Consider the following 57,671-nt stretch of genomic DNA (forward strand, 5'->3'; position numbering starts at 1 on the left):
CGTAACCGGCGCCTGACAACATTGTGGCGAGGGAGCTTGCTCCCGTTGGGCTGCGCAGCAGCCCCAATAAGAACGCCGCATTTTTTCAGGTAGAACTCTGTGGCAGGTTTTGGGGCCGCTTCGCGCCCCAGCGGGAGCAAGCTCCCTCGCCACAGGGTTAATGTCCATGCCGGGGCCGCCTGTTCAGGCACCTTCCATAAATTCAGCGTTGGCCTGCAGGAATCCGGGGCGCCCGAGGGGGCGCTATCGCAGGCAAGCCAGCTCCCACATTTGATCGCCACCAGACATGGCAACTCGGTCAAATGTGGGGCCCGGGTTTGGCCGCGAAGCCGTAACCGGCGCCTGACAACATTGTGGCGAGGGAGCTTGCTCCCGTTGGGCTGCGCAGCAGCCCCAATAAGAACGCCGCATTTTTTCAGGTAGAAGTCTGTGGCAGGTTTTGGGGCCGCTTCGCGCCCCAGCGGGAGCAAGCTCCCTCGCCACAGGGTTACGGCCTTTAGCAAAGAAATATGTCCATGCCGGGGCCGCCTGTTCAGGCACCTTACATAAATTCAGCGTTGGCCTGCAGGAACCCGAGTCGCCCGAGGGGCGTTATCGCAGACATGGCAACGCAGTCAAATGTGGGAGCCGGGCTTGCCCGCGATGAGGCCCTCACAGCCAACAAAAAACCCGCTGACCAAACTGGCCCAGCGGGTTTCTCGTTTTACAGCCGGCGAATCAAAAATCCGCCAACTGCCACACCTCATAAGCCGGTGTCTCATATGGATGGCTAAGCTTCAACGCAGCCACCACAGCCACAATCAACTCATCCGCCACCACCAACTCAACCTTCCATTCCTCAACCACTTCAACCTGCCCCACCTGCCCGATAAACGGCTGGCTGCCGTCCATCGCGCGGAATTGGCCCTGGCCCAGTACCTGCCAGGCGCAGCTGTCGTAGTGGCCGATGCGCCCGCCGCCCGCTGCAAAGACGGCGGTTTTCACCGTCTCCACATGGCTGTCGGGCACAAAGAAGGCGAGCTTGTACACCGTCTTAGTTCACCCACACACGAGCGTTACGGAACATGCGCATCCACGCGCCGTCTTCGTTCCACTCTTCCGGGCGCCACGAGTTCTGCACGGCGCGGAATACGCGCTCCGGGTGCGGCATCATGATGGTGACGCGACCGTCGCGGCTGGTGAGGCCGGTGATCCCGCGCGGCGAGCCGTTCGGGTTGGCCGGGTAGCCTTCGGTGACCTTGCCGTGGTTGTCGACAAAACGCAGGGCCACGGTACCGGACAGGTCGGCTTCCAGCAGTGCTTCTTCGCTGGAGAACTCGGCATGGCCTTCACCGTGGGCGATGGCGATCGGCATGCGCGAACCGGCCATGCCCTGCAGGAAGATCGAGTTGGATTCCTGCACCTGCACCATCGCAACACGGGCTTCGAACTGCTCGGAACGGTTACGCACGAAATGCGGCCAGAACTCGCTGCCCGGGATCAGTTCGCTGAGGTTGGACATCATCTGGCAACCGTTGCACACACCCAGGGTGAAGCTGTCGTTGCGCTCGAAGAAGCCCTGGAACGCGTCGCGGGCACGGCTGTTGAACAGGGCCGATTTGGCCCAGCCTTCACCGGCGCCCAACACGTCGCCGTAGGAGAAACCGCCGCAGGCTACGAGGCCCTTGAACTCGTTGAGGTCAACACGACCGGCGAGGATGTCGCTCATGTGTACGTCGATCGCATTGAAGCCGGCACGATCGAACGCTGCCGCCATTTCCACCTGACCGTTGACGCCCTGCTCACGCAGTACCGCCACTTGTGGGCGGACGCCTTTCTTGATGTAAGGCGCGGCGATGTCCTGGTTGACGTCGAAGCTGAGCTTGGTGCTCAGGCCCGGGTTGTCTTCTTCCAGGATCACGTCGAATTCCTGCTCGGCGCATTCGGCGTTGTCCCGCAGGCGCTGGATCTGGTAGCTGGTCTCGGCCCACTGGCGTTGCAGCAGGCGGCGCTGGCCTTCAAACACGGTTTCGCCGTTGAAGACGATGTTGATTTCACCGTTGTTGATCGGCTGGCCAACCACGGCCACGCAGTCGCCCAGGCCAGCAGCGCTGAATTGTGCGAGTACGTCTGGCGTTGCGTCCTGGCGAACCTGGATCACGGCGCCCAGTTCTTCGTTGAACAGGATCGCGGCGATGTCGGCAGAGGTTTCCGCCAGGCCGTCGAGATTCAGGCTCAGGCCGCAGTGACCGGCGAAGGCCATTTCCACGGCGCTGGTCAGCAAACCACCGTCGGAACGGTCGTGGTAAGCCAGCAGGTGACCGTCGGCGTTCAGGCCCTGGATCACCGCGAAGAAGGCTTTCAGATCTTCGGCGTCGTCGACGTCCGGAGCCTGCTTGCCGAGCTTGCCATGCACCTGGGCGAGGATCGAGGCACCCATGCGGTTCTGGCCGCGACCGAGGTCGATCAGGATCAGGTCGGTGGTGCCCTTGTCCATGCGCAGTTGCGGGGTCAGGGTCTGGCGAATGTCGGTCACTGGCGCGAAACCGGTGACGATCAGCGACAGCGGCGAAGTAACGCTCTTGTCCACGCCTTCATCGTTCCAGCGGGTGGCCATGGACATGGAGTCCTTGCCCACCGGAATGGTGATGCCCAGCTCAGGGCACAGCTCCATGCCGACCGCTTTCACGGTGTCGTACAGGCGCGCATCTTCACCCGGGTGACCGGCAGCAGACATCCAGTTGGCCGACAGCTTGATGTCGGAGATCTTGGCGATGCGCGATGCGGCGATGTTGGTCAGGGTTTCGCCGATGGCCATGCGGCCCGACGCCGGAGCGTCCAGCAGCGCCAGCGGAGTACGCTCGCCCATGGCCATGGCTTCACCGGTGTACACGTCGAAGCTGGTGGCGGTGACGGCAACGTCGGCCACCGGGACCTGCCACGGGCCGACCATTTGATCACGGGCAACCAGGCCGGTGATGGTACGGTCGCCGATGGTGATCAGGAAGCTTTTGCTGGCAACGGCCGGGTGGTGCAGAACGCGCTCCACGCAGTCGGCAATGGCCAGGGTGGACGGATCGAAATCGTCGCCCAGTTCGTTTTCGCGCACGGCCGAACGGTGCATGCGCGGGGCTTTGCCCAGCAGCACTTCCAGCGGCATGTCCACCGGGCTGTTGCCGAAGTGGCTGTCGGTGACCGTCAGTTGCGGCTCGGCAGTGGCTTCGCCGACTACGGCAAACGGGCAACGCTCGCGCTCGCAGATCGCCTGGAAGCGTTCGAAGTCCGCAGGACCTACCGCCAGAACGTAACGCTCCTGGGATTCGTTGCTCCAGATTTCGTGCGGGGCCATGCCCGGCTCGTCGTTTGGAATGTTGCGCAGTTCGAAGCGGCCGCCACGGTCGCCATCGTTGACCAGCTCAGGGAAGGCGTTGGACAAACCGCCCGCGCCCACGTCGTGGATGAAGCTGATCGGGTTCTTGTCACCCAGCTGCCAGCAACGGTCGATGACTTCCTGGCAACGGCGTTCCATCTCAGGGTTTTCACGCTGTACGGACGCGAAGTCCAGGTCTGCCGAGCTGGTGCCGGTGGCCATGGAGGAAGCGGCGCCGCCGCCCAGGCCGATCAACATGGCCGGGCCGCCGAGGACGATCAGCTTGGAGCCGACCAGAATCTCGCCTTTCTGTACGTGTTCGGCGCGGATGTTGCCCATGCCGCCGGCCAACATGATCGGCTTGTGGTAACCGCGCACTTCATCGCCACGGGGGGTGGTGATGGACTGTTCGAAGGTACGGAAGTAGCCGGTCAGGGCCGGACGCCCGAATTCGTTGTTGAATGCAGCGCCGCCCAGCGGGCCTTCGATCATGATGTCCAGCGCGGTGACGATGCGCTCAGGCTTGCCGTACGGCACTTCCCACGGCTGTTCGAAGCCCGGGATCTGCAGGTTGGATACGGTGAAGCCAGTGAGGCCGGCCTTTGGCTTGGCGCCACGACCGGTTGCACCTTCGTCGCGAATCTCGCCGCCGGAACCGGTGGCTGCACCCGGGAACGGGGCAATCGCGGTCGGGTGGTTGTGGGTCTCGACTTTCATCAGGATGTGCACCGGCTCCTGCACCGCGCCGTACTGGCGGGTTTCAGGGTCCGGGAAGAAGCGGCCGGCGACGCTGCCGACGATCACCGAGGCGTTGTCTTTATAAGCCGACAGAACGCCTTCGCTGTGCATCACGTAGGTGTTCTTGATCATGCCGAACAGGCTTTTTTCCTGGCTCTGGCCGTCGATGTCCCAACTGGCGTTGAAGATCTTGTGACGGCAGTGCTCGGAGTTCGCCTGGGCGAACATCATCAGTTCGATGTCGTGGGGGTTGCGCTTCAGACCGATGAAGGCGTTGACCAGGTAGTCAATTTCGTCTTCGGCGAGGGCCAGGCCCAGCTCGGTGTTGGCTTTTTCCAGGGCGGCGCGACCGCCACCGAGCACGTCAATCGCGGTCAGCGGCTTGGGCTCGGCGTGGCTGAACAGACCGGCGGCCTGTTCCAGCTGGCTGACGATGATCTGGGTCATGCGGTCGTGCAGGCTGCTGGCGATCAGCTCGGCCTCGGCGTCGCTGAACTGGCCTGCTACATAGAAGGCAATCCCGCGTTCCAGGCGCTGGATTTTTTCCAGGCCGCAGTTGCGGGCGATGTCGCTGGCCTTGCTCGACCAGGGCGAGATGGTGCCGAACCGTGGCAAAACCAGGAACAAGCGGCCGTGAGGCTCTTGAACTGGAACGCTGGGACCGTACTTCAGAAGGCGCGCCAGCACTTGCTGTTCGTCGGCGGTCAAAACGCCGTTAACGTCGGCGAAGTGAGCAAATTCAGCATACAAGCCACTGACAGAAGGTACCTTCTGGCTCAGTTGCTCAAGGAGTTTGCTGTGGCGAAAGGCAGAAAGGGCAGGAGCGCCGCGCAGGATCAACATCTTCGGGACAGCCTCGGGAAGGGGGTGTGCTTTGAGGCCGTGCATTCTAGCGTAAACCGTCGCCAACGGCACCCGAAACGGCACCAGTGGCCGCAGCCGGACGTCAGTTGGCATAAATCGCACGATATCAGATGGCCATACCCGCTGTTTTGGGCAGTTATTTTAACCGTCACAATCGGCTGCCAAGCCCCGTTTCTGCGGGCTGCAGCCAAGGTTTACGGGCGCTAGCAGACAAGTGCCCCGCTGTCGAGATATGGCGCCGAGGGTCCTTTGCGTATACTGCGCAGATGTTCTCCCCTACTGCTTTACGCCCGCGAGGCGCCAAATGGCTCTTCGTCACCGGACTCTTCCTGCTGCTCAGCGCCTGTGTGGATAAACCCAACACGCTCGAGCGAATCAAGGAGGATGGCGTATTGCGGGTGGTTACCCGAAACAGCCCGGCCACTTATTTCCAGGACCGAAACGGTCAAACCGGTTTCGAATACGAACTGGTCAAGCGCTTCGCCGACGACCTGGGTGTAAAGCTGGAGATCCAGACCGCCGACAATCTGGATGACCTGTTCTCCCAGATCGGCAAGCCCAACGGCCCGGTGCTGGCCGCCGCCGGTCTGGTGAGCAGCGAGCAGCGCCGCCAAGAGGTGCGCTTCTCCCATCCGTACCTGGAAGTCACCCCGCAGATCATCTACCGCAACGGCCAGTCCCGCCCGACCACCGCGGCAGATTTGGTGGGCAAGAAGATCATGGTGCTCAAGGGCAGCACCCACGCCGAGCAACTCGCAGCGCTGAAAAAGCAGTTTCCCGGGATTGAATACGAAGAGTCCGACGCCGTTGAGGTGGTCGACCTGCTGCGCATGGTGGACGAAGGCCAGATCGACCTGACCCTCGTCGACTCCAACGAAGTGGCGATGAACCAGGTGTACTTCCCCAACGTGCGGGTGGCCTTCGACCTGGGCGACGCCAGCAATCAGGCCTGGGCCGTGGCGGCGGGCGATGACAACAGCCTGCTCAACGAGGTCAACAACTACCTCGACAAGGTTGAAAAGAACGGCACCCTGCAACGTTTGAAAGACCGTTATTACGGGCACGTCGATGTACTCGGTTATGTCGGCGCCTACACCTTCGCCCAGCATTTGCAGCAGCGCCTGCCCAAATATGAGAAACACTTCCGGGCCTACGCCAAGGAAGAAAAGGTCGACTGGCGCCTGTTGGCCGCTATCGGTTATCAGGAATCACTCTGGCAGCCGGCAGTCACCTCCAAGACCGGCGTGCGCGGCCTGATGATGCTGACCCAGAACACCGCGCAAGCCATGGGCGTGTCCAACCGCCTGGACGCCAAGCAAAGCATCATGGGCGGCGCCAAGTACCTGGCCAAGATCAAGGATGAGCTGGACGACAAGATTGCCGAGCCGGACCGCACCTGGTTTGCCCTGGCGGCGTACAACGTCGGCACCGGCCATTTGGATGACGCGCGCATTCTGGCGAAGAAAGAAGGCCTGAACCCGAACAAGTGGCTGGATGTGAAGAAGATGCTACCGCGCCTGGCGCAGAAGCAGTGGTACAGCAAGACGCGTTATGGGTATGCGCGAGGCGGTGAGCCGGTGCATTTTGTGGCGAACATCCGACGCTACTACGACATCCTGACGTGGGTGACGCAGCCGCAGCTGGAAGGCAACCAGGTGGTGGAAGGCAACCTGCATGTGCCGGGTGTGGACAAGACCAAGCCGACTGAAGAAACCCCGCAGCTGTAATCCACGATTATCCAAACACCACAAAATACTGTGGGAGCCGGGCTTGCCCGCGATGGCGGAGTGTCAGCCAGCCTATGTATCGCTGACACTCCGCCATCGCGGGCAAGCCCGGCTCCCACATTTGATCTTCATTGATTTATAGAGCTGTGTTCAGAGCGGTGATCAGGTGCACCACCCCGCCCGCCAACACCATCACCCCCGGCACACCCGCCGCCTTCAACGCCTGCGCATCCAGCCGCCCCGCATCCTTCAACTGCACCCGCACCCGAGTCAGTGCCACCCGCTGCTGCGACTTGAGGTTTTGCGCGCCGCCCAGCGCATCCAACACCGCCGGTGCCAATAGTGATTCGCTCACCGGAGCCGCCTGCGGCGTCTCAAGAATCAAATCCGGCGTCAGGGCCTTCCAGAACGCCCGCTGAAATTTTTCGAACATGTCAGTTCTCCACAACCAATGAGGTTTCAACGGTAGCCGCGTGATACAGGCGCAAGGCCTCGCGCACCTGCGACGCTTCTTCCAGGCCCAGCACCTGGCGGGCGATGGATTGGCAGTCCGCCAGGTCCAGCTCGCGCACGGTGGCCTTGATAGTCGGGATCAACGGCACGCTGACCGACAACTCATCCACCCCCAACCCGATCAGCACCGGCACCGCCAGCGCTTCAGACGCCAACGCCCCGCACACACCCACCCACTTGCCATGGGCATGGGCCGCCTTGACGGTGGTGGCGATCAGGCGCAGTACCGCCGGGTGGAAGCTGTCGGCCTGGCTGGCGAGGCGCGGGTGATCACGGTCCATGGCCAGGGTGTATTGGGTCAGGTCGTTGGTGCCGATGGAGAAAAAATCCACCTCCGGCGCAAACACATCCGCCATCAGCGCCGCCGACGGCACTTCGATCATGATTCCCAGTTTCGGCAATTCCGTCAGCCCCAGGGCCAGCGCTTCCTCTTCAAGAATCTGCCGCGCGAGGCGCAGCTCGGAGAGCAGGCTGACCATCGGCAACATGATATGCAGACGGGCGAAACCGGCACTGGCGAGAATCGCGCGGAATTGTTCACGCAGCAGTTCCGGGCGTTCCAGGCACAGGCGAATCCCGCGCAGGCCGAGGAACGGATTGCTCTCCGGGTCCATCGGCACATAGGCCAACGGCTTGTCGCCACCGACGTCCAGGGTGCGCACCACCAGATTGCGCTCGGGGCCCAACGCACGGGCAATCGCGCTGTAGGTGCCCGCCTGTTCTTCAGGGCTCGGCGCACGGTTGCGATCCAGGTAGAGGAATTCGGAGCGCAGCAAACCGACGCCTTCGCCGCCCAGTGACAACGCTTGTTCCACCTCTTGCAGGGACGCGACGTTAGCCGTCACCTCGACGTGATGACCGTCGCGGGTAGTGGCGGGCAATGACGCCTGTTCCACTTCACGCTGGCGGCGCAGCACTTGCTGTTGGCGGGTGGCTTGCAGTTGCTCGATCTCGTCCAGGTTCGGCTCCAGGTGCAGCTCGCCCTTGTCGGCATCCAGCAGCACTTGTTTGCCGTTCACCAATTCCAGCACCTGCACCGGCACGCCGCAGATCGCCGGCAGGCCCAGGGCACGGGCGAGGATCGCGACGTGGCTGGTAGCCCCGCCGCCCACGGTGACGAAGCCCAATACCTTGCGCGTATCGAGGCTGGCGGTTTGCGAGGGCGTGAGTTGTTCGGCAATCAGGATCGCCTGCTCCGGCAAGTCCCAGGCGCTGTCCTTGATGCCAAGGATCAGCTTCAGCACCCGTTGGCCGACGTCGGCCAGGTCCGCGGCGCGCTCGGCGAGCAAGGTGTTGCCCAAGCCCTGGAATAGCGTGGCGGTGGCGACTGTCGCACTGTTCCAGGCAAACGCTGCGCTCTTGCCTTGGGCCAGTGATTCATGGGCCTGTTCCAGCAGCGTCGGGTCTTCCAGCAGCTCTTGATGAGCGCGGAAAATTTCCGCCTGGGCACTGCCAACCGCCTTGGCCTGCAAAGCTTGCAGTGCCTCGGTCGCTTCACGCAGGCCACGTTCCAACGTAGCGCGCTCGACCGCTTCATCGGCACCGGCTTCAGTGATATTCAAATCAGGCTCGGCCACCTGAACCACCTGGCCAAACGCCGAACCCGGCGAAGCACACACACCCCGCAGCAAGGTCGCCGATGACTCAGGCAACACTGGTTCTACGACTTCGACCTGCGCCGCCACCGTCTCCCCGCAACCGTCTGCCAGCAAGGCAACCAGGGCCGTGATCGCCGCATCGGCATCGTCGCCGGCCGCACTCACCTGCAAGGTATCGCCCTGCACCGTCTGCAACGCCATGATCGCCACCAGGGACTTGGCATTGGCGCTCTGGGTTTGCTTGTGCAGGTAAATGCTCGCCTTGAAACCCTTGGCTGCCTGGGCAAACACCGCCGCCGGGCGGGCATGCAGGCCGTTGGCATTGGGCAACGTCAGCGGCTTGGAGAACAGGGCGTCGCCCAGCTCTTCATCGACCTCTGCCGCGCTCGCCTGCGGCGTTACTCGCAGCAGCGGTTGCCCCACGTCCACCAGTCCTTGTTCCGGCGTCAACAGCTTGAACGGCTCGCCACTGACCACCAGCATCAGGGTCAGCAAACTGCGGGCGTTGAGCGCCACGTAGTCGGCATCGAATTCAATCAGCGGTTGCCCGGCGTCCACCCGCTGGCCTTCCTCGACCAACCGGGTGAAGCCCTTGCCCGCCAGATTCACGGTGTCCAGGCCGATGTGCATCAGCACCTGGACGCCGTTGTCGTCGGTGACGCTCACCGCATGACCACTGTCCTGGATATTGCTGATCACCCCGGCCAGCGGCGCACAGAGGGTCTGCGAGGTCGGATCGATGCACAGGCCATCGCCGATCAGGCGACTGGAGAACACCGGGTCAGGCACCTGGTCCAGAGCGAGCAGCACCCCGGACAATGGCGCCAGCAATTCCAGGGAATGGGTTGTGGTCATGACTTCACCTGCTGTTTTGTTCTGTAAAAAACACCTGTAGGAACCGGCTTGCCGGCGATGAGGTCGGTCGATAGTGCGATGATTTCAAGGACGCCATCGCCGGCAAGCCGGGCTCCTACAGGGATTGTGTTATTTCCACCAATATTCGACTTGCACACCAAAGTTGGAACCATGCAACGCACTGCCGTAGCTGCCGGTGTCGGACAACGCCGAACCTGCCGCCAGTTCATTGGCCGCACGCTTGGCCGCTTCGTTCCAGGTCGCGTAGGTGTAATACAAGCGCACCTCCGGCCGCGCCCAGAAATCCGGGCCTTTGGGCGACCAGGTCGGGGCGAAGGTAAATTTGCTCAGCTTGCGCGTTCCACCGGTCGCCTCGACCTGATCGTGACCGAGTTCAGTGACCAGTTTGAACTGTTCGGAGATCGCATAGGCCGGGCGTACACCCACCGACATCCAGGTTTGATCCTGGCTGCCCGGGCGAATGTCTTTCTGGTACACGGCCTCGATCTGCCCGCCAAACCGTGGGGTCACTTGCCAGTCGAAGAACTCCACCGCGCGGTAGCTCTTGCTGCTTTTGTCGAGGAACGTATCGCCGGTGTAGCCGAGGCCGGTGCCGGGGCCTTCACCGTACTGCAAGGCGAACTTGTTGCGCCCGCCGAGGAAGGGTTTCTGCACGTGCTGGGCGGTAATGGCCCAGCCGCTGTTGGTGTCGCGGCCACCGGCTTTTTCGATGTAGCTCAAGCCCAGCTCCAGCTCGCCGCCGGGATTGGTCTTGAAGCCCGCCACGTTGAAGTCGTGACGGGTGGCGTATTCCTTCTGGTACAGGTTGTCCTTGCGGGAAAGCGCGTAGCTGTATTTCAGATCGCCGATTTTCACGTCCTCGATACCGCCGCCCGTGGCGCTCTGGTTCCAGTAGTAGAAGTCGGAGATATGGATGTCGTTTCGTTTGTAGTAACGCCGGCCGGCCCACAGCGAACCGCCGTTGAGGCTGGGCAGGTTCGACCACTGCGCATACATCTGCGGCATGCGCGCCGAGCCGTTGTCTTCGCCCTGGAACTTCAGCGCTCGGTCGTACTTGTTGTACAGCGAGGCCATGGCATCGACGCTGAATACCGAACCGTCGTCGAGGGTCAGCAGGTCCTGGCGCAATTCGAGTTCGGCGTACTGCTCGCATTCGTTGCCCAGGCGGTACTTCGATTGTGCCCCCGGCAACTGGAAGCACTGCTGCTTGCCGCTGCCGGTTGAAGTGCCCGCGCCGCTGCGCAAATAGCCGGCGAATTCCAAGGCCTGGGCGGCCATCGGCAAGGTCAGGCAGGATGCAACGAGGCCCAGCTTTATTGTTGTTTTCATGAAGCACTCCGATATTTTTATTATGTTTTTCAAAGCGCCCTGCGCTCCCACGCAGGGTTTAACTCGTCGTATCCCGTAGCAGCTGTCGAGCACCAGCGAGGCTGCGTTGGCTGCAGCGCCTCAATCACGTCAGGCGCAGGCATCGAGTCGCGCCTGACGCAGCCTCGCTGGTGCTCGACAGCTGCTACGGCAGTTCCGGGTCTCAGTCCTTGAGGTGCAGCACAAACGATTCATACGGGCGCAGCGAGACCTGGCTCGAACGCTGTGGGCAGTCGTGGTAGTTGCTGATCAGCAGGCGTTGCTCGCTGGCCGCCGTCAGCAGGCCATCGGGCAATTCGATGTCGCATGGCGTGCCGTAAAAGTTGTTCAGCACCAGCAGCCGCTCGCCCTGCCCTTCCCGCAGGTACGCCCACACCTGGGTGTGCTGTGGCAGCAGTTGGCGATAAACACCTTCCTGGATCAGCGGCTCGTGCCGACGCAATTCGATCAGGGCGCGGTAGTGATGCAGCACCGATTGCGGGTCATCCAACTGGCTTTGCACGTTGATCTGCGCCGCGTTGGCCGGGATGCCGATCCACGGTTCACCGCTGCTGAAGCCGGCGTTTTGCTCGGCATTCCATTGCATCGGCGTGCGGCCGTTGTCGCGGGACTTCTGCATGATCGCGGCCATGCTCGACGCCTCGGATTCACCGGCCTCGCGCTTGAGCCGATAGATGTTCAGGGTCTCGACATCCCGGTACTGGTCGATCGTGTCGAAGCCCGGATTGGTCATGCCCAGCTCTTCGCCCTGGTACACAAACGGCGTGCCCTGGAGGAAGTGCAACGCGGTGGCGAGCATCTTCGCCGAGACCACGCGGTGCTCGCCGTCATCCCCAAAACGCGAGACCACCCGCGGCTGGTCGTGGTTACACCAGAACAACGCATTCCAGCCGCCACCGGCCTGCATGCCGAGTTGCCAATCCGACAGAATCTGCTTGAGCTGCAGGAAATCGAAGTCGGCCGCGACCCACTTTTGCAGGTTCGGGTAATCGACTTTCAGGTGGTGAAAGTTGAAGGTCATCGACAGCTCTTTCGACGCCGGATTCGAATAGCGAATGCAGTGCTCAAGGCTGGTGGACGACATCTCGCCGACGTTGATCAGGTCATGCCCCTCGAACACTTCGCGGTGCATTTCCTGCAGGTACTCATGCACGTTCGGGCCGTCGGTGTAGAAGCGCCGACCGTCGGTGTTGTCTTCGGGGAAATCCGCCGGCTTGGAGATCAGGTTGATCACGTCCAGGCGGAAACCGCCCACGCCCTTGTCGCGCCAGAAGCGCATCAGCTTGAACACTTCGGCGCGCACCTTGGGATTGTCCCAATTCAAGTCAGCCTGGGTGTGGTCGAACAGGTGCAGGAAGTACTGGCCGGTTTGCGCCTCGTATTCCCAGGCCGAACCGCCGAACTTGGATTCCCAGTTGTTCGGCTGGTCGCGCCAGATGTAGAAGTCGCGGTACGGGTTGTCGAGGCTGCTGCGGGCCTGCTGGAACCACTCGTGCTCGATGGAGGTGTGGTTGACTACGATGTCGAGCATCAGCGTGATGCCGCGCTTGGCCGCTTCGCTGATCAGCAGGTCGCAATCGGCCATGGTCCCGTAGCTGGGGTCGATGGCGTAGTAGTCGCTGATGTCGTAGCCGTTGTCGCGCTGGGGCGAACGCAGGAACGGAGTGATCCACAGGCAGTCGACGCCCAGCCACTTCAGGTAGTCGAGCTTGTCCACGATGCCCAGCAGGTCACCGGTGGCGTTACCCGCGTGGCTGTGGAAGCTTTTGGGGTAGATCTGGTAGATCACCGAGTGTTGCCAGTCTTGCATGGTGGGTTCCTTCAAATAAGGTGTGTGTTGGCCTTGAGGGCCCCATCGCGGGCAAGCCCGGCTCCTACAGGGGAACGCATTTCAACTGTGGGAGCTGGCTTGCCTGCGATGGCGATAGATCAGGCGACCCGGTATCCAGGCCGCACGATCTTCATGCTCAGTGCACAGGTCAAAACAAACGGCACGACAATCGCGATCACCATGCCGATGACAAAGCTTGGGATGTACTGCGGGATGATCGAGATGAACCCGGGCAAGCCACCGACACCGATGGCCGAGGCCTGGACCTTGTTCAGCGACAGGAAAATGCTGCCCAGGGCCGAGCCGGTCAGGGCCGCATAGAACGGAAACTTGAAGCGCAGGTTGACGCCGAACATCGCCGGTTCAGTGATGCCGAAGTAAGCGGAAATCGCCGAAGTCGAGGCCATGCTTTTATCCCGCGCGTTGCGGCTCATGTAGAACACCCCGAGCGCTGCGCTGCCCTGGGCCAGGTTGGACATGACGATCATCGGCCAGATAAAGGTGCCGCCCTGGGTGGAGATCAGTTGCAGGTCCACCGCGAGGAACATGTGGTGCATGCCGGTGATCACCAGCGGTGCGTACAGCAGGCCGAAAATCGCGCCGCCGACCATGGGCGCCAGGTCGAACAGGGTGACCACGCCTTCGGTGATCAGGATGCCGAGGTGCCGAGTCACCGGGCCGATGATCGCCAGCGCCAGCACACCGGTGACGACGATGGTGGTGATCGGCACCACCAGCAATTGAATGGCATTCGGCACCCGTGCCCGCAGCCATTTTTCAATCACGCTCATCACGTAGGCCGCCAGCAGGATCGGCAGGATCTGGCCCTGGTAGCCGACCTTCTCGATCTTGAACCAGCCGAAAATATCGAAGTACGGCAGGCTCTGGCCATCGAGGCCGGCGACGGCCTTGCCGTAGTTCCAGGCGTTGAGCAAATCGGGGTGCACCAGCATCAGGCCGAGGACGATGCCGAGGATCTCACTGCCGCCAAAACGTTTGGCGGCCGACCAACCCACCAATGCCGGCAGGAACACGAACGAGGTGTTGGCCATCAGGTTGATCAGGCTCCACAACCCATCCAGGTTCGGATAGGCGTCGAGCAGGGTCTTGCCCTCGATGAACATGCCCTTGGCGCCCATCAGGTTGTTCACCCCCATGAGCAAGCCGGCAATGATCAGCGCCGGCAGGATCGGCATGAACACGTCGGAGAACACCCGCACCAGGCGCTGCATGGGATTTATTTTGTCGGCGCTTTTTTGCTTCACGTCCGCGATGGTAGACGCGGCGAGGCCCGTTTGCTCACGCAGGGCGGCGTAGACCTTTTCCACTTCGCCGGGGCCGATCACGATCTGGAACAGGCCGCCGGTGAAGAACGAGCCCTTGACCAGATCGACCTGATTCAACGCGCCGCTGTTGGCCAGGCTCGGGTCCTTGAGGGCCAGGCGCAGGCGGGTCACGCAGTGGGCAGCTTGCTCAAGGTTGTCGCTGCCACCGAGGTTCTCGAGAATCTCGCGGGCAATATTCGGATAGTCGTGGCTCATGCTTGGTATCCACTTGGTTTTTTTTATTGGGGGCGGTCGTTGGCAGCACGCCGAGGGCAAAAGTACTCGTCTGTACGAGTTAAAGCAACAACTCGTCTGTACGAGTTTAAAATTGTTTGCTCCCTGTAGGAGCAAGCTTGCTCGCGAAGACCGTAAGGGCACTGCCGGGCATCAGGTTTTCCGCATCATCGTTAACGACCTTCGCGAGCAAGCTCGCTCCTACAGAAGGCACGAATATCCAAGGGTCGAATGGACAAACCTTACCTCTGCCACTAAGGTTCGTGCCTTGAATGCAATCGCGGCACAGAGCCCTCCTCCATGAGCAAATACAACCAGATCTATACCGATCTGCTTGCCAGCATCACCACCGAACGCCTGCAACGCGGCACGCGCCTGCCCTCCGAAACCGAACTGATGGACGCCTACCAGGCCAGCCGTGGCACGGTGCGCCGGGCGATCGAGCAATTGCAGGAGCGCGGCTTCGCGCAAAAGATTCATGGCAAGGGCACCTTCGTGCTATCGCCCAACCCCATCGAATTCCAGCTGGGCGGGATTGTCAGCTTTCGCGAAACCCATGCCGACCTCGGCGATGACGTCAGTACCGAAGTGGTGGAGTTCAGCCAATTCCCGCTGGAAGGCCCACTGCTGCAACATATCGAGGCCGAAGCCGGCAGCCTGATCACCCGGGTGAAACGGGTGCGGCGCATCGATGGCAAGCGGGTGATCCTCGACATCAACCACTTCGTCGCCGACCTGATTCCGGGGCTGGATCGCTCGATTGCCGAGCAGTCGATCTATGCGTTTATCGAGCAGACGCTGCAGCTGCAGATCAGCTATGCCCAGCGCACCATCGAGGCGTTGCCGCGAGGCAAGGATGATCAACTGCACCTCGACCTGGATGGGCAAAGCCATGTGATCGTGGTGAGCAACCAGACGTTTTTGCAGGATGGACGGCAGTTCGAGTACACCGAGTCGCGGCATACGCTGGATAAGTTTTACTTTTCGGACATTGCGCGGCGGTAAACAAACGCCGGAAACACAAAACCCCGGCACCAGGCCGGGGTTTTGTTATTCAGCGTTCACCTGCTACCGCAGGATCACTCCCACTCTATTATATTTAGATACCTAAACCACTGATTTATATAGTTTTATTTATCACCTAGCTCATAATGCCATGCTAAATACCACAGTTTTCATATTTTCAACTGCGATTCAGGGCTACGTCTGAGTTGGAATGGGCTGGCGAAGCCTGAGGGCCGGTAACCCCGGGTCATGATGAACGAATCTACGGTATCAACCTAGAAAAGAGCGCTCCCAATGCCCCCTAACCCGCCTTCAGGCAAAGGAACAATGGCGGTTTCGTGAATCGGAAGGGAGCTCCCGGCTTACGGAGAATCGCCCTCCTGAGTGCGAGAGCGGGATTTTGACACTTGGCCACTATCTGGCGCTGAGCAAGCATGAGCATTATGCGAAGTGCTGCATGTTGGCGTATCCTTACACGTAGGTATGTGCTGGCCATTTTGCACAGGCCAAATGCCCTGTATTTTCCTTACGGGGGTGCTGTATGCAGCGCATTTTGGCTGCGTGGCAATGACAATAGCACCGTCTGTCGGCAAGATGCTGACCTAAATTTTTTGACGATCGCTGACGTGATGGTGCAAGAGGTCCAAAAGTGTTTACTACTAGAGATGCAGCGAGACTGTTCTCCAGCAAACGGCTCACGGAAGTAGCCTGCGGAAATTTCGACTTCCTTTTGAAGGTGGCGACCCATTATAGAGGCGAGCTTCAAGAAAAATTTACTGCAGCAGAAGTTTTTGATCGCTCATATTCAGCTCTGTCTAAAGATTACAGGAGCGAATATTTTTTTAAAAACATAGTCGCTGAACGCTTGCTTTTAGGGAAACATTCTCTTAACACAGCAACCGTACTGCCGGAATTCAGGGTAGGTCGAAACAAAGCTGACTGCGTTATTCTAAACGGCAGCTCTACATGCTACGAAATAAAATCAGATTACGACAATCTAGATCGTCTTCCGGAGCAGCTCGCCTCCTACAAAAAACTATTCGACAAAGTTTATGTAGTCGTAGGGCAATCACACTTATCCAAAGTTTTGAGCTCTTGCGAAAGCGATGTGGGAATTCTCGAATTAACCCCCAGAAGAAACCTCCGGACAATACGAGAAGCAACTGTATCAGAAGATCCAGTTGACATTTCAGTTCTAATGCGATCACTTCGCGTGCATGAATATCGAGACATTGTATCGGGACTTTCGGGTCAAAGCATCGACTATCCAAATACAGAAATATTTTCTGTTTGCGAAAGAATTTTACAAGAACTTCCCTCTCCTGATGTTAGAAGAGCATTTTGCGCAACTCTAAAAAAAAGCAGAAAGATCGAAAAAGATTTTATTCTATCGCTCCCGCGGTCATTATTGATGGCTGGAATTGGATTTAAACTTCGTACTGATCACAGGCGAAGCCTAACCGAAAATCTAAACAAAATTTTTAGTAAGGATACTACATGTATTACCCGATATTACGGGGCAAACAATTTGAACTGATTGCACTGAGAGAACTTGCAGAAACAATCTCTCCCGAGCTAATCCGTCCTGTCATCGAGCCTGTACGGGGAAACTTAGCACCCCTACATAAAACAATTGAAGCACTACATAGATCCGGTATCAAGCCACTAGTAATCATCAACCCCAGCATTGGCGATTTTTCGAAGAGTGAAAAAATATTACTCGAAATCGCCGGAGATAGAGACTCGTTTATTCCATGTATAAAAGCGAAAAGTATCGCAGATCTCTCTCTACTTTCAGATTTGGGCTTCTCCTTATGTGACAGCGCTATCTTTATAGATAGCGGTATCGACAAAGAATTTGTGGAAAGCCTTAGTTCTGCCTCTTGCGTGCTTGTTAACAAGGAAAAAATCCATCCTGGCGCGTTATCGTTGTTAAAAAACGTCGTACTGTTTGGTGATTTTTTTGATAAAAAAATTCGAAATGCTGACTACGAGGAAAAGTCCTTCTATTCATCATTACACACCGAATGGAAATCCTATTCAAACGCTATAGGATTTGGTGATTTCACAATTCTAAGCGAGGAATATAGTGAAGCAGGTGGACCTGCGTACGTTGTAACTATCCACCTAAGCTATATCAATCCAGCTGAATTTGACGCCATGTACGTTCGTCATTTTTCGTCTTTCAATGATGACTCTCCAGCCAACCCAGGCGGTAAGTTTAAATCAGCGCTAGAAAAATTGTGGGATTTTTCCGTCTCGAATCCTGAGATATTCAATCAAACTCAAGGCTTTCAAGAGCTAGTATCTTTAAGAGGTAATCCATTTCCGGGACTAGGCCAAGTCAAGAAATACTCAATAAAGCATCATATTGAAACCACTTGCAATTTCGTCAGGGGCGCATGATGCCTAGGTGCTGCGTTCAGTGTTTTCATGACTCCGTGATAGTTGCCAAAATAAACGCAGAGGGGCAAATAAGCCGGTGTAGTTACTGTGGTACCAGTCAGGTATCCTGCATCGATCCCGCCGGTCTAGCTGATAAACTTGAACTATTCACTTACGGTTTGCGCGAGGACGAAAATGGATATCCCTTTGCTGAAATCTTGAGGTCGTATGGCGTTTTGAGCAACAGCGTTCGGGAGACAGAAATACTCGTTAATGATATCTTCGGAAACGACACAGCAAATAAGCGATTCTTGTTCGATTTTGATGTAGCTAGCTATACTGATCAATGGGAAGACTTCAAAATTGAGTTGAAGCACAAGAATCGCTTTTTCCCTAAGGCCACCATACATTCTTCTCTCTTTAGCAGGTTAAAACCTGGCAGCAACGAGGGAGTATTGTTCCAACTTTTAGAACAACTAAAAATACCGGTTGATGTGAGAGAAAGTTTTTTTAGAGCTCGGATATCAGAAAAGCCCTTGAACGCAATCCAGATGGGTTGCCCGCCACGCGAAATAGTGACCGGGGGGCGGGCGAACCCCTTGGGAATTCCATATCTATATGTTGCGGACAGTTTAATTACTTGTATAAGTGAGGTCAGACCGAGCAATTCAAGCGGCGTATACGTCGCACAAATGACTCCTGTGCGCGAACTATCAGTGCTGGACTTAACAACGCCTAGAAAACACTGCTCTGCCTCAGCCTTCGGGGAGGAACAGCTATCAGCTGTATTGGGATTTCTTGGGTTGCTTGAGCTTTTCTCTGAAGAGCTTTCTAAGCCCATCAGGCCTGAAAATAGTAACCTCGACTACATTCCCACCCAGTTTTTATGTGAGTTCATCAAAGCGAGGCGAAATTTGATGGGATTGTTTTTAACAGTTCCTTTGGCCAAGGAAAAAACTATGTTTTCTTCGATGGAGACTTGTTGACTCCAGCCGCTCCAATAAAATATATAGTGAACAAGACAGTTCACGAGTACGAGCGGGTTCAGCCGTGAATTGCCTGACGTATCAAAAACAAAGCCCGCTATAACGCGGGCTTAGAATCATGTACTTTTCTTGGCTAAGCTATTTGACCGCCTATTTTTCTTAACTACCTTCGGGGCCTCCCCAACCTCACTGCCTTGAACCTCATGAATGGGAACTTTTTCAAAGCCAACTCCTAATCGCTCTTTCGCACGATCAGACAGGCTAATAAATTCGGCCAAAGCACTTTCAAGCTCTTTTAGTTTCGCCGCCTGCACACTTGTACGTACGGTTTCCTGCGAAGGAGGTGTAAACGAGCTTCCCTTCAATCGAAATTGGCATACGGCACCAGGGATAATCTCTAAGGATAAAACTTTGGGCAAAAGCTTAGGTATATCTGCAAAAGGATCGCTACTCTTCGACACTTTATTTAACCAAGAATACTCAACCCAAGAAAGATCAGCTTGCGATGGATCAACCCAATCAAACCTCGAATGAAATCCTTTTTCTATTCCCTTAACAGCTCTAGACCAATTAACATCCCAGAACGTGGGGCCCATCAGTGCTGCGACCAATCCAAACCATACAAAAACCGTTGGGAAGTCTTTGCTGATTTCTTTTAATAAAAACACATGAGATGTGCTTCGTCCCACGAAGAATGCAGATATTGCAAGGCTAGCCGGCACCAACGGATTAAATCTGTCTACTGCTGAATCAGCAGAAACTTCTCTTATAAATTTACGAAACGCCAAAACCCTTTTTTCGGCTGAGTCGCTCAATAAATCCGGATACTGTCTCAAGTCCATCCCAGAAGAAAACAGGTCGGTCTTGGAGTCCGGAAGTGGCAGTAAATCCATCAGTTTTTTTATCGGATAGGTCTCATCCCAGACAATCCCTATTTTCTTCCAAATAGGGAGTAGCTCGTCAATAGAAACAGAACGCTCTACGAAGTCCCTATCTTTTTCCAAAAGCCGTAATCTATCGATACATAGTTCAACAACATCGTCGTTACCATGGAGAATGGCTGATTTCGCGATAGGGGTAGTGAACACGGCTTGCGCTCTAGATAAAGGTAAACCACCTATTGAAATATCAGAATCCCCCTGCGCGAGAATCTCTCCTAAAACTACAGAAGCCCACCTATCTTTTCTAGGCCAAAAGGTTTTAGCCTCGACGTTCTTATTTTTTAGCAATTGATAGTCGGAGTATTTTACAAGCCTCGAGAATTGACTGAGAGGAAATGACTCTGGAGAATAGGTGCTTACCCATGCCAAAACTTCAGCGCCTTTGCTGTCGCTTATAACTAGCAGGGCGGGATTATTACACTCAAATTTAGAAGGAGCATCAACGTAGCCAATGGTTAATTCCTCCTCCGGTTTTAACTCATCCTGCCGCCCTCCAAATAGCGACGTCAATTCTCCAACAGCAAACAGCGCCTCAGGCAGATTTGTTCTATCAAAGCAGTACCAGATAAAATTACTCATATTTTTAATCATCCGGAAAAATATCTTCTAAGCCAAATGGGCGCTTCTTAGCAAAAGCGTTTTGCAGCTTCCTGCTAGTCGCCCCGGTCCTATAAATATTAAGGGCAGTTTTGGCTCGAGTAACGCCGGTATAGCTGAGAGTGGTTCGCCGCAAGCCGTCTTCTGCCAGTTCCTCAGCGCCGAATATATGTACACACCGAAATTCCGTTCCCTTAGAACTATGCAGCGTCACAACATGCATTAAACAGCTCGAGTGAAAATTTGCTCCGGGATCAACTTTATGCACAAAAACCTTACCCGCTAGATCCGTCTCGTCAAACCTTTCGCGCAGCTCAGCCAGAGTTTCTTTGTGCCCGCAGAAGATGCCAATCGTATCTTCGGCGAACGCATCCAATTGCACTTCAATTAATTCCAACATTTTCTCAAACTGAGAGTCACGATCAGCGCAAACCCACTCCTTAGCTGAAGACTCACCCTGCTCTATTGGGTTGTAATTACATGTTGACTCAAGGGTGGGGTGTCCCTTCATAGGAGGCATCAGTTTATCTGCCACGATCGCAATTTCTTGCCCCATCCGGAAGTGCTTCTCTAAAGCATGAACATCAAGATCGACATGATTTACTATAGTCATTCCATCCTGCTGATAAATCCCTTGCCTATTATCTCCGCAAATACATATATTATCAGATAACTCAATCAGCGCTTGTAGCTCACCAACGGTAAGATCTTGCGCCTCATCAATAAATATTGCGCTGTACAACTTTTCAGATGGACGTTGCTGGTTTGCCTGATGAAGCAAGTCCAGTACTTGCGTTCTGTCAAACCTAGCATCTCTAGGATAAGCTCCATTCCCAAGATGCGTACGAATGTGCTCCATTGCCCATGAGTGAAAGGTTTTTATTTGCTCAGCGTCCAGCATCTTCCTTTCAACCGATCCACCTCGAATAAAATCGGCAAGAGCTTTAGTGTATGTAATAAAGAGAACATCCTCTTCACCAGCACCGATCATCACCTCTGCGCGAAGAAGCAATAAATTCGTCTTTCCACAACCTGGAGGGCCTGATAATAGATAACGCCCCTTTGTGGGCAAAGCGATGAATGCCTTCTGAAGGTCATCCATCTGATTTCTTTTCCGCCACCAGCTGGTATTCATATTCAATCCTAGGAATTTTTCAAATCCAGCATTTTAAAGGTAGATAACTGCTCTGGATCACCAAGAGTATCCATGACGTCTAAGGCTTGACTAAGAGCGCTAGCTAACATCTCACTTACGGTCTGAACAGCTACATTTTCTTCATTTTCAATGGAGGCTTCACAAATAGCAGTTTCCGTTAATTGTGCTAAATCGATCTGAGACTCAGAGGCACAAAGCCCCGCACGCATGCTCAAACTTGCGGTTCGTTCATACATCCCAGACAGCCAGTTAAAAACGACGCAGATTGAAGTGACGAAATTACCGCCCATCGAAAAAATGAAGCTAGCACCTAAGCGTTCACCTATGCAACACGAAACCATCTTCAAAGGAACTGCTGTTCGAGTAACCGGAGTAAGCTGCTCTCTTACCTTCCGAAGTATACGTTCCCTGAACTGCTCCCGATCAAACTCCAAAATGCGTTGCGCCTGCTGCGCACTACTTTGACTTTTTCTAGCTATTCTAACTTGAAGCGATAGCATAGAATCGCTTTCTGGCGAAAAACTGAAATCAGCCCAGGAAACTATTCGAAGCCTTAATTCCATATCTTTGGACAAACAACGGCTAGCCAAGGACTTCAATGAAGAGAGCCTGCCCAAATCGGCATCAAAAAATGATGGCGGTTTAACTAGAACGGCTTTGGCTAACAGCCAGCGATTTCCAGCCTCCATTTCTGCATTAAATATTGGCTCTTTCATAATCAGATCATGCAATACAGCACCTGCCTGATAGAAATTCAAAGCCTGCCAAAGCTTTTCTGATGGTGCATCTAGTCTAAATAAATATTCAGGAGAGCTATACTGAGCGGTAGCTAAGAACGGTCTTAGAGTACCTTGATCTGTCTCACCTGCATCTGGACCTGGATCAAGCTCACGAACAACTCCAAGGTCTAGCAATTTTAGCCGAGACCAGTCAGGTGAGACATGGATATTCTCTGGCTTGATATCGCGATGAACTACACCTAGAGAATTCAGATATAGGATCGCGGATACCAACTGCTGAATCAGGGAAGCCACCGTGTTGTCTGGCACATCTTTAAGAACTTCTTTCAACTGAGGCCAATGCACGAACTCCATTTCGACAAAGGCCGTATCTTCAGCTGTTTCAATGAAAAAGGTTTGGACCAAGTACTCACAATTATGATTTATGAGCCGCCTCTGAAGTTCTAAACGCTGCTGCTCCTTCGACCCTTCTTCAGAGCTGATAAATTTTGGATCAAAAACCTTTATCGCTCTGAGACCATCAGGGCAGCGAACTTTAAAAATAGCGGCGGATCCGCCGGAAGTTACATATCCTAAAAGCTCATAACCTCTTTTGCTTGTAAGATATTTTTTAATCCGCTCCGTTAAGCCAGCGACAACCTCGTCTGATAAATTTGGCACTCCCAACTCCTTTTGTATATTAATTACGCCAATAGCATTAATCGAGAGCTGCGCGACGGCATTCCACCTTCTCTAACCCAGCAAAGAATTTAGGTAGCCCCGTGACATCATCATACCGAGTTTTTTTGAACTTCACCCCATACCACCACACGAAAGGTTCTTACTTATGGGTTCTGACAATCAATCCCATTTTCTGTCGAACACTCACCTGCAATTCCCGGAACTCTACCATCACCGCCTCCACGTCGACGACACTCGCCCCCTCTCCACGCCCCTCCGAGAGCCAGAGTTTCAACAGACCAGCCACCCGTCCTAGATCGCCATTGACCTTAGCCAAGTCGGCCACGGCGGCCAGGTCTACGACCGACCGAATCGGATAGTTCAAGCCGACAGCCCGCAGGTATCCAGACCGGGACAACCCGGCTTCAGACGCACGCGCCGTTATCAGTTCTTTTTCCTCATCGTTCACCCAAACCTCTATCGGCTTGCCGCGTCTCCGGGCTTTGGGCTCGGTTGGCTGTTCGCTGGTCACGCTTCCTCCTTTGGTGATGCTTTTATGTCGTCGCGGTAGCGACTGTATGCCTCGCAGAGCAAGAGAACCCATTGAGCCGCAGGCGAATACGGGGGGTGTTGGGAGGGGGTGGACGAAGTCCGCACCCGTACAACACACATCTTGCCGTCCAATCCTGTGCGACTCTATGCGATCTGATCGATATCGTCAGCTCAAAAAAACAAAATCGCATACCTTCGCATTGAATCGCATACCTTCGCATTGAATCGCATACTTTCGCGTTGAATCGCGTTAACTCGCACATTGTCGCGCACCATCGCATAGAATCGAATTAACTAATGAACTTACCCCCACAACTAATAATCAACGCCAACGATCGGCACTCTTGCGCCTCCTCCATACGAGCTAGTAAGCACACCAAGTTCAATTAGCGGACAATTTACGGACAACTCTGACCGGCTGGAGTCGGATAGAAAGTTATCCGTCTATTTGAGATTCCAGCGAGACGCGAGATAATCGATTACACGACAACTGACATAATCAGGTATTCGATATGAAGCAGGGATCGAAAGAACGCTCCTACCCAACTGCCTACAAAACTGCTCGAAGTACCATGCTGGCCATCACAATAGCTGCGACCAGCCTCGCTGGCATGGCTTTTTACTCTTCCACTGCTTACGCTATATATTGCTCCAACTGTTCAACCTTCTATCAGCAAATGTTCCAATATGCTGAGGAACTCAATACGTCACTCAATACAGCCGAACAGTTAAAGAAGCAAATCCAGCAATATCAAAACATGATCACACAGGGCAAAAGCTTGCCCAACTCTATGTTTGGGAGTATCGCGACAGACCTGAAAAGCGTGGTTAGCATCTATAATCGCTCGCAGAGCTTGGGCAGAGAACTTCAGAACATTGATACGCAGTTCAACGATAAATTCCCCGGCTTTCAGTCTTATCTGAACGGCGCGGCGAACTATACTGCTCTCACTACAGAGGAGCATTATCAGAACTGGTCACAGCAAGGTCGTGACAACGTGAGATCAGCGCTTGAGGCAGCGAATCTAAATACGAGCAGCTTTGAATCTGAAGATACCAAGTTGGCTAGCATGGTCGCCCGCTCACAGTCGGCAGTCGGTCGTATGCAAGCGATCCAGGCAGGCAATGAAATAGCCTCACAAAATGTTCAGCAACTCCAAAAACTGCGCGACCTCTTAGCGACGCAGATAAATCTGCAAGGCAACTATATGGCGCAACAGGGCGACCGTAGCGACATCCATGAAGCAACCGAACAAAAATTCAAAGACGAACCTACTATTCGCGGCGGCTCAAAGGGGTACTAATAATGGGCATATCGAAATGGCTTTTAGTTCTGATGTGTGCTGGGTCAGCTGTTGCCGCATCAGCTACTACAATCATGATTTTGAGCAGAGCTGAATGCACAGCAAGCAGTGATCAAAAAAATGCAGACTCAGCCTTCAAAAACCAGCCTACCCTCCGTGGTGGATCAAAGGGATATTAGTTATGGATCGTCGTCTCTTGTGGTTTCTCGCGTTCATAGGCATCTTCATTGCTGGTAATGCGCTAGCTGATACAAATCTTGCACAACCGGATACGTCAGTCGATGGCCTCCTAGACTTAATACTCAACCAGTCAGGTCAGTGGTCACAACGACTTTACGGCTATGCGATTAACCTATTCTGGCTCCTGGCAACTATTCAGCTTGTCTGGACATTTATACCATTAGTTTTGAAACAAGCTGATATAGGTGAGATTGCAGGCGAACTGGTACGCTTCATTTTGGTGACTGGCTTCTTTTTAGCACTGATTAAATATGCTGTGGAATGGGCTACCACCATTGTCGATAGCTTTCGTGACGCGGGAGCTGCCGCTAGCGGCCTTGAGCGGGCATTGCAGCCCGGAGACGTGTTCGCAATGGCAGTGGAATTTTCACGCGCAATCCTGGCAAGCATTTCGTTTTTTTCTCCAGGGCAAGCGCTCGCCATCAGCCTCGCGGCATTTTTAGTGCTGATCTGTTTTGCATTCATTGCAGCCTTCATGTTCGTGACTCTCGTTGAGTCCTACGTAATCATCAACGCATCTGTATTGTTCTTCGGCTTTGGTGGTTCCCAGTGGACACGGGAATACGCGATTGCCCCCATCCGTTTCGCCCTTGCAGTCGGCGCTAAGTTGTTCGTATTGACCCTGATTATCGGCCTGATTTTACAAGCAAGCCGTGAGTGGTCAGCTGCGTACCAGAACAATGAAGCCTCCGTGATTACTATGGCGGGTCTGGCTTTAATTTGCGCCTACCTGACCAAGACAATTCCAGACCTTATCGGCGGCATGATTAGTGGTTCGTCGATGGGTGGAGGTTCGGCCATCGGAGGAATGGCAACGGCCGGAGCGGCGGGCGCTGCCGCCGCAATCGCCACCGTCGCCACGGCGGGTGCCGCAGCACCAGTTGCAGCCGGCGCACTGAGTGCAGCCAGTAGTGGTGCAGGTGCTACCGCTGGCAGTGGGCTGGCGGGCGCGATCAACTCTAGTTTTGCCAACGCCGCAAGCTCAGCGGGCGGCGGAGCGTCAACGTCAATAAGTGGCGGAGCGTCCTCTGGAGTCGGTGCCAGCACAGGCGGAGGCGCTACCAAGGGCCCGATACCAGCGGCGTCAAAGACTGGAGGCAGCCCGTCTGACGCAACTTCGTCTAGACCAGCGGCGGAAAGTGGCAAATTCTCCCAGCATGCAGCTAAACAAAGCGGTAAGGCCACACAAGCAGCCGAAAACAAAGACCCACAGCAACTGGCACCAAAAGGGGAAGCAGTCCGGACTGGCGATGAAATTTCCCAAGCTGCTGGTGGAACTGCGAAGGTGCTCGGCGTTATGGCGTCACTGGCCGTACCAGGTATGGAGAATGCCCACGCCTCATCTCTTTTTCCTGTTGCCAATGACAGCCCGGTCGCTCAGAACAATGAAACTGAAACGCCCCCCGGCCCCGACGGCACGGAATCTAATGTGATCCGTCCCGCCTCTGACACCAGCACGAATCACGGACGCCTCGCTTCGCTCAACGTGGCCGGTACGGCATCGAACTACGACCCTCTGGAGAAATAACCATGACAGACATTCTGATATTCGCTGGATTCGCAGCATTGGTCTTTACGCTCGGCATTGGCCTGTGGGCGCTTGGCAGATGGCTACGCAACAAGGGGTACGGACCGCAACTCGATAAGCTGGATCGCCAGTACACAGCGCTCCAGCTCAGGGTAAGCCCGCTGGCCCTATCAGCTTCATACCGCATGATTGCAGGAGCACACAGCATGAATCGCCTACCTCTGCTGGGAAGCAAAAGTAACGCAGCTCTGACAAAGCAGATTCTGGTGGCGATGCGCGCCGAACAGCCTACACAAAAACGAGCAGGCTAAAATTCGCTGATCGCTAGCCCGGCGTATTACTAGCCCCGCCACAGGGCGGGGTTTGTATTGCTGTGGCAGCACCGCTTAGCACGCCCTTGATTTTTCCCATCCGTCGCTTGCCTTGCCGGGCCTTATCATCAGATTCCGCATAGACCTGCGCTATCATCGGCCATCCCCTTAACGTGCTGTAATATGCACGGACTTTGAACACCTACCAGCCAGATGCCAGATGGACGGGAAGCAACTACAGCTGATCAAATGTAGCCCGCCACCCAATACCGCTTTACCTTATTGGGACGATATCGGCCGTGATCTGCTGAACCCCTGAAGTGCTGCCGCCTAAAGACAATTTCTCGGCTACTTCTTTGGCAGCCCCCATGGTTTTATAACCTTTGGCATCGCCTGGGTCGTTCGAAGCAGCTATGCGCTTGCCGGTCTTGACGACGTAAAGGCGTCTCGCTCCTGGCTTAAGCTCAAACCATACGAGCCAATCGCCGCCTGAGGCCTTTGAAGGATCAGGGATCGGCTCCCACGACAATGACCCATCGTCGTGCTCGATGACTGCCATAGCAGAAGCGAGCGAGCTACCACGCCGTTTCGCCGAAGCCCATGCCAGGGCAGCGGTCTCGTAACGCACGGCACTTTCTAAGCATGTGACCCAAACGCTCGGCGACGCATGCACGAGAAAACCTTCCTCTAAATCACTTTCCACTGCGTAACCGATTATTCTGCCCATCTGCTCGACTCTAATAGTCCTTACTACCGCAAGTCTAACCATCAACAGGCACCACGCTGAGTGTAGGTGCAATAAAGCTCAGCTAGCTTAGCGGACATTTCTTCCAGACTTCAGGGTACTCGTGGATCTGCAGAAACGGACCACGCCAAAGCGCGGAGGCTTCGCCATTAGTAATACGCACGGACCCGGGACACCTTTAACCTCGCCACGAGTACACCTCAAACGCCGTCGGATCGACGCGACTGGGCCTTCGCCAAAGGCACTCCGCAATTAGTAATATGCACGGCATTGGAACGCTCGACGGCATCATTTACATAACGCCCTACGGCTGTCTTGCTGACGCCAATGCGGGCCGCGATAGCACGGATGCTCAATCCCTGACCTCGAAGTGTTTGGGCCTCAGCTCGACGGTCGGCGGTCACTTCTAGGTATATTTCCCTATCTACAGCCCCGGCGGCACGCCTACGGCCTTCCTCGCGCTTCCTGTGGCGTTCTGCGGCCTCGCGCGGGCTAATTACAGTCCTAAGCTGCCGCTGCTCGTCTGGCGTGATCCTGAACAGATTGATCAGCGTGTCGTTCCTGGGCGTGTACAGCGGGGCATAGTCCCTGCCCTCAAAGCTAACTTTCTCGCCTGCCTCGAACGCCTTGGCTTTGCTGAACAACGTCATCAGCTCTCTGGAGCGGCTATTCCATTGCGGGTCTAGCTCACGGGCCAGCGCGGATGCTTCGTGGTACATCTGTTTGCTGTTGGTTGCGCCCGAAAGCAACAGGAAATTTAGCCGCCAAAACAGGTGCTGCATTCGGCAGCCTTCGCTGACACCACCGCGCAGGTCGGCCAGCTTGCGCAAGTCCTCCAGTCGATCCCACGCGAGCTGGCGGCCGGAGAATCCCCGTAGGTTGTTCGTCTTGCCGCCGAGTACCGATACAAGCTTGAAGGGCTTGCGCTGGATAGGTTCGGCCTGCGCTTGCCGCTGCTGTTCGATTGTCCAACGCGCAGTAGGCAGCAGCGACTCGGCCAGATACTCGAAGTTGTAACGCACCGGCTGGCCGTCGATGCCGCTCTGAACATGCACAACGCGGCACACTTCGCCGCTCTTGCTGTTGACGGTTTCCACGGTACGCAGCACGCGGCTTGCATCCTTCGCCATACGATCGGCCCCAACGTGCGCCAAGCGCTCAACAAGGTAGCGCTGGCAGGCGTTCCAGCGCGGCAATGCCTGACGCGGAATCGTGCCCTCCAAAAGCCACTTGGCTTGGATTCCGCGGCCGCTGTAAATCAGCATGGACGGGGCGGGTATGCCTTCCTCTGCGCAGAAGTACATCACATAGCTGGCCAGGGCGTCGGGCGAGAAACCAGCGAGCGCAGGAACGCGATAGGTGTCGAGATCGGCGAACAGCAATCCCAAGCGCGATAGATTCACGACGCGCCGGTTGGGGCGGATGAATTCGGCCTGTGACATCCATGTGTCACGGGTTTTGTCTACCAGACCGAGAACGGTCGGCATATCTGCCAACAAGTGAGACGACTGGCGCTTGTCGCCACACACATCAACAAGGAGGGAAAAAAAGCCGCTCCGGGTGCTGTCGTGGTACGTCTGCGCCTCGTCCTGTGAACTGAACAGCGCAAGCTGTGAGCGTTGATGTTGAGCATGCGTAGTCCTACTATGCTGCTGCGAAATGGGCCCTGGATCGGGCCCGGTCCGCACTACTCAGGCTCCAATTCCAGGTCTGGGAGCCGGGCCAGAAGCTTTGCACGCATCAATCCATTCTTCGACTTCAGCCAGATCCCAAGCAACATTCCGGCTGGTCAAAGCGATACGGCGTGGGAAATCACCCCTTTGTTCCATGTTGTAAATTGTGCGCTCAGCCAGCGGGATCATCGCATGCAATTTCTTACGGTTGATGAGTGTTTTGCTCTTTGGTTTGGTCTCCACGGGGTCGCTTTCCTTCGAAGTTGTCAGATGCTTGACAATGCCTTCGAGGGCCAGAACTAGGGCGCAAAAAAGTTAGAATATGGTTGTCAATCGGGGCTATCATCTAAGGATGGGAAAAAGCTTAAAACCGTCGAGCACCTACGACCCGCTTCTGCAACTGCTGGTTAGGGAGAGCGATACATCGTCCGATCGCATCCGGTCGAAATTGAGTAACCACTACGACTGGTGCTTCTGCGAGCTATGCTGGCGGTCCACCGAATATGCGATCAGCATGGCGGCGCCAAAGGTCTTCAAGCGCTTAAAGCGCGAAAATGTCAAAGTGGTGCCCTTAACAGAATCTGTTCGTACAAGGGCTCAGAAAAAAGCCGATATATTGGTTGCTCGTTACGAACAGGCATTGAGGGGGGAGTTTGGCAAATATGGGCCCTCCCGGATGCTGTTGAGATACTGCGATATGCAGGAATTGCGCGGAGACTTTTCGGTAGCTGCATTCCGCGAGCATGTGGAGCGCCGAATGCTCGTTTCTACCTGGGCGAAAGACGGAGAATTACTGAGACCTGCGACCCTGCCGGGCCAGCCTGAAGGCGCAGCCAGACCGAGCAAACTCTACTGCGAAGCTCATAATCCGCGGCGTAGCGATGAAGCTCGCCGCGCCTATCAGCGCGACCGTAGGTTTGCACTTGAGTATGAGGAACTGATTGCCCAAATATGGGCACAAGGAGCTTCCGTGCTCCGTAGGTGGGATATAGAAACATGGGCAGATGTCAGGAAAAAGGCCTACGTCCAACTCCAAACACTCAAATCGCCAACAAGCTCGCTGGATGATTTGTTAAACCGAGGCGTTACGAACCAATCTGAAATCGCCCGGGAGCTTGGCGTATCGCGCCAAGCAATCTCTGCGGCCATCAGACGGCGAACTCGAAAGCTGGCAGATTGAATTTCTAACTTTATTCTTGGCCGCCATTGCTTCGACGTGGCCGGTGAAGGGTCCACTCGTCAATCATATCCGCCCAATCCTGCAACATAGCCCGACGCTGATCGCGGTATTCAGCCTTGTTATAGACGGCCCGGACGCCCTTCTGCTCGTGCGCAAGACACTTCTCAATCCAGTCTGAGTTATAACCCGCTTCATGCAGCAGCGTGCTCGCTGTCCGCCTCAAATCATGCGGTCCGAACTTGCTCAACGGCTTCCCCTCTTTCTGCGCGAGCCGATAGGTCAGCGTCAGCACCTGATTGATCGTCGCGGTGCTCATTGGCAAATCGGAATCGTACCGAGAGGGAAAAACGTAATCCGAACCACCGGCAAACGTCTTCAGAGCAATGAAAAAATCCAACGCCTGCTGAGATAAGAACACCAAATGGGGGTTGCGGCGTTTCATCCGCTCTTTCGGAATAGTCCACAAGGCTTCGCTGAAATTGATCTCGTTCCAGGTGGCATTAGTCAGCTCACTTTTGCGCACCATGGTGAGCAACAGCAGCTTAGCGGCCGCCCTTACCGAGGACGCGGTGCCGATGCGGTCTAGGTACTGGTACATCAACGCGATTTCGTCAGGCCCTAAAGCGCGGTCACGTGGCTCGAATTTAGCGATGCTTGCAGGACGTACCAGATCAGCCGGGTTCTCTACCTTCTGGCCACGCTCAATCGCCCATCGGAACACCTGCATCACAATCTCGCGGGAGTGCACGGCCGTGGCTGGAGCTCCACGCTCTACGATTGCATCAGTCAGCATTCGCAGGTCCTCATGATTGATTTCCACCAGTTTCTGATTGCCAAATTGCGGCTTGAGCTCGCGCTCGTAAACAGAACGGCGCATGTCACGGGTCGAGTCAGCCATCTGATACCCACGCAGCCACTTCTCAGCCCACGCATCAAATGTCTCTGCCCCTTTGGTGCGTGCCTTGGCACGGGCTTTCTCTTTGGCAGGTGACTTACCCGCCGAAACCATCTTTTTAGCCTCGCCCAGGCGCTCTCTGGCTTCCGCAAGTGTGATGCCACCCACGCCATAACGACCGAACGTGATGGTCTCCTGACGGCCATTGATTGAGTAGTTGTAACGAAATGAGATTGAACCGGCAGCAGTGACGGCCACATACAGCCCGTCGCGGTCGTTCACCTTGTAGAGTTTTTCTTGCGGTTTGAGGTTACGCAGCTTGGTATCGGTCAGCATGGCAGTTACGGATTCCATGGAAAAAATACCATGCTCAGAAAAGCACTCATGCACCACGATAAAACCCAATGAAACCGGGCTGATGATGAGATTTGATACCATGCCCTCCCCTACTAGGGCGACATGGTATCGAGCACCGAACATGGCATTTGGCTCAGTCAATGCCCCGTACCATGCCATACAAACACGGTGCTTGGCGATGCACAAAGCTGCCAGAATTTGCCAGACCCGAAAAGCCAAAAGCCCGCAATTACGCGGGCTCCAGGGCATTTCTTGCTAGTGGGTGCCGGACAATGCCGGACGCCCCATCATTCCCACTCAATCGTCGCCGGCGGCTTGCTCGAGACGTCATACGTCACGCGCGAAATACCTTCGATCTCATTGATGATACGACCGCTGACGGTTTCCAGCAGTTCGTACGGCAGGTGTGCCCAACGGGCGGTCATGAAGTCGATGGTTTCCACCGCACGCAAGGCAACAACCCAGGCGTAACGACGGCCATCGCCTACAACACCCACCGACTTGACTGGCTGGAACACCACGAACGCCTGGCTGACCTTGTGGTACCAGTCGGCCTTACGCAGTTCTTCGATGAAGATGTGGTCGGCGCGACGCAGCAGGTCGGCGTATTCCTTCTTCACTTCACCCAGGATCCGCACGCCCAGGCCCGGGCCCGGGAATGGGTGGCGGTAGACCATGTCGTACGGCAGGCCGAGTTCCAGGCCCAGGCGACGGACTTCGTCCTTGAACAGTTCGCGCAGCGGTTCTACCAGCTTGAGGTTCATTTCCTCAGGCAGGCCACCCACGTTGTGGTGGGACTTGATCACGTGGGCCTTGCCGCTCTTGGCGCCAGCCGACTCGATCACGTCCGGGTAGATGGTGCCCTGGGCGAGGTACTTGATGTTGTCCAGTTTGTTGGACTGGGCATCGAATACGTCAATGAAGGTGCGGCCGATGATCTTGCGCTTCTTCTCCGGGTCGGACTCGCCGGCCAGGTTGTTCAGGAACTGGTCTTCAGCGTTGGCGCGGATCACCTTGACGCCCATGTTCTCGGCGAACATGGCCATCACTTGCTCGCCTTCGTGCAGGCGCAGCAGGCCGTTGTCGACGAACACGCAGGTCAGTTGGTCGCCGATGGCCTTGTGCAGCAGGGCCGCGACCACGGAGGAGTCAACACCGCCGGACAGGCCCAGCAGGACGTTGTCGGTGCCGACCTGGGCACGGATGTTGGCGATGGCGTCTTCAGCGATCTTCGACGGGGTCCACAGCGCTTCGCACTGGCAGATGTCGAGGATGAAGCGCGACAGGATGCGACCGCCTTGCTTGGTGTGGGTCACTTCCGGGTGGAACTGCACGCCGTAGTAGCCGCGCTCGTCGTTGAACATGCCGGCGATCGGGCAGCTCGGGGTGCTGGCCAGGATGTGGAAGTCTTCCGGCATCCTGGTGACCTTGTCACCGTGGCTCATCCACACGTCGAGGCCGAACAGGCCGTCGGCGTCGATGTGGTCTTCGATACCGTCCAGCAGGCGGCTCTTGCCGACCACGTCGACACGGGCATAACCGAATTCACGCAGCTCGGAACCTTCAACCTTGCCGCCCAGTTGCTCGGCCATGGTCTGCATGCCGTAGCAGATACCGAAGACCGGCACGCCCAGGTCAAACACTGCCTGCGGGCAACGCGGGCTGTTGGCTTCGTGCACGGACTCGGGGCCGCCGGCGAGAATGACGCCTTTTGGAGCGAATTCGCGAATCGCTTCGTCGTCCATGTCGAACGGATGCAGTTCGCAGTACACGCCGATTTCACGCACGCGGCGGGCGATCAGCTGGGTGTACTGGGAACCGAAATCGAGGATCAGGATGCGGTGGGCGTGAATGTCGAGGGCCATGGAGTCAGTCTCGTCTATGTAATTCAGAAACAACTCGGGGCTGAAGAACAGCCCCGGTTACTTAACGTTTTGCTGGAAGCATCAACCTACGCGGTAGTTTGGCGCTTCCTTGGTGATCTGTACGTCGTGGACGTGGGACTCGGCCATGCCGGCACCGGTGATCCGCACGAACTCAGGCTTGGTGCGCATTTCTTCGATGTCGGCGCTGCCGGTGTAGCCCATCGAGGAACGCAGGCCGCCCATCAGTTGATGGATGATGGCGCTCAGGGTGCCCTTGTACGGAACACGCCCTTCAATGCCTTCCGGTACCAGCTTCTCGGCGCCCGCTGAGGAGTCCTGGAAGTAACGGTCGGAAGAACCTTGAGCCTGGGACATGGCGCCCAGGGAACCCATGCCGCGGTAAGCCTTGTACGAACGACCCTGGAACAGTTCGATCTCGCCCGGCGCTTCTTCGGTACCGGCGAACATCGAGCCCATCATCACGCAGGAAGCGCCGGCAACGATGGCCTTGGACAGGTCACCGGAGAAACGGATGCCGCCGTCGGCGATCAACGGTACGCCGGTGCCTTCAAGGGCAGCGGCGACGTTGGCGATGGCGCTGATTTGCGGCACGCCTACACCGGCAACGATACGGGTGGTGCAGATCGAGCCAGGGCCGATACCGACCTTGACCGCGTCTGCGCCCGCAGCAACCAGTGCCTTGGCGGCAGCGCCGGTGGCAATGTTGCCGCCGATCACTTGTACTTCAGGGAAATTCTCTTTGACCCAACGCACGCGGTCGATCACACCTTTGGAGTGACCGTGGGCAGTGTCGACCACCACCACGTCAACGCCGGCCGCTACCAGGGCCGAGACGCGCTCGCCGGTGTCCTTGCCGGTGCCGACCGCAGCGCCAACGCGCAGGCGACCTTGGTCGTCCTTGCTGGCCAGCGGGTAAGCCTTGGCTTTTTCGATGTCGTTGACGGTCATCATGCCCTTGAGGGCAAATTTGTCGTCGACGATCAGTACGCGTTCGATGCGGTGCTTGTGCAACAGTTCGCGAACGTCGTTCTTGTCGGCGCCTTCCTTGACAGTAACGAGGCGCTCTTTAGGCGTCATCACTTCGCGGACGGTGACTTCAAGACGGTTCTCGAAACGCACGTCACGGGAAGTGACGATGCCGACCAGGTCGCCATCGTGCAGTACCGGAACGCCGGAGATGTTGTGCAGGCGGGTCAGGTCGAACAGGTCACGAACGGTGGCATCGGCCTCGATGGTGATCGGGTCCTTGACCACACCGGCTTCGTAACGCTTGACCTTGCGCACTTCGGCAGCTTGCTGCTCGATGGTCATGTTCTTGTGGATGATGCCGATGCCGCCTTCCTGAGCCATGGCGATTGCCAAACGGGCTTCAGTGACGGTATCCATGGCAGCGGAAACCAGAGGAATATTCAGCTCGATGCCACGGGTTAGGCGGGTCTTGAGACTGACTTCGTTAGGAAGCACCTCGGAATAACCGGGCACTAGGAGAATGTCGTCGAATGTCAGAGCTTCTTGGCTGATACGCAGCATCGCGGGGGCTCCCGAGCGGGAAAATGGAAGCGCGCCATTATAGTCAGACACCCCCTCGGGTTCAATGTAAAACTCTGACAAACTTGGTAATACTGATAGATGGATTAAAGTTCGACTTTGACCCAACTCATCTTCTGGTCCAGCCAGTCGGCAAATTCGTCGATAAAACTCTGCTTGAACCCCGCCTCCGCCCAGTTATTGAAGATGAATCCCAGGTTGGAGAAGCCGCATTCCTGCAGGAACAGGAAGCCGTTGATGTCGTCTTCATGCCCACACAGCGGGCAGGTGAAGTTGTCGGTGTGGCCGGGCATCCAGTCTTCCAGGCTTTCGAACAGGGCTTCGCCGACTTCCTTGAGGCACTCGGGGCAACCGGCTTCTTCCAGGAAGCCTTTGGCCGGGGTGTAGATGCAGCGCTTGTAGATGATCTCCAGGCCGTTGATCGGCTCGTTGAACGGCAGCGCGTCGGGGTGCAGCACCACGGCGCGGGCACCGTCGGCCAGGGCGTAGCCCATGCGATTGCCGGTGCGCCCGCAGGTGGTGAGTTCTTCCTTGACGATGTTCTTGCGCACCAGCCAGCGCACGATCGCCCGGGCGCGGGGTTCGTGGACGGGCAAGGTGGAGATCTTGGGGACAAGGATGCTTTGGGAATTCATGGTGCCTGGGTGTCCTGCGGTGTGGCTTCTGGCCTCATCGCGGGCAAGCCCGGCTCCCACATTGGAATGCGATCAACTGTGGGAGCCGGGCTTGCCCGCGATGGGGCCCTAGAGCACGGCAGCTTAATCCCTGACACCCACAGGTCAAGTACTCAAGTAACGGGCAATCAAGGCAATGCCGCTGGCCAGCACCAGCCAGGTCACCAGCCGCACGAACGCCTCGCGGGACATGCGCAGGGTCAGCCGCCGCCCCGCCCACAGCCCGAGCGCCATGGCCGGCAACAGGCACACCGCCAACATCAACAAGGGTAGCTCGGCGTACACGCCGGCGATCAGAAACAGGCTCAGGCGCACCACCGTGCTGCAGCTGATCAACGCACTCTGGGTCGCCCGCGCGCCATCCTTGGGCAAACGGCTGTTGAGGTAGATCGCATATAAAAAGCCACCACTGCCGAACAACGCCCCGAACAATCCGCCGACCACACCCATGGGAATCGCCCAACCGGCCGCCATCTGCGTGGGCTTGACCTTCACCGCCAGGCTGTAGATCGCGTAGGCGCTGATGAAAAGCCCCATCAGCAGCAGCAATAAATCCGAATGCAGGTTGAGCAGGAAGATTACCCCCAGGGTGCAGCCAATCGCCATGCACGGCAGCAACCTGAGCAATTCCGGCTTCACCACATCCCGCCGCGATTGCAGGAGGTTGCCGAAAGCCGCGACAAAATCCAGCAACACCAGCAACGGGATGATCTTCGACAGCGGCATGAACAGAATCAGGATCGGCCCCGCCACCAGCGCGGTGCCAAAACCGGCGATGCCGAACACGATATAGGCCAGGGCAATCGCCACGCCGATCACCAGCCAGTCCACACCACCCAATGACCAGTGACTCAACAGTTCGACCGGGCTCATGAAGTCTTCCTTATTCAAGATGACCATCACTTTAGCCATCGGCGAGGGTTGCGACTAATATCTTCAAAGCCCATCACTCATCTCGAAAAGGCATGACTTGTGATTTCCACCCGGCAATTGCGTTACTTCGTCGAAATCGCCGAGAGCGGCAGCTTCAGCGCGGCAGCCGAGCGGCTGTTTGTGGCGCAATCGGCGCTGAGCCGGCAGATCAAGGAGCTGGAAAACCTGCTGCAAACGCCGCTGTTTGAGCGCACCGCACGCCAACCAAGGCTGACAGCCGCGGGCGAAGCGTTTTATCCGCGGGCACGTAACCTGCTGGGCGAGCTGCTGAAGGCCAGTGAGATGGCGACACAGGTGGGCAACGGCCAGCTCGGGACGCTGCGGCTGAGCCATTCGAGCACAGTGCCGATGAGTGGCCGCTTGCTGCGCGGCATCGGCGCCTGGCTGGAGCAATGCCCGGGCGTTTCAATGGACATCGCCAAACTGTCCTCCGAAGCGCAGCTGGAAGAAATCGCCGACGGTCGGCTGGAGGTCGGGCTGTTGCGCTTGCCGGTGTTGCGCCAGCGCGAAGGCGTGCGCATCGTGCCTTTATACAGCGAGCGGTTGCTATTGGCGGTGCCGCCGAACCATCGGTTGGCCGGGCACACATCCGGTATAGATTTGGCGCAGTTAAAAAACGAAGCGTTTATCTCTATCCCTCATCCCCAACGCGGAGGGCTGAGTTACCTGTCAGCCGAGTTGTGCATGCGTGCCGGATTTTTCCCCAAGGCAGCCCGGGTGATGTCGCGCAAGACCACGCAGTTGCAGCTGATCCAGGCCGGATTCGGGATTGCCCTGCTGCCGGAATCGATGCAGGACATCGCGCCGGCCAACATTCACTTTTTGCCCCTGGCCGATCCCGATTGCCAAAGCACCGTCGCCCTCGCCTGCCAGCAAACGCCGAGCGCGCTGGTGGAGCAGTTCTGTCAAACCCTGCACGAATGCCTATAAACTGCCGCCCATGATTAAAGATCCCTTTGCCCGTCTGGGCCTGGACCGCGAAGTCCTGACTGTCAGCCAGCTCAACGGCCGCGCGCGGGTGTTGCTGGAAGACGTGTTCACCAATATCTGGGTTGAAGGCGAGATCTCCAACCTCGCCCGCCCGGCCTCCGGCCACGTGTATTTCACCCTCAAGGACAGCGGCGCCCAAGTGCGTTGTGCACTGTTCCGGCAGAACGCCGCACGGGTGCGCCAGGCGTTGAAAGACGGTTTGGCGGTGAAGGTACGGGGTAAGGTCTCGCTGTTTGAAGGCCGTGGCGACTATCAGCTGATTCTCGACACGGTGGAGCCGGCCGGTGATGGCGCGTTGCGCCTGGCCTTTGATGCACTGAAGGAAAAACTCAGCGCCGAAGGTTTGTTCAGTGCCGAGCGCAAGGTGCCGCTGCCCGCCCACCCTCGGCGCATCGGGATTATCAGCTCGCCCACCGGCGCGGTGATTCGCGACATCATCAGCGTATTCCGCCGCCGGGCGCCCAACGTCGAACTGACGTTGATCCCGACGGCCGTGCAAGGCCGTGAGGCCGTGGCGCAAATTGTCCGCGCCCTGAAGCTGGCCGATGCCCGCGGCTTTGACGCGTTGATCCTGGCCCGTGGCGGCGGCTCGCTGGAAGACCTCTGGTGTTTCAACGAAGAAGCCGTGGCGCGTGCCGTGGACGCCTGCGTGACGCCCATCGTCAGTGCGGTCGGCCACGAGACCGATGTGTCCATCAGTGACTTTGTCGCCGACGTGCGTGCGCCTACCCCTTCCGCCGCTGCCGAGCTGTTAGCGCCGGACTCCAGTCACCTGACTCGCCAGGTAGAGAATCTGCACCGCCGCCTGGTGATGCTGATGCGCAACCGCCTGAGCCACGACCGCCTGCGCCTGGAAGGCATGGCCCGTCGCCTGCGTCATCCGGGCGAGCGCCTGCGCCAGCAAGCCCAACGCCTCGACGACCTGGACATGCGCCTGCGCCGGGCCTTTGAGCGCAGCCTGAATACTCGTCGCGAACGGCTGATCCGCCTGGAAACACGTCTCGCCGGCCAACACCCCGGCCGCCAACTGGCCCTGCTGCGCCAACGCCTGGACAGCCTCGCCGAGCGCCTGCCCCGCGCCATGCGCGAAGGCCTCAAGGCCCGTCGCCTGCAACTGCAAAGCCAGGTGCAGACGCTGCACGTGGTCAGCCCGCTGGCGACCCTCGGCCGTGGCTACAGCATCCTGCTGGACGAACGCGGCCAGGCGATTCGCAATGCCGCGCAAACCCACACCGGCCAGCGCCTCACCGCGCGCCTCGGTGAAGGCCAATTGCAGGTGCGGGTGGAAGACAACCACCTGACGCCCGTCACCCTCTCGTTACTGGATTGATTGATGCCACGCTTTTTAAGTTTGTTGATGCTGTTGTGCCTGACTTTCAATGCCCACGCCGACAGCTACATCACCCGGCTGCTGAACAAGCCGGTGCCCGGCGGCGTCGCGGTGATCGACCTCGGCCCTTCGGCGACGGCGCCCAAGGCCACTTACCTGAACCGGCCAGTGCTGGTGGTGAAGGAGCAGAACAACTGGCTGGCCATTGTCGGTATTCCGCTGACGGTAAAACCCGGCACCCAGCGCATCACCAGCGGCAGCCAGAACCTGCCGTTTATCGTCGGTTTCAAGAAGTACCCCGAGCAGCACATCACCTTGAAGAACAAAAGCCAGGTGAACCCGGACCCGGCGCAACTCAAACGCATCGAAGGCGAGCTGGCGGTCCAGCTCAAGGCGTATCGCAGTTTCAGCCCGAATACACCGAGCAACCTGTTGCTGGACAAGCCGGTGAACGGGCCGCTGTCGAGCAAGTTCGGCGTACGGCGTTTCTTCAATGGCGAGGAGCGTAATCCGCATTCGGGGCTGGATTTTGCCGTGGGCGCAGGAACGCCGATCAAGACGCCGGCGGCGGGCAAGGTGATTCTCACCGGTAACTACTTCTTCAACGGTAACACCGTGTTTGTCGACCATGGCCAGGGCTTTATCAGCATGTTCTGCCATATGTCGAAAATAGATGTGAGCGTGGGCCAGCAACTGGCACGCGGTGCAGTGGTGGGCAAGGTCGGCTCCACCGGCCGGGCGACCGGACCGCATATGCATTGGAACATCAGCCTGAACGACGCACGGGTTGATCCGGCGATCTTTATCGGGGCGTTTCAGCCTTGACGGCTGCGCTGCACCCGAATCGGTGCAGCGCACTTTGCTTACAGTTTCAGCAGGAACCGACTCACCGTGAACCCTCACCCATCTGACTTACAAGGAGCGTAACGACGACATTCAAATACTGTGAGGTTTCGTTTATGGTTAGTCCCACCGTGATGCCGATACATCCCCCTTCGATCCAGCCGCCCGCCTTCGCACTGACGTCCGCCGCCAATATCACCCAGCCTGCCCCGTTGCCCGGTTCGACAGGCATACCACCGGAGCAACGCTCAACGCTCGCGGGACACTTCAACGTCGGCGATCAGCAAGCCTTCATCACTCAACACAACTCCCTCGCGCTCGCCATGCAAAAGCTGCATGGCCAGCAACCGAACTTCAAGGATGTCCAACTGCAACAAGTGGCCGCGATGCTTGCCGACCAGCCTCATCTCAATCCAGCAACGTTGACCTTCAAACGCTGGATCAGACAGAGCGATGGCAGTATCAAAACACTCTCCGAGCAACCCCTTCTGGAGGCTCTGGATAAAAAGATTGCAGAACTGTCGAACCAGCCCGGCAAGCACGCTGACGAAGACGCCGACGTGCAGTCGGGCATATTCAGCCAAGGCACAGCCAGTCAACCGCCGGAACTCATCGACACAACCCACTCGTTAAGCACCATCGCCCAGCGCATCACCACGCAATATCCCGAGGCGGCACTCGCCTTCTGGACGACACCACGCCCGTCAAAAACAAACCCGCAGGTATTGGAGTCGCCGCAGGACGAGCTGTTGACCCTGCACAAGCGCCAACTGTCGACACTGGCAGCCTTGCGCGCAAGTGATGGCACCCTGAGCCCGGCAGGCAAACAACTGATCGACGCTGCACTGCAATACCCCACGCTCGCCGAACGGGAGAAAGCCTTTGCCGACGGCGCCCGTCCGGGTGTGTATCCACTCACCCTGGATGACGGCACCGAGCGCGGTGCTTTACTCGCCGGCACTTTTCTCATCACCCAGACTGACGGGGCCTTCTCCACCCCGCCGACCTGGCCCAAAGGCAGATCCCTGGCGCTCGACGAGGCCAATGGCCCGGTCGTGCTGTATACACCCGGCGAAGGCTTCGAAGAATTCGCAACCCCCGCCCAGGCACGCGAAACGTTGGCGCTACGCCTGGATCAAGGCGCAACAGACGCCAACCTGCTGTTGCAGACGCTACCGCTATCGTTGCAAAACCGGCCGAACCCACCCACCGGGGACGACCTGATGCTCAGCGCCGAACCTCTGGCCGGGGATGTGCTGGCCGAAAGCTTGCCCGGCATGCTCAAGCGCCAGCAGGCCGAAATCAACATGGGCCTTGCCACTGCATCCGCTCAATCCACCACGCCATTACATCAGGCCATTGATAAGGCTGCCGACTGGTCATACCTGCTGGATGGCAGCAATGCCATGCAGGCACGCAACCAGAAACTGGCCGACAAACTGCAACCCGAGTGGCTGAAAAACCTCACCCCGGACCAGGAAATACGCTTTGAGCAACTTGAGCAGGCCGAAGAGAAAAGCGCGAACGCACTGACCCCGCAGATTGAGACAATACCCTCCCTGGCCACTTTCGCCCGGGACCGGATGAATGCATCGATAAAGCAGCAGTACCCGACGGCAGAGGTGGATGCCGATCAATTGATGGTCCTGGCACACACCAAGACCCGCATCCTTACGGGCCGCCCTGGTCTCCCTCAAGCGCCTTTCGTAAAAAACATACACCTGTCGCTGACCGACCTGGCCCTGAAAAACCCCACCGCGTTCGCTGCCGGCGAAACATCCACATTTACACAGACCACCCTGACGCTGCCGCTGAAGGATAAGCAGGGCAAGCCCATACTGGACGCCAACGGCAACCCCATCGTCCTCGACACCGAGCAGCTCAAGGCGCTGGTCAACAGGGCCGATGTGGGCGGTGAGTACACCCGCCTGCTGACGAGTGAACTGGCGCCGGACGCCGAGTCGGGGCCGGCAGGTGACAGGCGCGAAGCCTGGAAGGCCAGCCAGGCCGACCAAATGCGTAAAGAAGCTTTTCTCGCAGAGCTGAATCCTTCTGCCTACGCCGCTGAAGCGAAAGAAGACACGACCAGCAAACGTGGGGCGCAATGGGTCGCGGCTGTGCTGGACTACCCCGACCCGGCCAACCGTCCGACGGTCGATGGCCAAGCCATCGTTACCCATACACTCCATCAACGCGGCTTGCCCGTGCAGGGCGTGATGGTTATCGGTAATGGCAAGGACCCGGAGCGGGTGCTGTATACGCCCAATGCCCCCGACGGAGTGACCTTTCGCGAAGTGGCGGATCAGCAAGCACTCGACACCCTGCTGGAAAAAAACGAATGGCGGCTATACACCGCGAACCGAAAGTCGCCCGTCAGTAAAGATGACGTTGATAAAGCCAAGACCGCGCTCACGAATCAAGCCACCAACCTGAGCCGGAATCCGATCACTGCCATCGATGCATTCGTCAAGACGCTCAAGCTCACGGGCGACACCAATACCCTTTCGCCCATCACGGGTGATGCCCAGGACGCGTTGTACAAACAACAGGTACAACTGCTGGTGGATAAAGCCGACTACCAGTCAGTCAGCAGCGCTGAAGTGGCGGCAGAATCGACCGCCAACAAGATCCAGTTCGGGGTTGAAGTCGCCACAATATTCCTGGACCTGCTGCCGGTGCTCGGTAAGGTCGCTTCCACAGCCGTCCGGTTAGGAAAAGCCGGGTTAACGGCGCTACGCGCCAACGCCAGGGTCATACCCAAACTGATCAAGCATCCAACACTGGTGCGTGGGATCTATGCCGATTTTGCGACGTCGGCGACGGGCATCCCGCTGGTTCGCACCTCGCCACTGCGGCCAGTACTCAAGCCCTCGATTGCCATAGCCCCACTGTCCCAGGGAAGCCCGCTACCGACGCCAGGTGCGAGCATCCCGAATACTGTTCCCCCAAGCTCAGCCCCCTTCCCGAGTCCAGGCCGTGATCTGAGCCGCTACGCCGTGCCGGATACGCTGATCCAGGGGCGCCCGCTAAGACCGGACGGCACCTACAACGTCGGCGAGCATTGGTATGTGCGCTTTACCGATAACACTGGAGAGAACAAGGTCTATCAGATCGATTCAGCCTTTCACGCACGCAGCGGGCGGGTCAATATCGTGGACCCCAATGCCTCGCCGACGGCACCCAGGAGCAGCAAAATAGTGGCTTCTGTGCAATCTGCAGGAAATGGCGAATGGCGACTGAATGAACTGCCGGGAGGTGGGAAACAACTACCCGAAACCGAATATGTCAGCCGCAGCAACGGTCGGCTGATCGAGGCCGATTTCACCCCGGCAGCGCTGCCGGTGGCCAGGCATTGGTTCAGACGGGATGCCCAGCGTTTCTACCAGTCTATGGTCGCAGGCGGTCAAATGCCGCCGCGCCCACCTCGGCTGACGCTCGCACCCAATACATCGCCTGCCGATCTGTTTCGTGATGCCTACAAAACCAGTGACATTGTCGTACTTGGCGAGCTTCACAACGAAATCGCCAGTTTTCAGCTGATCAAAGAGAATATGCAGGCCCTCAAAGAGGCCGGTGTCACCACCATCGCGCTTGAAAATGTGGAAACCGATGCCGCAGGCCGAGTCGTCGATGTGGGTATGGGCAGTGGACGGCCGGACGGCTCATCGCCCACGCTTTCGGAACTGACTCAGCTTGCTCATGAACATGGCATAACAATTAAAGCCCTCGACCATCGCTACCTGACCCGACGATCGGATATGCCCGGTTTCTACAAGGACGTCGCAGACAACGACAAGGGCATTACCCGCCTGCAGGAGTTCAACTACTACGCCACACGCATCCTGCAAAACCGCAAGCCAGGCGAAAAAATACTGGCCTTGGTTGGCAGGTCCCATATGAACACGGCTCGAAACATTCCGGGCCTCGCCGAACTGACCGGTGGCGTCGGGATCGGCGTTTACCCGACGACGACATCGAACGGGAGCATTGCCATCAGTGGTCCGTCAGTACCGAAGGATCCCGGGAGAAGCGTAGCGAGTGGTCATACGGCCGGGGACTATCAGATTTTCCAGAAAATCAGTTGAGTGCGTTTGGTGCGCGATGGGATCCCCTCACCATCGCGCATCCCGACGGGAATATCGTGCCGACAGCACCCCGCCCTTTTAAATTGCACAGCTTGGGACGCCGCCGCAACAAAACCAACAAACACTGATTAAAACGACAATAAATAGCCATAAATATCAATTTATGGAGAAATCCTATCAATTTTTTCAGACTACTTGCCATCTCTCCTGCCCACGATTAGGGTTGGACCTATGAAAACCTCTCACACCCTCATTCAGCTTCGCCAGCACCGCAGCCTGTGCCTAGTCAGCGCACGACTGCCAGGCTGAATCGAACCGCCTCGTCCCAGCTTTATCCCCAAACAGTAGTTCCATGGCAGGCCGCCTTTTCTCGGCCCTACAACAAGGATTCTCCAGATGAGCATGCTCAAAGACCCGTCTTCGAAGTACCGCGCGTTTCCGACCATTGATATCCCGGACCGCACCTGGCCGTCGAAGACCATCACCGCCGCGCCGATCTGGTGCAGTTCCGACTTGCGCGACGGCAACCAGTCGCTGATCGAACCGATGGACGCGGTGAAAAAGCTGCGCTTCTGGAAGACCCTGGTCGCCGTCGGCGTGAAGGAAATCGAAGCTTCCTTCCCGGCTGCCTCGCAAACCGATTTCGACTTCGTGCGCACCCTGATCGAAGACAACCACATCCCCGCGGACACCACCATCCAGGTGCTGACCCAGGGCCGTGAAGACTTGATCGCCCGCACCTTCGAATCCCTGCGCGGCGCGAAGAAAGCCATCGTTCACTTGTACAACGCCACCTCACCGTCGTTCCGCCGCATCGTGTTCAACCAGGACAAGGACGGCATCAAGGCCATCGCGGTCAACGCGGCCAAGCTGTTCGTCAAATACGCTGCCCAGCAGCCGGAAACCCAGTGGACCTTCGAGTACTCGCCAGAGACTTTCAGCGCCACTGAGCTTGAGTTCGCCAAGGAAGTCTGTGACGCGGTGATCGAAGTCTGGAACCCGACGCCCGAGCACAAGGTGATCCTCAACCTGCCGGCCACCGTTGAATGCGCCACCCCGAACATCTATGCCGACCAGATCGAGTGGTTCGGTCGCCATATCAACCGTCGTGACAGCGTGATCATCAGCCTGCACACCCACAACGACCGTGGCACTGGCGTCGCCGCCACTGAGTTGGGTCTGATGGCCGGCGCTGATCGCGTCGAAGGCTGCCTGTTCGGCAACGGCGAGCGTACCGGTAACGTCGACCTGGTGACCGTGGCGTTGAACATGTACACCCAGGGCCTCGACCCGCAGCTGGACTTCTCCGACATCGACGGCATCCGTAAAGTCGTCGAAGAGTGCAACCAGATCCCGGTGCACCCGCGCCACCCGTACGTTGGCGATCTGGTTCACACCGCCTTCTCCGGCTCCCACCAGGACGCGATCCGCAAGGGCTTCACCCAGCAGAAAGACGACGCCCTGTGGGAAGTGCCGTACTTGCCGATCGACCCGGCCGACATTGGCCGCAGCTACGAGGCGGTGATTCGAGTCAACAGCCAGTCGGGCAAAGGCGGCATCGCCTACCTGCTGGAGCAGGAATACGGCATCAGCTTGCCGCGCCGCATGCAGATCGAGTTCAGCCAGGTGGTACAGGCCGAAACCGACCGTGTGGGCCTGGAGATGACCGCAGCGCAGATCTACAGCCTGTTGCAACGTGAATACCTGCAAGCCAACACCCCGTACGCGCTGGTCAGCCATCGCTTGCAGGAAGAGAACGGCAACAGCTCGGTGGAAGTTGAAGTCTCCGGCAAGGGCCAGGGCGAAACCAACCTGCGCTGGCACGGCAAAGGCAACGGCGCCCTGGAAGCGCTGGTGGCCGGGCTGCCGATTGGCGTGGAGATCATGGACTACAACGAGCACGCGATTGGCGCGGGCACCAATGCCAAGGCCGCAGCCTACATTGAGCTGCGGGTGAACGGTGAGCGTCCGGTGCACGGCGTGGGCATTGATGAAAACATCACCACGGCGAGCTTCAAGGCCGTGTTCAGCGCGCTGAACCGTTCGTTGAGCCAGTTGGAAGCGAAAGCGGCGTAAGCACTGCCGCGCAAATGCAAAAGGCCCCTGGATGAGCGTCCAGGGGCCTTTTTTGGGCTCGGAACTTGTGGTGGCTGTCAGGGCCCCATCGCGGGCAAGCCCGGCTCCCACAGGGGAATGCATTCCTCCAGACAACTCAGATCAAATGTGGGAGCCGGGCTTGCCCGCGATAGCAATCTATCAGGCGACGAAAACCGTTCAGGTGAACTCGAAGCTATCCGCATCCAGGTTCGCCGGAAAGCGTGTGCGATACGCCGCCAATTCCGAGGCATCCAGGCACACCTGGAACACGCCGTCCGCCTCCCCTGCGCTCAGCAGGCTTTCTCCCTGGAAGTCCAGGACCTGGCTGTCACCGGTATAGGCAAAACCCTTGCCGTCCGTGCCCACCCGGTTCACCGCCGCCACGTAGCACAGGTTTTCGATGGCCCGTGCCGGCAGCAGGCGGTTCCAATGCTGTCGCCGTGCGCCCGGCCAGTTGGCGGTGTACAGCAGCAAGTCAGTGTCCTGGGCGTCACGGCTCCACACCGGGAAGCGCAGGTCGTAGCAGATCAACGGACGAATCCGCCAGCCCTTGAGTTCGAACTGCACCTGACGCTCGCCGGGGGTGTAGTGATCGTGCTCACCGGCCATGCGGAACAAGTGGCGCTTGTCGTAGTGCAACACCTCGCCATCCGGGCGCGCCCAGAGCAAGCGGTTGCGATGACTGCGGTCGGCGGCCTGGATGATCACACTGCCGGTGATCACCGCGTTGTACTTCTTCGCCTGGGCCTGGAGCCATTGATGGGTGGGGCCGTTTTCGGGCTCGGCGAGCGTTTCCGATTCCATCGAAAAACCGGTGGTGAACATCTCCGGCAGCACGATCAGGTCGGCCCCCCTCGCCTGCTCCAGCAGCAGATCGAAATGCTCGAGGTTGGCTTGGCGGTCGTGCCAGGCCAGGGTGGTTTGCACCAGGGCAATGTTCAGGTTGGGTAACGTACTCAGATCACGCATAGTTTCTCGGCTGCTTGGCGCAGCGTCTCCTCGCGTTTGGCAAAGCACAGGCGCACCAGGCGCTGGCCTTGCGGTGGGTTCTGGTAGAACACCGAGACCGGGATGGTGGCCACGCCATGTTCGCGGGTCATCCACAGCGACATGGCGACGTCATCCAGGTCCGGGCGAATCTGTGAGTAATCCACCAGTTGGAAGTAGGTACCGGCCACCCGGGTAAAGCTGAAACGCGAAGGTTCCAGCAGGTCGCAGAACAGGTCGCGCTTGGCTTGATAGAAAGCCGGCAGCTCCTCGACATGCTCCGGGTGTTCGGCCATGAAGTCTGCCAAAGCGTACTGCAACGGGGTCACGCCGCAAAAGTTGACATATTGATGCACCTTGCGCAGCTCGGCGCTGAGGGCCGGCGGCGCGACAACGTAGCCGGTTTTCCAGCCCGTGACGTGGTAGGTCTTGCCGAACGAGCTGACCACGAACGCACGCTGGTACAGCTCTTCGTGGGCCAGCACGCTGACGTGGGGCACACCGTCGAATACCAGGTGCTCGTAGACCTCGTCGCTGACCAGGTAGATATCGCGGTCGCGGATCAACTCGGCCAACTGGTCCAGCTCGGCACGGCTGATCAGGGCGCCTGTGGGATTGTGCGGGCTGTTGAGGATGATCATGCGGGTGCGCGGTGACAACGCAGCACGCAGCCGCTCAAAGTCCAGGGCGAAGTCATGCAGGCCCAGTTGCACATGCACGCAGCGACCGCCCGCCAGCTCTACCGAGGGCTCGTAGCTGTCGTAGGCAGGATCAAACACGATGACCTCATCACCACTGCGGATCACCGCCTGGATCGCGCAGAAGATCGCTTCGGTGGCGCCTGGGGTGATGGTCACTTCGCTGTCGGCATTCACCGTTGCGCCATAGCTGCGGGCGATCTTGGCCGCCACTTGCTGGCGCAGCACCGGCAGGCCGGTCATGGGTGCGTATTGGTTATGGCCTAGGGCGATATGCTTGCCCACGCCATCAAGCAAACCCTGAGGCCCGTTGAAGTCGGGAAAACCCTGGGACAGGTTGAGCGCACCGGTTTCGGCAGCGAGTTGTGACATGGTGGTGAAGATGGTGGTGCCGACATTCGGCAGCTTGCTGGTGATCATCGGGGCGCCCCTTGCGGTGAGCTCCAAGTTTTAAGCTGCATGCCGCGAAGGGTCAACCGCCAGGCACAAAAAAGGGCTCTGAAAGAGCCCTTTTTCAACCGATCAGGATCAGCGCTTGTCGCGGCGCTTTTTGTCGGCTTTCTTGTGGTGCGTCATCATCCGGCGCTTTTTGTTTACCTGGCGGTCGGTGAGGCTGTTCTTGTTGCCTTCGTACGGGTTCTCACCGCCCTTGAACTCGATACGGATCGGCGTGCCGACCAGCTTCAAGACACGGCGATAGGTGTTTTCCAGGTAACGCACGTAAGACTTCGGCACTTTCTCCAGCTGGTTACCGTGGATCACGATAATCGGCGGGTTGGCACCACCCAAGTGAGCGTAACGCAGCTTGATCCGACGGTTGTTGACCATCGGTGGCGCGTGCTCGCTGACCGCATCTTCAAGAATCTGGGTCAGGCGGTTGGTTGGCCAGCGGGTGACCGCGGACTTGAACGAGTTCTGCACCGAAGCGTAGAGGTTGCCCACGCCGGTACCGTGCAGTGCCGAGATAAAGTGAATATCGGCGAACTCGACGAAGAACAGGCGACGCTGCAGCTCGATCTTGACGAAATCGCGTTCGCTCGGCGTCATGCCGTCCCACTTGTTGATCGCGATCACCAGGGCGCGACCGGCTTCCAGGGCAAAGCCCAGCAAGTTCAGGTCGTGGTCTACCACGCCTTCGCGGGCGTCCATGACGAAGATCACCACGTTGGCGTCTTTGATCGCCTGCAGGGTTTTCACCACCGAGAACTTTTCAACTTCCTCGTGGATCTTGCCGCGCTTGCGCACACCGGCCGTGTCGATCAGCGTGTACTTCTCGTCGTTACGCTCGAACGGGATGTAGATACTGTCGCGGGTGGTACCAGGCTCGTCATAGACGATGACCCGGTCTTCACCGAGCATCCGGTTGACCAGGGTCGACTTGCCGACGTTCGGGCGGCCGATGATCGCGATCTTGATACCGTCTTTTTCGCTTGGGCCAGGAATGCGCTTGGCTTCCTCGCCTTCGGCAACGATCTCTTCTTCGCCTTCGACTTCATCCACGTCATCACGCGGGAAGTCGCGCAGGGCGATTTCCAGCATCTGGGTGATGCCACGACCGTGGGCACCGGCGATCGGAATCGCGTCGCCCAGGCCCATCGGGCTGAATTCGGCACGGGCCATCTCAGGATCGATGTTGTCGATCTTGTTGGCCACCACGTAGGAACGCTTGTTGCGCTTGCGCAGGTGCTCGCCAATCATCTGGTCGGCAGCGGTGTAGCCCGCGCGGGCGTCCACCAGGAACAACACGACATCGGCTTCTTCAATGGCCAGCAGCGACTGCTCGGCCATCTTTTCGTCCATGCCATGCTCGTCACCGGAGATACCACCGGTGTCGACAATAATGTAGGAGCGCCCTTGCCACTTTGCCTCACCGTATTGGCGATCACGGGTCAGACCGGACAAGTCGCCGACGATGGCGTCGCGAGTCCTGGTCAGGCGGTTGAACAAGGTGGACTTGCCGACGTTCGGTCGGCCCACCAGGGCGATTACGGGAACCATGCGGCTCTCCACTTCGTTATTTCAGAAAATACAAAAGCCGCTGCAAGGCAGCGGCTGGTGCTCGACTGTAGGAGCGAGCTTGCTCGCGAAAAACGCAAAGGCACCGCGTTTATCCAGACTGCACGCGTTATCGTTGACGATTTTCGCGAGCAAGCTTGCTCCTACAGGTGAAGCTGCCTGAGGGGTAGCCCCCCAAGCATAGTTCTTACTTGATGGTCAGCGCTTCCAGCTTGCCGCTGTTGCCATACACGTAAAGCATGTTGCCTACCACCAGCGGACGGGCACGCAGGCCGTCGCTGTCGATGCGTTCGCGACCCACGAAGCGACCGTCCACCTGGCTCAGCAGGTGCAGGTAACCTTCAAAGTCGCCTACCGCTACGTAGCTGGAGAACACTTCCGGTGCCGACAGTTGACGGCGGGCCAGAGAGTCGTTGCTCCACAATGCAGTGGTGGAACGCTCGTCGACACTTTCAACGGTGCCGGACGCCAGGCTTACGTAGACGCTGCCAAACCCTTGGGCGACACCGGCGTAGCTGGAAGCATCACGCTGCCAGTTGATCCGGCCGCTCTGTACGTCCAGCGCCGCGACACGGCCCTGATAAGTGGCGACGTAAAGGGTATCACCCGACAGCAGCAAGCCACCGTCGATGTCCACTACGCGGTCCAGCTCCGAACGGCCCTGAGGAATAGCGACCCGGGTTTCCCAGGCCGGCACGCCGTTCTGGGTGTCCAGGGCGACCACTTTACCGGTCGACAGGCCTGCCAGTGCCAGGTTACTGGTCACAACCGGACCGCTGGTACCGCGCAAGGTCAGGACCGCCGGCGTGCTGTCGTACAACCAGCGCTGGTTACCAGTGGCGGCGTCGAGGCCGATCACACGGTCATCCTGGGTCTGAACCACAACCACGTCACCGTTGGTAGCCGGTGGCGAGAGCACTTCACTGGTCACGCGAGCGCGCCATTTCTCTTCACCGGTGCTCGAATCCAGTGCCACGACATCGCCTTTCAGCGTGCCGAGCAGCACTAGGCCGGAACCCACGCCAACGGCGCCGGACACAGGCAGTTCGAGGTCTTTCTTCCATTTGACGTCGCCGTTCATGCGATCCATGGAGACCACAACGCCGGTGGAGTCTGCGGCGAAGATGGTGTCACCGTCGATCGCCGGGACCATCAGGTTGTACAGGTCGCCCTGACCGTCACCAATGGAGCGGCTCCACTGCTTTTGCAGGACCACTTCTTCCTTGAAGCTGGTCAGCTCGGCCGGAGGCAGTTCTTTTTTGCTGTTGCTGCTGCAACCCGCGGCCAAAACGGCCAGAGCCAGCAATGCTGCATGTTTCCAACGGATCACGTCACGCATCCCCTTTGGCCAAGTCGTCGAGCTTGATTTGTAAGCCACCGACCGCCGCTTCATCAGACAGCGCCGCCTTGGCTTTTTGGTACGCAGCATTGGCTTCGTCGGTGCGACCCAATTGGACCAGCAGGTCGCCCTTGAGCTCTTCACGAGTGGCCAGGAATGCCTTGTCAGCATCGCCGTCGAGCAGTTTCAGTGCGTCGTCGGCCTTGTTCTGTGCCGCCAATACCTGAGCCAGACGCTGACGTGCGATTTCACCCAGTGTCGGGTTGGCCGGCTTGTCGGTGATGGCTTTCAGCTCGGAGGCTGCGTCATCCAGCTTGCCGTTGTCCACCGCAACTTTTGCGACGAACAGGCTGCCGTATTGCGCGTAGGTGCTACCACCGAATTCGCTCTTCAGCTTGCCGGCCAGGTCTGCCACTTGGGCGAGGTCCGGCTTGCCGCTTGGCGTCAGCGTGGTTTCCAGCAATTGCTGATAGATAATCGAGGCGCCTTGCGACTGGTTAGCCTGATACTTGTGCCAGGCTTGCCAGCCGAACACCACTACTAAAGCCAGCAAGCCGCCAGTGACCAGGGGCTTGCCGTTGCGCTGCCACCAGTCTTTGAACTCGGCCAGCTGGTCATCATCAGTACTCGACACCCCAATACTCCTTAATCGCTAAATCGGCTGTTTGACAGCTTCAACCCTGCACGATGCAGGTGGCCAGGTGCGCTGCAAGCGCATCAAAGGCAATGCTTTGTTGTTCACCCTGACCACGCAGGGGTTTGAAACTTACCACTTGCTGGGCCAACTCATCATCACCCAGGATCAGTGCATACAGCGCACCGCTCTTGTCGGCTTTCTTGAACTGGCTTTTGAAGCTGCCGGCGCCGGCATTGACTTGCAGGCGCAGGTTCGGCAGTTGGTCGCGCAGCTTCTCGCTCAGGGCCAGGGCAGCCAGTTCGGCCGCCTCGCCAAAGGCACAGAAGTACACGTCCACCTGACGGGAGATTTCTTCGGGAACCTGCTCCAGGGTTTCCAGCAGCAGGATCAGCCGCTCGATACCCATGGCAAAACCAACACCGGTGGTCGGCTTGCCGCCCATCTGCTCGACCAGGCCGTCGTAACGGCCACCGGCACACACGGTGCCCTGGGCGCCGAGCTTGTCGGTGACCCACTCGAACACGGTCTTGCTGTAGTAATCGAGGCCACGCACCAGTTTCGGGTTGATGACGTAAGGAATACCGGCCGCATCCAGGCGAGCCTTGAGGCCCTCGAAGTGGATACGGGACTCGTCGTCCAGGTAGTCGGCCATTTTCGGCGCGTCCACGAGTACGGCCTGGGTCTCGGCGTTCTTGGTGTCCAGTACCCGCAGCGGGTTGGTTTTCAGGCGGCGCTGGCTGTCTTCGTCCAGCTTGTCCAGGTGGCCCGACAGGAATTCAACCAGGGCTTCGCGGTAGCGGCCCCGGGATTCGCTGGTGCCCAGGCTGTTGAGTTCAAGCTTGACCGCATCACGGATGCCCAGCATGCCCCACAGGCGCCAGGTCAGCACGATCAGCTCGGCGTCGATGTCCGGACCGTCGAGGTTGAACACTTCCAGGCCGATCTGGTGGAACTGGCGATAACGGCCTTTTTGCGGACGCTCGTGGCGGAACATCGGGCCGATGTACCAGAGCTTCTGCGGCTGGCCACCGCCGGTTAGGCCATGTTCGAGCACCGCACGCACACAGGCGGCAGTACCTTCGGGACGCAGGGTCAGGGAATCGCCGTTGCGGTCTTCGAAGGTGTACATCTCTTTTTCGACGATATCGGTCACTTCACCGATGGAGCGCTTGAACAGCTCGGTGAACTCGACGATCGGCATGCGGATCTGCTTGTAACCGTAGTTATCCAACAGACGCGCGACAGTGCCCTCGAAGTAGCGCCACAGGGGCGTCTGCTCAGGCAGGATGTCATTCATGCCACGAATGGCTTGCAGAGACTTGCTCACATCAAATCCTTAAATTCGTTCGATCAGCCGCGCGCGATAACCGCTGCGTCAGCTTCGACCTTTTCGGCCGCTTTCTGGCGGATCAGCCGTTCCAGCTCATCCACCAGATTGTCATTCGTCAATTTCTGCGACGGCTTGCCGTCGATGTAGATCAGGTTTGGCGTACCACCGGTCAGGCCCACATGGGCCTCTTTGGCCTCACCCGGCCCGTTGACCACACAGCCAATCACCGCAACATCCAGCGGCACCAGCAGGTCTTCGAGGCGTACTTCCAGTTCGTTCATGGTTTTCACCACGTCGAAGTTCTGCCGCGAGCAGCTCGGGCAGGCAATGAAGTTGATGCCACGGGAACGCAAATGCAGGGACTTGAGAATGTCGTAGCCGACTTTCACTTCCTCTACCGGGTCTGCCGCGAGGGAGATGCGAATGGTATCGCCAATCCCGTCGGCCAGCAGCATACCGAGACCCACCGCAGATTTCACTGTGCCTGAGCGTAAACCGCCGGCTTCGGTAATCCCTAAGTGCAATGGCTGGACGATTTCCTTGGCCAGCAGGCGGTACGCTTCTACCGCCATGAACACGTCTGAAGCCTTTACGCTGACCTTGAAGTCCTGGAAATTCAGGCGTTCAAGGTGTTCAACGTGGCGCAACGCGGACTCGACCAATGCAGCCGGAGTCGGCTCGCCGTATTTCTTTTGCAGGTCTTTTTCCAGGGAACCGGCGTTGACGCCGATGCGGATTGGAATCCCGCGATCACGGGCGGCATCCACCACGGCGCGAACCCGGTCTTCGCGACCGATGTTGCCCGGGTTGATACGCAGGCAATCGACGCCCAGTTCGGCCACGCGCAACGCGATTTTGTAGTCGAAGTGGATATCGGCGACCAGCGGCACCTTGACCAACTGCTTGATGCGGCCAAAGGCTTCGGCAGCATCCATGTCCGGCACAGAAACCCGCACGATGTCGACGCCAGCCGCTTCCAGACGATTGATCTGGGCGACAGTGGCTGCCACATCATTGGTGTCGCTGTTGGTCATGCTCTGTACAGCAATGGGGGCATCGCCGCCCACCGGCACCGAGCCGACCCAGATCTTGCGCGATACGCGACGTTTGATTGGAGATTCGCCGTGCATGACTTTATTGTCCCAACTTGAGGCGAGCAGTCTCGCCACTGGTGAACGGCGCCACGTCCACAGGCTGGCCGTTGTAGGCCACTTGCGCGCCACGGGCGAAGCCCAGACGCAGCGTCAAAGGAGGCTTGCCGCCCTGGTCAAGTGTATCTCCCTTACGCTTCAGACCACTGAACAGCACCTTGCCGTTGCCATCGGAGACTTGCGTCCAGCAGTCAGCGACGTAGGTAATTTGTACTCGGCCATCACCGGCGATCAGTACCGGGGTGGTTGGCGCGGAAATCGCCGGGGCGACGGGAGCCGTTGTTGCCGGAGCCTGCGCCGGTACTGCTGGCGTATGAGCTGGAGCAGCAGGCGTCACTGCAACCGCTGGAGCGGGTGCGACGGGTGCCACTGCGGCGGCAGTACCTGCTTCGGGCGCAGGCTGCTCGGCGCCTGGCTCTGCCTCAGGCGCCGCCTGGCCCTGGGCCACGGCCTGGTCTTCCGGCTCGTCCAATGGATGAATCTGGGTGGTGCCGTCGGCGCTTTCGACTTCGACGTGCTCCATGGCGTTGCTGGACAAGTCCTTGCCGCGCTGTGCGGTCTGGTCCTGCCACCATACAAAACCACCGCCGATCACGGCGATCAGCAGCAGCAGGCTGACAATTCGCAAAATAGTGTGGGAAACCCGCACAGGCTCTTCTATGCGGCCCAGGCCATGGACATTACTGCCTTGGGAATCGGTACCGGTGATCTGGTCGAATTCCTGGACCAATGCGGCCTGGTCGATACCGAGCAACTTGGCGTAGGCGCGGATATAGCCGCGGGCGAAGGTATGCCCTGGCAGCTTGTCGAACGCGCCAGCTTCAAGGTTGCCCAATGAAGTCGTGGTCAAATTGAGCTTGAGGGCCACTTCTGCCAGCGACCAACCATTGCTTTCGCGGGCCTGACGCAAGGTCTCGCCTGGGTTTCCACGATTAGCTGCTACAACTTCCGGGTGCGCCGCTTTCATCATTGCTCCGACAGGTATTGCTGATATTCCGGCGTACCGGGATAGAGTCGTTCGAGTTGCTGGCCAAAACGTGCAGCCTTGTCGCGTTCTTCATGAACCGCAGCCAGGCGCACACCGAGCAATAGACTACGTGCATTTTGCCCGCTCAGCAGGCTAAAACGCTCGTAATAGTCACGTGCCGGCACATAATGCCTGTCTTCGAAGGACAACTCAGCCATTTCGAGCAACGCTCGTGGCTGGCGCTGGTTCAAGTGCAGGGCTTTTTCCAGTTGCTGGCGGGCGGTGTCGCGCTGGCCGAGACGCATCGAGGTAACCCCGAGGTTCTCGAAAACCCGCGAGCGCTCAGGATAGAGGGTATCGGCCGCAGCCTGCTGGAAATATTCGGACGCCAGGTCATAACGTTTCTGCGCAAACAAAAAACTGCCGTAATTGTTCAGCAGTCTTGGATCGCCAGGACGTGTGGCCAGGGCCTTGTGGAAATATTGATCGGCCAGTTCGGGCTCGGCCTGGGCCTGGAACACCAGGGCCAATGCAGCATTGGCGTCAGCATCGCTGCCATCCAGTTCAAGGGCCTTCTTCAGCGGCACCTTGGCCTGTTCGGCCATCCCTTGCTGCAAGTACCCCAAGCCCAACTGCACGTAGGCAGCCCGCGCTTCGTCACGGCCCTTGCCGGTTTGCAACGGACTGTCATGGCCCGATGAAACACAGCCAGCCGAGAGGCTGGCAACAAGCAAAAGCAGCGCAAGGCGCAAGGGCATAGAGATCCTCTCTCAGGTTCGAGTCGCGGCGCTTTGCGGCATATCGTCGGCGGCACTCAGTTCACGCACGGCGATATAACGTTCGCTGCGACGGGTGCGATCCAGCACCTGTCCTACCAATTGGCCACATGCCGCATCGATGTCTTCGCCGCGGGTGGTGCGCACGGTGACATTGAAGCCTGCATGGTGCAGTTGATCCTGGAAACGGCGGATGGCGTTGTTGCTCGGCCGCTCGTAGCCAGAATGGGGAAACGGGTTAAACGGAATCAGGTTGATCTTGCACGGTACATTCTTGAGCAACTCGATCATCTCGACCGCGTGCTCGACCTTGTCGTTGATGTCCTTGAGCATGGTGTACTCAATGGTCAACACACGTTTTTCGCCCAAGGTCGCCATGTAGCGCTGGCAAGATTCGAGCAGCATCTTAAGCGGATACTTCTTGTTGATCGGCACCAATTGGTTACGCAATGCGTCATTCGGTGCGTGCAGCGACAACGCCAGGGAGACGTCGATGTGCTTGGCCAGCTCATCGATCATCGGTACCACGCCGGAGGTCGACAGGGTCACACGGCGCTTGGAGATGCCGTAGCCCAGGTCGTCCATCATCAGGTGCATGGCCGCAACCACGTTGTCGAAGTTCAGCAGCGGCTCGCCCATGCCCATCATCACCACGTTGGTGATGGCACGGTCGGCGGTCGCCGGGATGCTGCCGAACGATTTATTGGCAATCCACACCTGGCCGATCACTTCGGCGGCGGTGAGGTTGCTGTTGAAACCTTGCTTGCCGGTGGAGCAGAAACTGCAATCCAGGGCACAGCCTGCCTGGGACGAAACGCACAAAGTGCCGCGTTTGCCCTGGGGAATGTACACGGTCTCGACGCAGCTGCCGGACGCCACGCGCACTACCCACTTACGGGTACCGTCGGTGGAAATGTCCTCGCTGACCACTTCGGGGCCGCGAACTTCGGCAATGGCCTTGAGCTTGTCGCGCAGGGCCTTGCTGACGTTCGTCATGGCGTCGAAATCATCGACGCCAAGATGGTGAATCCACTTCATTACCTGAGCGGCACGAAAACGCTTCTCCCCGATTGAGTCGAAGAATTTTTCCATTTCCTGTTGAGTCAGACCCAGCAGGTTGGTTTTTGCAGTCAATGTAGTCATGGATTCACCTTCGCTCTTTTAAGCCAATGCTTAGCGAGCGGTTACTTCAGTAGCAGCGAAAAAGTACGAGATTTCGCGGGCAGCAGCGGCTTCGGAGTCCGAACCGTGAACGGCGTTGGCGTCGATCGATTCAGCGAAGTCAGCACGGATGGTGCCGGCAGCAGCTTCTTTAGGGTTGGTAGCGCCCATCAGCTCACGGTTCAGAGCGATAGCGTTTTCGCCTTCCAGAACCTGAACAACAACAGGACCGGAGATCATGAAGGCAACCAGGTCGCCGAAGAAACCACGAGCGCTGTGCTCAGCGTAGAAGCCTTCAGCTTCAGCCTTGGACAGTTGCTTGAGTTTCGAAGCTACAACCTTCAGGCCGGCTTTTTCGAAACGAGTGGTGATCTCGCCGATGACGTTTTTTGCAACAGCGTCAGGCTTGATGATGGAGAAAGTACGTTGAACAGCCATGGTGTAACTCCAGAAACGGTAATTTGCGAAAAATTAAACCCGCGAATTATACGCGGGTTCTTGGGTATTGCCTAACTGCGTAAGGGAGGCTTCAGTCCTGCTCTTCT

The 57,671-nt window shown here is 57.6% G+C and carries 45 protein-coding genes (1 of these 45 running past the window's edge); 14 read left to right on the forward strand and 31 right to left on the reverse strand.

The features are described from left to right. Positions 1-717 precede the first annotated feature (717 nt). Both M2400_RS10425 and purL read right to left on the reverse strand, forming a co-directional pair. Positions 718-1,029: a hypothetical protein gene (locus M2400_RS10425; protein ID WP_063032975.1), complete on the reverse strand. Its 312-nt coding sequence runs from the start codon at positions 1,027-1,029 to the stop codon at positions 718-720. A 4-nt stretch (positions 1,030-1,033) separates the two neighbouring features. Continuing rightward, entirely contained in the window at positions 1,034-4,930 is a 3,897-nt protein-coding gene (gene purL / locus M2400_RS10430; protein WP_259196371.1) for a phosphoribosylformylglycinamidine synthase, read from the reverse strand. A 287-nt stretch (positions 4,931-5,217) separates the two neighbouring features. On the opposite strand from purL, the gene mltF reads away from it, so the two are divergent. Beyond that, on the forward strand, positions 5,218-6,678 hold the full coding sequence (gene mltF / locus M2400_RS10435) for a membrane-bound lytic murein transglycosylase MltF (RefSeq protein WP_259196349.1): 1,461 nt from the start codon (positions 5,218-5,220) through the stop codon (positions 6,676-6,678). 136 nt (positions 6,679-6,814) lie between these two features. Here the strand turns inward: mltF and M2400_RS10440 are convergent, their stop codons facing one another. The 5 genes from M2400_RS10440 to treP all read right to left on the reverse strand — a co-directional run bounded on the left by M2400_RS10440 (position 6,815) and on the right by treP (position 14,405). Then, positions 6,815-7,111, reverse strand: a complete 297-nt coding sequence (locus M2400_RS10440; RefSeq protein ID WP_177075507.1) for a PTS transporter subunit EIIB — start codon at positions 7,109-7,111, stop codon at positions 6,815-6,817. Position 7,112: 1 nt separating this feature from the next. Next, on the reverse strand, positions 7,113-9,644 hold the full coding sequence (gene ptsP / locus M2400_RS10445) for a phosphoenolpyruvate--protein phosphotransferase (RefSeq protein WP_259196348.1): 2,532 nt from the start codon (positions 9,642-9,644) through the stop codon (positions 7,113-7,115). Positions 9,645-9,773: 129 nt separating this feature from the next. Further along, positions 9,774-10,994, reverse strand: a complete 1,221-nt coding sequence (locus M2400_RS10450; RefSeq protein ID WP_029616168.1) for a carbohydrate porin — start codon at positions 10,992-10,994, stop codon at positions 9,774-9,776. A 202-nt stretch (positions 10,995-11,196) separates the two neighbouring features. Further along, the gene (gene treC / locus M2400_RS10455; protein ID WP_177114786.1) at positions 11,197-12,843 is read right to left on the reverse strand and encodes an alpha,alpha-phosphotrehalase; all 1,647 of its coding nucleotides are present in this window, start codon (positions 12,841-12,843) and stop codon (positions 11,197-11,199) included. A 119-nt stretch (positions 12,844-12,962) separates the two neighbouring features. Beyond that, positions 12,963-14,405: a PTS system trehalose-specific EIIBC component gene (gene treP / locus M2400_RS10460; RefSeq protein WP_177047024.1), complete on the reverse strand. Its 1,443-nt coding sequence runs from the start codon at positions 14,403-14,405 to the stop codon at positions 12,963-12,965. A 318-nt stretch (positions 14,406-14,723) separates the two neighbouring features. On the opposite strand from treP, the gene treR reads away from it, so the two are divergent. The 4 genes from treR to M2400_RS10480 all read left to right on the forward strand — a co-directional run bounded on the left by treR (position 14,724) and on the right by M2400_RS10480 (position 18,799). Further along, positions 14,724-15,428 carry a trehalose operon repressor gene (gene treR / locus M2400_RS10465; protein ID WP_259196345.1) on the forward strand — a complete coding sequence of 235 codons (705 nt, stop codon included), beginning with the start codon at positions 14,724-14,726 and terminating at the stop codon, positions 15,426-15,428. Between the two features lie 649 nt (positions 15,429-16,077). Then, positions 16,078-16,965, forward strand: a complete 888-nt coding sequence (locus tag M2400_RS10470) for a sce7726 family protein (RefSeq protein ID WP_259196343.1) — start codon at positions 16,078-16,080, stop codon at positions 16,963-16,965. Further along, positions 16,926-17,834: a sce7725 family protein gene (locus M2400_RS10475; RefSeq protein WP_259196341.1), complete on the forward strand. Its 909-nt coding sequence runs from the start codon at positions 16,926-16,928 to the stop codon at positions 17,832-17,834. Before M2400_RS10470 ends, M2400_RS10475 begins: the two co-directional genes overlap by 40 nt. Positions 17,835-18,049: 215 nt before the next feature. Next, complete coding sequence (locus M2400_RS10480) at positions 18,050-18,799, forward strand: RES domain-containing protein (protein ID WP_259196339.1); 750 nt, start codon at positions 18,050-18,052, stop codon at positions 18,797-18,799. 116 nt (positions 18,800-18,915) lie between these two features. Here the strand turns inward: M2400_RS10480 and M2400_RS10485 are convergent, their stop codons facing one another. The 4 genes from M2400_RS10485 to M2400_RS10500 form a co-directional block, all read right to left on the reverse strand. Continuing rightward, positions 18,916-20,319 carry a hypothetical protein gene (locus M2400_RS10485; RefSeq protein WP_259196337.1) on the reverse strand — a complete coding sequence of 468 codons (1,404 nt, stop codon included), beginning with the start codon at positions 20,317-20,319 and terminating at the stop codon, positions 18,916-18,918. Positions 20,320-20,323: 4 nt separating this feature from the next. After that, the gene (locus M2400_RS10490; protein WP_259196335.1) at positions 20,324-21,472 is read right to left on the reverse strand and encodes a UvrD-helicase domain-containing protein; all 1,149 of its coding nucleotides are present in this window, start codon (positions 21,470-21,472) and stop codon (positions 20,324-20,326) included. A gap of 8 nt (positions 21,473-21,480) precedes the next feature. Then, a complete protein-coding gene (locus tag M2400_RS10495) occupies positions 21,481-22,893 on the reverse strand; it encodes a protein kinase domain-containing protein (protein ID WP_259196333.1) in 1,413 nt (470 codons plus the stop codon). Positions 22,894-23,053: 160 nt separating this feature from the next. Further along, positions 23,054-23,425: a plasmid mobilization protein gene (locus M2400_RS10500; RefSeq protein ID WP_259196331.1), complete on the reverse strand. Its 372-nt coding sequence runs from the start codon at positions 23,423-23,425 to the stop codon at positions 23,054-23,056. Positions 23,426-23,957: 532 nt separating this feature from the next. On the opposite strand from M2400_RS10500, the gene trbJ reads away from it, so the two are divergent. The 3 genes from trbJ to M2400_RS10515 all read left to right on the forward strand — a co-directional run bounded on the left by trbJ (position 23,958) and on the right by M2400_RS10515 (position 26,828). Continuing rightward, complete coding sequence (trbJ, locus tag M2400_RS10505) at positions 23,958-24,749, forward strand: P-type conjugative transfer protein TrbJ (RefSeq protein WP_259196330.1); 792 nt, start codon at positions 23,958-23,960, stop codon at positions 24,747-24,749. 181 nt (positions 24,750-24,930) lie between these two features. Next, positions 24,931-26,517 (forward strand): P-type conjugative transfer protein TrbL, encoded by a 1,587-nt coding sequence (gene trbL, locus M2400_RS10510; RefSeq protein WP_259196326.1) that lies wholly within the window; start codon positions 24,931-24,933, stop codon positions 26,515-26,517. Positions 26,518-26,519: 2 nt separating this feature from the next. Next, entirely contained in the window at positions 26,520-26,828 is a 309-nt protein-coding gene (locus M2400_RS10515; RefSeq protein WP_259196324.1) for a hypothetical protein, read from the forward strand. A 274-nt stretch (positions 26,829-27,102) separates the two neighbouring features. Here the strand turns inward: M2400_RS10515 and M2400_RS10520 are convergent, their stop codons facing one another. From M2400_RS10520 to M2400_RS10530, 3 genes are all read right to left on the reverse strand, one after another. Then, complete coding sequence (locus M2400_RS10520; protein ID WP_259196319.1) at positions 27,103-27,555, reverse strand: hypothetical protein; 453 nt, start codon at positions 27,553-27,555, stop codon at positions 27,103-27,105. Between the two features lie 218 nt (positions 27,556-27,773). Continuing rightward, positions 27,774-29,261 (reverse strand): replication protein, encoded by a 1,488-nt coding sequence (locus M2400_RS10525; protein ID WP_259196317.1) that lies wholly within the window; start codon positions 29,259-29,261, stop codon positions 27,774-27,776. Positions 29,262-29,264: 3 nt separating this feature from the next. Then, positions 29,265-29,489 (reverse strand): AlpA family transcriptional regulator, encoded by a 225-nt coding sequence (locus M2400_RS10530; RefSeq protein ID WP_004878789.1) that lies wholly within the window; start codon positions 29,487-29,489, stop codon positions 29,265-29,267. Positions 29,490-29,568: 79 nt separating this feature from the next. Here M2400_RS10530 and M2400_RS10535 point away from each other — a divergent pair, with 79 nt between their 5' ends. Continuing rightward, entirely contained in the window at positions 29,569-30,426 is an 858-nt protein-coding gene (locus M2400_RS10535) for a hypothetical protein (protein ID WP_259196315.1), read from the forward strand. Positions 30,427-30,436: 10 nt separating this feature from the next. Here the strand turns inward: M2400_RS10535 and M2400_RS10540 are convergent, their stop codons facing one another. The 5 genes from M2400_RS10540 to M2400_RS10560 all read right to left on the reverse strand — a co-directional run bounded on the left by M2400_RS10540 (position 30,437) and on the right by M2400_RS10560 (position 36,659). Continuing rightward, on the reverse strand, positions 30,437-31,657 hold the full coding sequence (locus tag M2400_RS10540) for a site-specific integrase (RefSeq protein ID WP_259196369.1): 1,221 nt from the start codon (positions 31,655-31,657) through the stop codon (positions 30,437-30,439). A 308-nt stretch (positions 31,658-31,965) separates the two neighbouring features. Further along, positions 31,966-33,543, reverse strand: coding sequence for a glutamine-hydrolyzing GMP synthase (gene guaA / locus M2400_RS10545; protein WP_155581705.1), 1,578 nt, complete (start codon positions 33,541-33,543; stop codon positions 31,966-31,968). An 81-nt stretch (positions 33,544-33,624) separates the two neighbouring features. Further along, positions 33,625-35,094 carry an IMP dehydrogenase gene (guaB, locus tag M2400_RS10550; protein ID WP_010176852.1) on the reverse strand — a complete coding sequence of 490 codons (1,470 nt, stop codon included), beginning with the start codon at positions 35,092-35,094 and terminating at the stop codon, positions 33,625-33,627. A gap of 104 nt (positions 35,095-35,198) precedes the next feature. Then, entirely contained in the window at positions 35,199-35,747 is a 549-nt protein-coding gene (locus M2400_RS10555) for a hypothetical protein (protein WP_003209647.1), read from the reverse strand. A 144-nt stretch (positions 35,748-35,891) separates the two neighbouring features. Then, positions 35,892-36,659 (reverse strand): sulfite exporter TauE/SafE family protein, encoded by a 768-nt coding sequence (locus M2400_RS10560; RefSeq protein ID WP_177047028.1) that lies wholly within the window; start codon positions 36,657-36,659, stop codon positions 35,892-35,894. Between the two features lie 99 nt (positions 36,660-36,758). Between M2400_RS10560 and M2400_RS10565 the strand changes: the two genes are divergently transcribed. The 5 genes from M2400_RS10565 (at position 36,759) to leuA (ending at position 46,043) form a co-directional block, all read left to right on the forward strand. Then, entirely contained in the window at positions 36,759-37,649 is an 891-nt protein-coding gene (locus M2400_RS10565; protein ID WP_177047030.1) for a LysR family transcriptional regulator, read from the forward strand. Between the two features lie 10 nt (positions 37,650-37,659). Continuing rightward, a complete protein-coding gene (gene xseA / locus M2400_RS10570) occupies positions 37,660-39,039 on the forward strand; it encodes an exodeoxyribonuclease VII large subunit (RefSeq protein ID WP_177129113.1) in 1,380 nt (459 codons plus the stop codon). A gap of 3 nt (positions 39,040-39,042) precedes the next feature. Beyond that, a complete protein-coding gene (locus M2400_RS10575; protein ID WP_177114788.1) occupies positions 39,043-39,864 on the forward strand; it encodes a peptidoglycan DD-metalloendopeptidase family protein in 822 nt (273 codons plus the stop codon). Positions 39,865-39,998: 134 nt separating this feature from the next. Then, entirely contained in the window at positions 39,999-43,967 is a 3,969-nt protein-coding gene (locus M2400_RS10580) for a membrane-targeted effector domain-containing toxin (RefSeq protein ID WP_259196307.1), read from the forward strand. A gap of 396 nt (positions 43,968-44,363) precedes the next feature. After that, positions 44,364-46,043 (forward strand): 2-isopropylmalate synthase, encoded by a 1,680-nt coding sequence (gene leuA / locus M2400_RS10585; protein WP_177047038.1) that lies wholly within the window; start codon positions 44,364-44,366, stop codon positions 46,041-46,043. Positions 46,044-46,241: 198 nt separating this feature from the next. Here the strand turns inward: leuA and M2400_RS10590 are convergent, their stop codons facing one another. The 12 genes from M2400_RS10590 to iscX all read right to left on the reverse strand — a co-directional run. Beyond that, positions 46,242-47,033 (reverse strand): amidohydrolase, encoded by a 792-nt coding sequence (locus M2400_RS10590; protein ID WP_177047040.1) that lies wholly within the window; start codon positions 47,031-47,033, stop codon positions 46,242-46,244. Next, positions 47,021-48,169, reverse strand: coding sequence for a pyridoxal phosphate-dependent aminotransferase (locus M2400_RS10595; RefSeq protein WP_177047042.1), 1,149 nt, complete (start codon positions 48,167-48,169; stop codon positions 47,021-47,023). Before M2400_RS10595 ends, M2400_RS10590 begins: the two co-directional genes overlap by 13 nt. 108 nt (positions 48,170-48,277) lie before the next feature. Further along, a complete protein-coding gene (gene der / locus M2400_RS10600) occupies positions 48,278-49,747 on the reverse strand; it encodes a ribosome biogenesis GTPase Der (RefSeq protein WP_088423691.1) in 1,470 nt (489 codons plus the stop codon). Between the two features lie 205 nt (positions 49,748-49,952). After that, positions 49,953-51,104: an outer membrane protein assembly factor BamB gene (gene bamB / locus M2400_RS10605; protein WP_177047044.1), complete on the reverse strand. Its 1,152-nt coding sequence runs from the start codon at positions 51,102-51,104 to the stop codon at positions 49,953-49,955. Next, positions 51,097-51,738 carry a tetratricopeptide repeat protein gene (locus M2400_RS10610; RefSeq protein WP_177047046.1) on the reverse strand — a complete coding sequence of 214 codons (642 nt, stop codon included), beginning with the start codon at positions 51,736-51,738 and terminating at the stop codon, positions 51,097-51,099. The genes bamB and M2400_RS10610 overlap by 8 nt, the downstream gene beginning before the upstream one ends. Before the next feature lie 40 nt (positions 51,739-51,778). Continuing rightward, positions 51,779-53,068: a histidine--tRNA ligase gene (gene hisS, locus M2400_RS10615; RefSeq protein ID WP_076017543.1), complete on the reverse strand. Its 1,290-nt coding sequence runs from the start codon at positions 53,066-53,068 to the stop codon at positions 51,779-51,781. A 23-nt stretch (positions 53,069-53,091) separates the two neighbouring features. After that, positions 53,092-54,201, reverse strand: a complete 1,110-nt coding sequence (ispG, locus tag M2400_RS10620) for a flavodoxin-dependent (E)-4-hydroxy-3-methylbut-2-enyl-diphosphate synthase (protein WP_003209666.1) — start codon at positions 54,199-54,201, stop codon at positions 53,092-53,094. A 4-nt stretch (positions 54,202-54,205) separates the two neighbouring features. Beyond that, entirely contained in the window at positions 54,206-55,189 is a 984-nt protein-coding gene (locus tag M2400_RS10625; protein WP_177114792.1) for a RodZ family helix-turn-helix domain-containing protein, read from the reverse strand. Then, entirely contained in the window at positions 55,189-55,947 is a 759-nt protein-coding gene (pilW, locus tag M2400_RS10630; protein WP_177047050.1) for a type IV pilus biogenesis/stability protein PilW, read from the reverse strand. Before pilW ends, M2400_RS10625 begins: the two co-directional genes overlap by 1 nt. A 12-nt stretch (positions 55,948-55,959) precedes the next feature. After that, positions 55,960-57,108 (reverse strand): 23S rRNA (adenine(2503)-C(2))-methyltransferase RlmN, encoded by a 1,149-nt coding sequence (gene rlmN / locus M2400_RS10635; RefSeq protein ID WP_003209670.1) that lies wholly within the window; start codon positions 57,106-57,108, stop codon positions 55,960-55,962. 30 nt (positions 57,109-57,138) lie between these two features. Beyond that, positions 57,139-57,564, reverse strand: coding sequence for a nucleoside-diphosphate kinase (gene ndk, locus M2400_RS10640; RefSeq protein ID WP_003175956.1), 426 nt, complete (start codon positions 57,562-57,564; stop codon positions 57,139-57,141). A 91-nt stretch (positions 57,565-57,655) separates the two neighbouring features. After that, positions 57,656-57,671: the 3' end of a Fe-S cluster assembly protein IscX gene (iscX, locus tag M2400_RS10645; RefSeq protein ID WP_177047060.1), read on the reverse strand. It continues 185 nt past the right edge of the window; 16 of the gene's 201 nt are visible here — the last part of the coding sequence; its start codon lies off the right edge, out of view; it ends in the stop codon at positions 57,656-57,658.

The organism is Pseudomonas sp. BIGb0558, assembly GCF_024807515.1.
Taxonomy (GTDB): Bacteria; Pseudomonadota; Gammaproteobacteria; order Pseudomonadales; family Pseudomonadaceae; genus Aquipseudomonas; species Aquipseudomonas yamanorum_A.

What these genes read in the sequence shown, in the direction of transcription:
- purL (WP_259196371.1), bottom strand. Translation starts at nt 4,930, where the DNA reads ATGTTGATCCTGCGCGGCGCTCCTGCCCTTTCTGCCTTTCGCCACAGC.
- mltF (WP_259196349.1), top strand. Translation starts at nt 5,218, where the DNA reads ATGTTCTCCCCTACTGCTTTACGCCCGCGAGGCGCCAAATGGCTCTTC.
- M2400_RS10440 (WP_177075507.1), bottom strand. Translation starts at nt 7,111, where the DNA reads ATGTTCGAAAAATTTCAGCGGGCGTTCTGGAAGGCCCTGACGCCGGAT.
- ptsP (WP_259196348.1), bottom strand. Translation starts at nt 9,644, where the DNA reads ATGACCACAACCCATTCCCTGGAATTGCTGGCGCCATTGTCCGGGGTG.
- M2400_RS10450 (WP_029616168.1), bottom strand. Translation starts at nt 10,994, where the DNA reads ATGAAAACAACAATAAAGCTGGGCCTCGTTGCATCCTGCCTGACCTTG.
- treC (WP_177114786.1), bottom strand. Translation starts at nt 12,843, where the DNA reads ATGCAAGACTGGCAACACTCGGTGATCTACCAGATCTACCCCAAAAGC.
- treP (WP_177047024.1), bottom strand. Translation starts at nt 14,405, where the DNA reads ATGAGCCACGACTATCCGAATATTGCCCGCGAGATTCTCGAGAACCTC.
- treR (WP_259196345.1), top strand. Translation starts at nt 14,724, where the DNA reads ATGAGCAAATACAACCAGATCTATACCGATCTGCTTGCCAGCATCACC.
- M2400_RS10475 (WP_259196341.1), top strand. Translation starts at nt 16,926, where the DNA reads ATGTATTACCCGATATTACGGGGCAAACAATTTGAACTGATTGCACTG.
- M2400_RS10485 (WP_259196337.1), bottom strand. Translation starts at nt 20,319, where the DNA reads ATGAGTAATTTTATCTGGTACTGCTTTGATAGAACAAATCTGCCTGAG.
- M2400_RS10490 (WP_259196335.1), bottom strand. Translation starts at nt 21,472, where the DNA reads ATGAATACCAGCTGGTGGCGGAAAAGAAATCAGATGGATGACCTTCAG.
- trbJ (WP_259196330.1), top strand. Translation starts at nt 23,958, where the DNA reads ATGAAGCAGGGATCGAAAGAACGCTCCTACCCAACTGCCTACAAAACT.
- trbL (WP_259196326.1), top strand. Translation starts at nt 24,931, where the DNA reads ATGGATCGTCGTCTCTTGTGGTTTCTCGCGTTCATAGGCATCTTCATT.
- M2400_RS10515 (WP_259196324.1), top strand. Translation starts at nt 26,520, where the DNA reads ATGACAGACATTCTGATATTCGCTGGATTCGCAGCATTGGTCTTTACG.
- M2400_RS10520 (WP_259196319.1), bottom strand. Translation starts at nt 27,555, where the DNA reads ATGGGCAGAATAATCGGTTACGCAGTGGAAAGTGATTTAGAGGAAGGT.
- M2400_RS10535 (WP_259196315.1), top strand. Translation starts at nt 29,569, where the DNA reads ATGGTTGTCAATCGGGGCTATCATCTAAGGATGGGAAAAAGCTTAAAA.
- M2400_RS10540 (WP_259196369.1), bottom strand. Translation starts at nt 31,657, where the DNA reads ATGCTGACCGATACCAAGCTGCGTAACCTCAAACCGCAAGAAAAACTC.
- guaA (WP_155581705.1), bottom strand. Translation starts at nt 33,543, where the DNA reads ATGGCCCTCGACATTCACGCCCACCGCATCCTGATCCTCGATTTCGGT.
- guaB (WP_010176852.1), bottom strand. Translation starts at nt 35,094, where the DNA reads ATGCTGCGTATCAGCCAAGAAGCTCTGACATTCGACGACATTCTCCTA.
- M2400_RS10555 (WP_003209647.1), bottom strand. Translation starts at nt 35,747, where the DNA reads ATGAATTCCCAAAGCATCCTTGTCCCCAAGATCTCCACCTTGCCCGTC.
- M2400_RS10560 (WP_177047028.1), bottom strand. Translation starts at nt 36,659, where the DNA reads ATGAGCCCGGTCGAACTGTTGAGTCACTGGTCATTGGGTGGTGTGGAC.
- xseA (WP_177129113.1), top strand. Translation starts at nt 37,660, where the DNA reads ATGATTAAAGATCCCTTTGCCCGTCTGGGCCTGGACCGCGAAGTCCTG.
- M2400_RS10575 (WP_177114788.1), top strand. Translation starts at nt 39,043, where the DNA reads ATGCCACGCTTTTTAAGTTTGTTGATGCTGTTGTGCCTGACTTTCAAT.
- M2400_RS10580 (WP_259196307.1), top strand. Translation starts at nt 39,999, where the DNA reads ATGGTTAGTCCCACCGTGATGCCGATACATCCCCCTTCGATCCAGCCG.
- leuA (WP_177047038.1), top strand. Translation starts at nt 44,364, where the DNA reads ATGAGCATGCTCAAAGACCCGTCTTCGAAGTACCGCGCGTTTCCGACC.
- M2400_RS10590 (WP_177047040.1), bottom strand. Translation starts at nt 47,033, where the DNA reads ATGCGTGATCTGAGTACGTTACCCAACCTGAACATTGCCCTGGTGCAA.
- M2400_RS10595 (WP_177047042.1), bottom strand. Translation starts at nt 48,169, where the DNA reads ATGATCACCAGCAAGCTGCCGAATGTCGGCACCACCATCTTCACCACC.
- der (WP_088423691.1), bottom strand. Translation starts at nt 49,747, where the DNA reads ATGGTTCCCGTAATCGCCCTGGTGGGCCGACCGAACGTCGGCAAGTCC.
- bamB (WP_177047044.1), bottom strand. Translation starts at nt 51,104, where the DNA reads ATGCGTGACGTGATCCGTTGGAAACATGCAGCATTGCTGGCTCTGGCC.
- ispG (WP_003209666.1), bottom strand. Translation starts at nt 54,201, where the DNA reads ATGCACGGCGAATCTCCAATCAAACGTCGCGTATCGCGCAAGATCTGG.
- M2400_RS10625 (WP_177114792.1), bottom strand. Translation starts at nt 55,189, where the DNA reads ATGAAAGCGGCGCACCCGGAAGTTGTAGCAGCTAATCGTGGAAACCCA.
- pilW (WP_177047050.1), bottom strand. Translation starts at nt 55,947, where the DNA reads ATGCCCTTGCGCCTTGCGCTGCTTTTGCTTGTTGCCAGCCTCTCGGCT.
- rlmN (WP_003209670.1), bottom strand. Translation starts at nt 57,108, where the DNA reads ATGACTACATTGACTGCAAAAACCAACCTGCTGGGTCTGACTCAACAG.
- ndk (WP_003175956.1), bottom strand. Translation starts at nt 57,564, where the DNA reads ATGGCTGTTCAACGTACTTTCTCCATCATCAAGCCTGACGCTGTTGCA.